This window comes from Acidovorax facilis (genome assembly GCF_050626955.1).
Lineage (GTDB): Bacteria > Pseudomonadota > Gammaproteobacteria > Burkholderiales > Burkholderiaceae_C > Acidovorax > Acidovorax facilis.
This window is the reverse complement of record NZ_CP192460.1, coordinates 680092-736134: the sequence shown is the minus strand read 5'-3', so window position 1 is coordinate 736134 and position 56043 is coordinate 680092. Positions and strand designations below refer to the sequence as shown.

The 56043-nt window shown below is 64.1% G+C and carries 55 protein-coding genes (2 of these 55 cut by a window edge); 22 read left to right on the top strand and 33 right to left on the bottom strand.

The features are described 5' to 3' along the window. The 12 genes from ACQ4MJ_RS03325 to ACQ4MJ_RS03270 form a co-directional block, all read right to left on the bottom strand. Positions 1-1413, bottom strand: the 5' portion of a protein-coding gene (locus tag ACQ4MJ_RS03325; protein ID WP_431150065.1) for a DegQ family serine endoprotease. It extends 54 nt beyond the left edge of the window; the window shows 1413 of its 1467 coding nt (coding positions 1-1413); its start codon is at positions 1411-1413; its stop codon lies off the left edge, out of view. A 174-nt stretch (positions 1414-1587) separates the two neighbouring features. Continuing rightward, positions 1588-2583, bottom strand: coding sequence for a MucB/RseB C-terminal domain-containing protein (locus ACQ4MJ_RS03320; protein WP_431173691.1), 996 nt, complete (start codon positions 2581-2583; stop codon positions 1588-1590). Positions 2584-2700: 117 nt separating this feature from the next. Further along, positions 2701-3381, bottom strand: coding sequence for a sigma-E factor negative regulatory protein (locus tag ACQ4MJ_RS03315; protein ID WP_431150068.1), 681 nt, complete (start codon positions 3379-3381; stop codon positions 2701-2703). A 9-nt stretch (positions 3382-3390) separates the two neighbouring features. Continuing rightward, positions 3391-4017, bottom strand: coding sequence for an RNA polymerase sigma factor RpoE (gene rpoE, locus ACQ4MJ_RS03310; RefSeq protein WP_055399464.1), 627 nt, complete (start codon positions 4015-4017; stop codon positions 3391-3393). Positions 4018-4664: 647 nt separating this feature from the next. Next, complete coding sequence (fabF, locus tag ACQ4MJ_RS03305; RefSeq protein ID WP_055399467.1) at positions 4665-5909, bottom strand: beta-ketoacyl-ACP synthase II; 1245 nt, start codon at positions 5907-5909, stop codon at positions 4665-4667. Between the two features lie 47 nt (positions 5910-5956). After that, positions 5957-6196, bottom strand: a complete 240-nt coding sequence (acpP, locus tag ACQ4MJ_RS03300; protein WP_003058049.1) for an acyl carrier protein — start codon at positions 6194-6196, stop codon at positions 5957-5959. Positions 6197-6299: 103 nt separating this feature from the next. Continuing rightward, a complete protein-coding gene (fabG, locus tag ACQ4MJ_RS03295; protein WP_121505749.1) occupies positions 6300-7046 on the bottom strand; it encodes a 3-oxoacyl-ACP reductase FabG in 747 nt (248 codons plus the stop codon). Beyond that, on the bottom strand, positions 7043-7993 hold the full coding sequence (fabD, locus tag ACQ4MJ_RS03290; RefSeq protein WP_431150071.1) for an ACP S-malonyltransferase: 951 nt from the start codon (positions 7991-7993) through the stop codon (positions 7043-7045). The genes fabG and fabD overlap by 4 nt, the downstream gene beginning before the upstream one ends. Positions 7994-8053: 60 nt before the next feature. Then, positions 8054-9031: a beta-ketoacyl-ACP synthase III gene (locus ACQ4MJ_RS03285; protein WP_306554167.1), complete on the bottom strand. Its 978-nt coding sequence runs from the start codon at positions 9029-9031 to the stop codon at positions 8054-8056. Beyond that, positions 9031-10086 (bottom strand): phosphate acyltransferase PlsX, encoded by a 1056-nt coding sequence (plsX, locus tag ACQ4MJ_RS03280; protein ID WP_431150074.1) that lies wholly within the window; start codon positions 10084-10086, stop codon positions 9031-9033. The genes ACQ4MJ_RS03285 and plsX overlap by 1 nt, the downstream gene beginning before the upstream one ends. 108 nt (positions 10087-10194) lie before the next feature. Further along, positions 10195-10377 (bottom strand): 50S ribosomal protein L32, encoded by a 183-nt coding sequence (gene rpmF, locus ACQ4MJ_RS03275; RefSeq protein WP_005794249.1) that lies wholly within the window; start codon positions 10375-10377, stop codon positions 10195-10197. Positions 10378-10488: 111 nt separating this feature from the next. Further along, on the bottom strand, positions 10489-11037 hold the full coding sequence (locus tag ACQ4MJ_RS03270) for a YceD family protein (RefSeq protein ID WP_121420774.1): 549 nt from the start codon (positions 11035-11037) through the stop codon (positions 10489-10491). A gap of 25 nt (positions 11038-11062) precedes the next feature. Between ACQ4MJ_RS03270 and ACQ4MJ_RS03265 the strand changes: the two genes are divergently transcribed. The 3 genes from ACQ4MJ_RS03265 (at position 11063) to ACQ4MJ_RS03255 (ending at position 13643) form a co-directional block, all read left to right on the top strand. Continuing rightward, positions 11063-11662: a Maf family nucleotide pyrophosphatase gene (locus tag ACQ4MJ_RS03265; protein WP_121505746.1), complete on the top strand. Its 600-nt coding sequence runs from the start codon at positions 11063-11065 to the stop codon at positions 11660-11662. After that, on the top strand, positions 11659-12462 hold the full coding sequence (locus tag ACQ4MJ_RS03260; protein WP_431150078.1) for an SAM-dependent methyltransferase: 804 nt from the start codon (positions 11659-11661) through the stop codon (positions 12460-12462). The genes ACQ4MJ_RS03265 and ACQ4MJ_RS03260 overlap by 4 nt, the downstream gene beginning before the upstream one ends. 80 nt (positions 12463-12542) lie before the next feature. After that, entirely contained in the window at positions 12543-13643 is a 1101-nt protein-coding gene (locus ACQ4MJ_RS03255; protein ID WP_431150080.1) for a hypothetical protein, read from the top strand. A 149-nt stretch (positions 13644-13792) separates the two neighbouring features. Here the strand turns inward: ACQ4MJ_RS03255 and ACQ4MJ_RS03250 are convergent, their stop codons facing one another. The 4 genes from ACQ4MJ_RS03250 to ACQ4MJ_RS03235 all read right to left on the bottom strand — a co-directional run bounded on the left by ACQ4MJ_RS03250 (position 13793) and on the right by ACQ4MJ_RS03235 (position 17038). After that, complete coding sequence (locus ACQ4MJ_RS03250) at positions 13793-14839, bottom strand: S49 family peptidase (RefSeq protein ID WP_176886645.1); 1047 nt, start codon at positions 14837-14839, stop codon at positions 13793-13795. A 92-nt stretch (positions 14840-14931) separates the two neighbouring features. Continuing rightward, positions 14932-15309, bottom strand: a complete 378-nt coding sequence (locus tag ACQ4MJ_RS03245) for a Rieske (2Fe-2S) protein (protein ID WP_431150082.1) — start codon at positions 15307-15309, stop codon at positions 14932-14934. A gap of 27 nt (positions 15310-15336) precedes the next feature. After that, the gene (locus ACQ4MJ_RS03240; protein WP_055395306.1) at positions 15337-16011 is read right to left on the bottom strand and encodes an HAD family hydrolase; all 675 of its coding nucleotides are present in this window, start codon (positions 16009-16011) and stop codon (positions 15337-15339) included. Between the two features lie 25 nt (positions 16012-16036). Then, positions 16037-17038 (bottom strand): RluA family pseudouridine synthase, encoded by a 1002-nt coding sequence (locus ACQ4MJ_RS03235; RefSeq protein WP_176886646.1) that lies wholly within the window; start codon positions 17036-17038, stop codon positions 16037-16039. A 600-nt stretch (positions 17039-17638) separates the two neighbouring features. On the opposite strand from ACQ4MJ_RS03235, the gene ACQ4MJ_RS03230 reads away from it, so the two are divergent. From ACQ4MJ_RS03230 to queF, 4 genes are all read left to right on the top strand, one after another. Continuing rightward, entirely contained in the window at positions 17639-20770 is a 3132-nt protein-coding gene (locus tag ACQ4MJ_RS03230; RefSeq protein ID WP_431150085.1) for an Rne/Rng family ribonuclease, read from the top strand. 218 nt (positions 20771-20988) lie between these two features. Beyond that, positions 20989-21774, top strand: a complete 786-nt coding sequence (gene yaaA / locus ACQ4MJ_RS03225; RefSeq protein ID WP_431150087.1) for a peroxide stress protein YaaA — start codon at positions 20989-20991, stop codon at positions 21772-21774. A 33-nt stretch (positions 21775-21807) separates the two neighbouring features. Next, a complete protein-coding gene (locus ACQ4MJ_RS03220) occupies positions 21808-22722 on the top strand; it encodes a 2OG-Fe(II) oxygenase (RefSeq protein WP_176886649.1) in 915 nt (304 codons plus the stop codon). Positions 22723-22779: 57 nt separating this feature from the next. Next, the gene (gene queF / locus ACQ4MJ_RS03215) at positions 22780-23625 is read left to right on the top strand and encodes an NADPH-dependent 7-cyano-7-deazaguanine reductase QueF (RefSeq protein ID WP_306553749.1); all 846 of its coding nucleotides are present in this window, start codon (positions 22780-22782) and stop codon (positions 23623-23625) included. 25 nt (positions 23626-23650) lie between these two features. Here queF and ACQ4MJ_RS03210 read toward each other — a convergent pair whose 3' ends face one another. The 11 genes from ACQ4MJ_RS03210 to amaB form a co-directional block, all read right to left on the bottom strand. Then, positions 23651-23917, bottom strand: coding sequence for a hypothetical protein (locus ACQ4MJ_RS03210; protein ID WP_121420785.1), 267 nt, complete (start codon positions 23915-23917; stop codon positions 23651-23653). 100 nt (positions 23918-24017) lie between these two features. After that, entirely contained in the window at positions 24018-25577 is a 1560-nt protein-coding gene (locus ACQ4MJ_RS03205) for a methyl-accepting chemotaxis protein (protein WP_431150090.1), read from the bottom strand. Between the two features lie 241 nt (positions 25578-25818). Next, entirely contained in the window at positions 25819-26307 is a 489-nt protein-coding gene (locus tag ACQ4MJ_RS03200) for a tetratricopeptide repeat protein (protein ID WP_121420787.1), read from the bottom strand. A 150-nt stretch (positions 26308-26457) separates the two neighbouring features. Next, positions 26458-27240 (bottom strand): anti-sigma factor, encoded by a 783-nt coding sequence (locus tag ACQ4MJ_RS03195; protein WP_431150092.1) that lies wholly within the window; start codon positions 27238-27240, stop codon positions 26458-26460. Further along, positions 27237-27875: an RNA polymerase sigma factor gene (locus ACQ4MJ_RS03190; RefSeq protein ID WP_431150094.1), complete on the bottom strand. Its 639-nt coding sequence runs from the start codon at positions 27873-27875 to the stop codon at positions 27237-27239. The genes ACQ4MJ_RS03195 and ACQ4MJ_RS03190 overlap by 4 nt, the downstream gene beginning before the upstream one ends. Before the next feature lie 117 nt (positions 27876-27992). Next, a complete protein-coding gene (locus tag ACQ4MJ_RS03185) occupies positions 27993-29222 on the bottom strand; it encodes a Y-family DNA polymerase (protein ID WP_431153120.1) in 1230 nt (409 codons plus the stop codon). A gap of 153 nt (positions 29223-29375) precedes the next feature. Continuing rightward, positions 29376-31061 (bottom strand): thiamine pyrophosphate-binding protein, encoded by a 1686-nt coding sequence (locus ACQ4MJ_RS03180; protein WP_055400655.1) that lies wholly within the window; start codon positions 31059-31061, stop codon positions 29376-29378. 34 nt (positions 31062-31095) lie between these two features. Next, positions 31096-32322 (bottom strand): pyridoxal phosphate-dependent aminotransferase, encoded by a 1227-nt coding sequence (locus ACQ4MJ_RS03175; RefSeq protein WP_431150096.1) that lies wholly within the window; start codon positions 32320-32322, stop codon positions 31096-31098. After that, positions 32319-33236, bottom strand: coding sequence for an amino acid ABC transporter substrate-binding protein (locus tag ACQ4MJ_RS03170; RefSeq protein WP_431150098.1), 918 nt, complete (start codon positions 33234-33236; stop codon positions 32319-32321). Before ACQ4MJ_RS03170 ends, ACQ4MJ_RS03175 begins: the two co-directional genes overlap by 4 nt. Before the next feature lie 119 nt (positions 33237-33355). Continuing rightward, positions 33356-34552: an NAD(P)/FAD-dependent oxidoreductase gene (locus tag ACQ4MJ_RS03165; protein WP_431150100.1), complete on the bottom strand. Its 1197-nt coding sequence runs from the start codon at positions 34550-34552 to the stop codon at positions 33356-33358. Between the two features lie 23 nt (positions 34553-34575). Next, the gene (gene amaB, locus ACQ4MJ_RS03160) at positions 34576-36111 is read right to left on the bottom strand and encodes an L-piperidine-6-carboxylate dehydrogenase (RefSeq protein WP_431150102.1); all 1536 of its coding nucleotides are present in this window, start codon (positions 36109-36111) and stop codon (positions 34576-34578) included. Positions 36112-36355: 244 nt separating this feature from the next. Between amaB and ACQ4MJ_RS03155 the strand changes: the two genes are divergently transcribed. From ACQ4MJ_RS03155 to ACQ4MJ_RS03130, 6 genes are all read left to right on the top strand, one after another. Continuing rightward, positions 36356-37267, top strand: a complete 912-nt coding sequence (locus ACQ4MJ_RS03155; protein WP_431150104.1) for a LysR family transcriptional regulator — start codon at positions 36356-36358, stop codon at positions 37265-37267. Between the two features lie 207 nt (positions 37268-37474). After that, positions 37475-38185: a hypothetical protein gene (locus ACQ4MJ_RS03150; protein ID WP_228896698.1), complete on the top strand. Its 711-nt coding sequence runs from the start codon at positions 37475-37477 to the stop codon at positions 38183-38185. A gap of 305 nt (positions 38186-38490) precedes the next feature. Further along, on the top strand, positions 38491-38997 hold the full coding sequence (locus tag ACQ4MJ_RS03145; protein ID WP_431150106.1) for a hypothetical protein: 507 nt from the start codon (positions 38491-38493) through the stop codon (positions 38995-38997). A 92-nt stretch (positions 38998-39089) separates the two neighbouring features. After that, on the top strand, positions 39090-39488 hold the full coding sequence (locus ACQ4MJ_RS03140) for a hypothetical protein (RefSeq protein ID WP_431150108.1): 399 nt from the start codon (positions 39090-39092) through the stop codon (positions 39486-39488). Between the two features lie 29 nt (positions 39489-39517). Next, positions 39518-40063 (top strand): NADAR family protein, encoded by a 546-nt coding sequence (locus ACQ4MJ_RS03135; protein ID WP_010461414.1) that lies wholly within the window; start codon positions 39518-39520, stop codon positions 40061-40063. Between the two features lie 66 nt (positions 40064-40129). Beyond that, positions 40130-40567 carry a T6SS immunity protein Tdi1 domain-containing protein gene (locus ACQ4MJ_RS03130; protein ID WP_431150110.1) on the top strand — a complete coding sequence of 146 codons (438 nt, stop codon included), beginning with the start codon at positions 40130-40132 and terminating at the stop codon, positions 40565-40567. A gap of 182 nt (positions 40568-40749) precedes the next feature. Here ACQ4MJ_RS03130 and ACQ4MJ_RS03125 read toward each other — a convergent pair whose 3' ends face one another. From ACQ4MJ_RS03125 to ACQ4MJ_RS03110, 4 genes are all read right to left on the bottom strand, one after another. Continuing rightward, the gene (locus ACQ4MJ_RS03125) at positions 40750-41418 is read right to left on the bottom strand and encodes a hypothetical protein (protein ID WP_431150112.1); all 669 of its coding nucleotides are present in this window, start codon (positions 41416-41418) and stop codon (positions 40750-40752) included. Between the two features lie 35 nt (positions 41419-41453). Continuing rightward, positions 41454-42137: a CPBP family glutamic-type intramembrane protease gene (locus ACQ4MJ_RS03120; RefSeq protein ID WP_431150114.1), complete on the bottom strand. Its 684-nt coding sequence runs from the start codon at positions 42135-42137 to the stop codon at positions 41454-41456. 208 nt (positions 42138-42345) lie between these two features. After that, positions 42346-42978 carry a GNAT family N-acetyltransferase gene (locus tag ACQ4MJ_RS03115; protein WP_431150115.1) on the bottom strand — a complete coding sequence of 211 codons (633 nt, stop codon included), beginning with the start codon at positions 42976-42978 and terminating at the stop codon, positions 42346-42348. A 32-nt stretch (positions 42979-43010) separates the two neighbouring features. After that, complete coding sequence (locus ACQ4MJ_RS03110; RefSeq protein WP_055400641.1) at positions 43011-43859, bottom strand: IclR family transcriptional regulator; 849 nt, start codon at positions 43857-43859, stop codon at positions 43011-43013. Between the two features lie 285 nt (positions 43860-44144). Here ACQ4MJ_RS03110 and ACQ4MJ_RS03105 point away from each other — a divergent pair, with 285 nt between their 5' ends. From ACQ4MJ_RS03105 to ACQ4MJ_RS03070, 8 genes are all read left to right on the top strand, one after another. Next, a complete protein-coding gene (locus ACQ4MJ_RS03105) occupies positions 44145-45254 on the top strand; it encodes an ABC transporter ATP-binding protein (protein WP_056061266.1) in 1110 nt (369 codons plus the stop codon). After that, complete coding sequence (locus tag ACQ4MJ_RS03100; RefSeq protein ID WP_055400638.1) at positions 45251-46123, top strand: ABC transporter permease; 873 nt, start codon at positions 45251-45253, stop codon at positions 46121-46123. Before ACQ4MJ_RS03105 ends, ACQ4MJ_RS03100 begins: the two co-directional genes overlap by 4 nt. Positions 46124-46127: 4 nt before the next feature. Next, positions 46128-46922: an ABC transporter permease gene (locus ACQ4MJ_RS03095; protein WP_121505723.1), complete on the top strand. Its 795-nt coding sequence runs from the start codon at positions 46128-46130 to the stop codon at positions 46920-46922. A gap of 15 nt (positions 46923-46937) precedes the next feature. Further along, positions 46938-47234, top strand: coding sequence for a (2Fe-2S)-binding protein (locus ACQ4MJ_RS03090; RefSeq protein WP_228896682.1), 297 nt, complete (start codon positions 46938-46940; stop codon positions 47232-47234). Further along, positions 47231-48631 (top strand): FAD-dependent oxidoreductase, encoded by a 1401-nt coding sequence (locus ACQ4MJ_RS03085; RefSeq protein ID WP_431150119.1) that lies wholly within the window; start codon positions 47231-47233, stop codon positions 48629-48631. The genes ACQ4MJ_RS03090 and ACQ4MJ_RS03085 overlap by 4 nt, the downstream gene beginning before the upstream one ends. Then, positions 48628-49785 carry an NAD(P)/FAD-dependent oxidoreductase gene (locus ACQ4MJ_RS03080; RefSeq protein WP_431150121.1) on the top strand — a complete coding sequence of 386 codons (1158 nt, stop codon included), beginning with the start codon at positions 48628-48630 and terminating at the stop codon, positions 49783-49785. Before ACQ4MJ_RS03085 ends, ACQ4MJ_RS03080 begins: the two co-directional genes overlap by 4 nt. A gap of 50 nt (positions 49786-49835) precedes the next feature. Next, the gene (locus ACQ4MJ_RS03075) at positions 49836-50906 is read left to right on the top strand and encodes an ABC transporter substrate-binding protein (RefSeq protein ID WP_431150123.1); all 1071 of its coding nucleotides are present in this window, start codon (positions 49836-49838) and stop codon (positions 50904-50906) included. A gap of 180 nt (positions 50907-51086) precedes the next feature. Continuing rightward, the gene (locus ACQ4MJ_RS03070) at positions 51087-52139 is read left to right on the top strand and encodes a c-type cytochrome (protein ID WP_431150125.1); all 1053 of its coding nucleotides are present in this window, start codon (positions 51087-51089) and stop codon (positions 52137-52139) included. A 261-nt stretch (positions 52140-52400) separates the two neighbouring features. Here the strand turns inward: ACQ4MJ_RS03070 and ACQ4MJ_RS03065 are convergent, their stop codons facing one another. After that, complete coding sequence (locus ACQ4MJ_RS03065) at positions 52401-53720, bottom strand: tetratricopeptide repeat protein (protein WP_431150128.1); 1320 nt, start codon at positions 53718-53720, stop codon at positions 52401-52403. A 14-nt stretch (positions 53721-53734) separates the two neighbouring features. Next, complete coding sequence (locus tag ACQ4MJ_RS03060) at positions 53735-54274, bottom strand: hypothetical protein (protein WP_055400622.1); 540 nt, start codon at positions 54272-54274, stop codon at positions 53735-53737. 182 nt (positions 54275-54456) lie between these two features. On the opposite strand from ACQ4MJ_RS03060, the gene ACQ4MJ_RS03055 reads away from it, so the two are divergent. Beyond that, on the top strand, positions 54457-56043 hold the start of the coding sequence (locus tag ACQ4MJ_RS03055; protein WP_431150131.1) for an MG2 domain-containing protein. 4383 nt of this gene lie beyond the right edge of the window; only the first 1587 of its 5970 coding nucleotides appear in the window; it begins with the start codon at positions 54457-54459; the stop codon falls past the right edge of the window.

The window sequence follows — 56043 nt, the reverse complement described above, 5'->3', positions numbered from 1 at the left end:
CACATTGATAGGCTTGTTCTTGTCGGCCTTGGCGAGCACAGCCTCAAACTCCTTCACACCAGACACTTCCGTATTGGCAATCGCGAGAATCACATCCCCTTCGCGCAGGCCGGCACGTGCTGCGGCCTCTGTGGCGGTCGCGACCAGCACACCGCCCTTGATCTTGAGCTCCTTTTTCTGGGTGTCTGAAAGTTCCGTGACCGCCAATCCCATTTGCTGTGCAGCAGCCGAAGCCTTGGGTTTCTCCTCACGCTCCGCCGTTTTGGCAGTTGGCTTGTCGGGCTCAATTTCGGCAATGGTGATGCCCAGGTCCCGCGAAGCGCCACGGCGGAACACGGTCATCGTGCTCTTGGTACCAGGCTTGGTATTGCCCACCAGTCGGGGCAGGTCCGCAACCTTCTCGATGGACTTGCCGTCAAAGCGGGTGATGATGTCACCAGCCTCCACGCCCGCCTTGTCTGCGGGTGACCCCGCCTCTACCCCGGTCACCAGCGCACCCTGGGCCTTGCCCAGGCCAATGGACTCCGCAACGTCCTTGGTGACCTGCCCGATCTGCACGCCGATACGGCCCCGTGTCACCCGACCGGATGCGCGCAACTGCTCACTCACGCGGATGGCTTCGTCCATCGGAATCGCGAACGAAATGCCCATGAATCCACCCGAGCGCGAATAGATCTGGCTGTTGATCCCCACCACCTCGCCACGCATGTTGATGAGCGGACCGCCCGAGTTGCCCGGGTTGATGGCCACGTCGGTCTGGATGAACGGGAGATAGTCCCCCGTATCGCGCTGCTTGGCACTCACAATGCCCGCAGTCACGGTGTTCTCCAGCCCAAAGGGCGATCCAATCGCCATCACCCATTCGCCCACCCGCAGACGCCCCACATCACCCACCTTGACGGCAGGCAAGCCCGTGGCCTCGATCTTGACCACCGCCACATCAGTACGCTTGTCCGCACCAATGATCTTGGCCTTGAATTCGCGCTTGTCGGTCAGGGTGACGATCACCTCATCAGCGCCGTCCACGACATGCGCATTGGTCATCACAAACCCGTCCGCAGTCAGGATGAAGCCAGAACCCACGCCGCGCGGCTGCTCATCGTCTTGCGGCCGCTGAGGACGTTGCTGCCTGGGCACATTGGGGATCGGCACGCCAAAGCGGCGGAAGAACTCCATCATCTCCTCGTCCATGCCGTTTGCACTTGCACGGCTCGACGCTTTTTCTACCGTCCGAATATTGACCACCGAGGGCCCCACCTGATCCACCAGATCCGTAAAGTCTGGCAACCCGCGAACCGCTGCAGCAGGTTGTGCCAAGGCAGCTTGGGGCAAAGCCATGCCGCCAGCAGCCCCTGCGAACATGCATGCAAATGCCAGGGAGCGCAGCGCATTTCCATCGAACTTCGACATCATCGACCTTTCGTGATTGATAGCAAATACAGTTATCAAACTGTGTGTAACTGTGAAGAGTGTGCGGCCATTTGGTTCCCGCATCGCAAATGCACTTCGCATGCCCCTGCAAACGGCCCCGCCACAGCGCAGGCTCAAAGACAGCAGCCGCCGGCATCACGCCCGCTGGCCTCAGCGTCAGCGTGTGCGCTCCAATTGACCCGCAAACAGGCGAAGGGTCTGCAAAGGAACCTCCCCCACCGCTGTGAGCCATACATCGGGCAAGACCCGTTGCGCAAGAAGCTGCGTCGCCCCCATACCCGAGACCTGGGGCTGGGAGGGGTGTCGCTGGGGATCAAAGGTCTCGATGAACAGTGATACCGATGCAAGACCATCGGAGTACAGGCACTGCAAGACACCCTGCGCACCGTCGTCAGCAGACACAGCGCGCCGATGGCAGCTCACCGGAACAAAGCCAGCAACCGGCTGACGAAGCACCCAGCCCTCGGCCGTGGCCGTGGTCTTGACCACAACCGGCGCCACCACCTTGTAACCAGCGGTCGCGTCCATCAGCCGTGAAAGCTGCTCCACGCGAACGGGGGCGTTCAAGTCCAACTCCGAGAATGCAGCCTGCTCCAGAACGCGTCCGTTCGCGCCCAAGGTCTGCAGCTTCACAACCAGACCGGTCTCCCGCTCGCTCCACAGCTTGTAGCCAAAACGCAGCGAGTCCACGGGCTTGAACCACACCACGTCGGCAACAAATCCGGCAACGCGCTCTTGGCCCACAGGGCGTGCGGCATAGAACTGGGATATGGAAGTGCCCTCAACCAGCGGAACTCGTGGAAACAGCCCAGAGGCATCCCGTCGATCCGACCGCACCACACGCGACTGGGGCCAGAACGTACGTACCTCGTCGTTGCGCCGAAAAATGGTCCGGGGAGTGCCACTGAGAGCCTCCACGCGCTCCATCTGCTGCGCCCCTTCACAGGCGTGCCAGATGCGTGAACTGGCCATCGCTCCGGAAGCAGCCAGCACCACAAAGGTACCGGCATACGGGCGCGCGCAGGGCGCGCTGTGCATGCGCTCGATCCACTGCAGAATACTGCGCTCCGCAGGCGCGGGAGCCGCGTCTGCTGCAGAAGAAACACCCCCCTCAGCCGACGAGACCCCTGCCGATACGGAGAGTCCTGTCACACACAGGGCAGCAACCACCCCGTGTTTTAACTGCTGCGGCAGTGCTTTCAACCAAACGCACAAAACTCCCGGGTAGCTCATCACACAATCTCACCACGCCAACAAGCCACTCCCGGCTCAGCGGCTGGGCGTCTCAAAGGTGGCATTGCGCAAAAATCCTGCAGGCATCTGCAATGCGGATGTGCTGCCAAACTGCTTGTGTGCCGCCAGCAACTCATCCAGGCGGGGATCCCGAATCATCACCTGCGCTCCGCCATCGGCATCAGCCACTGCGACCACAGGGGCACCGGAGCTGGGGCCATTCGCACCCGACTCGGGAGAGATGGCCAGCTGGGCTCCACCCGCGGCACCGGGTGCGCCATTGCCTTGCAACGTGGCCAGAGAGGTCCAACCAATCGCCGCAACTGCCGCCAGAGACGCAAAACCCGCGACCATTTTCCAGCGAAAGACCGACGCATTGGCAGCTTCCGCCATTGCCGGGGCCACCACATCGACCTGCGGCACAACAGCGGTCGCAGGACGTACGACAGGCCCTTCCTTGGCCAGTTCATCACGCAATCGCGCCATGAAGTTCGGATTGGCAGGTTGCGCGAGGTCGGAAGAACGCAATACATCTCCCACCAAATGGTAGAGCTGCCAAGTGGCATGGCCTTCGGCTTGCGCCGCATAGGCCAGGGCGTCCGCCACCTCGTCCCCATGCAACTGACCATCCGCCAGTGCCGACAATTGCTCGCGCCTGCTTATCTCAGCCACCACAGCACCGCCCACCAATCCATCACTTCGTACAGCGTTGTTCATTTCATTACCTCACCACCGTTTGCCTGACTGGTTCTCAAGCAGAGGACGCACTTTTGCCGAAATGGCCTCTCGCGCCCGAAAAATCCGTGACCGCACCGTGCCGATGGGGCAATCCATGGCCGTCGCAATCTCTTCGTAACTCAGCCCTTCAATCTCGCGCAACGTTACCGCCTGGCGCAGATCGTCGGGCAACGCCTCCATAGCCGCATTCACGGCTTGCGCGATTTCTCGGGCAGCGAGTACGGTTTCGGGGGTTTCGTCGCTGGTTAGTTCGTGTCCGAGGCGGGAAGTTTCATCTTCGTCCTCGTTCCCCCGCAAAGCGTTCTCAGAGATGACCGGATTGCGTTTCATGTCCATGAGCGCCTTCTTGGCGGTATTGACAGCAATCCGGTAGAGCCAGGTGTAGAACTGCGCATCTCCCCGAAACTGGTGCAGCGCGCGGTAGGCCCGGATGAACGTTTCCTGCGCTATGTCTTGAACGATGTCGGTGTCCCGCACCATCCGGCCAATGAGACGCTCGATACGGCGCTGGTACTTGATGACCAGTAACTCATAGGCACGCTGATCGCCCGCTACCGCGCGCTCCACCAGTTGGAGGTCGCTATCTTCGGAAGGGGAAGGCGGAATTACGGTCATGGATACTCAGGATTCACGCCCACGGCTGCTGGCCGGGGCGGTTTCGTCAGCGTTGTCAGCGCCCGGTCTGGCGCGCGAATATACCGCACGCCGCAGATCCAGCCAACGCTCGGGCTGCGCGGAACACGTCAGCCACAACCAGGTGCGGCGGTGCCCCACCGGAATGACATGCAGCCACAGATGTGACTGCAAATCGAGAAGGACTTCAGGAGGTCCGGACAATGCCATCCAGGCCGCCCCGGAGTTCGGAGCCACCAGTGTCCAGGTCTGGCCATCCCAGTGGATACCACCAGAGAATTGACAGAACCAGAAATGGAATGCGCTGGCGGCAGCCAGACACCAGAGACCACCCGCCATCGCTGCGGGCCATGGGGATGCAGCACCACCACTTCGAACGAACCAAGCAACCAGCCCCGCTGCGCTGATCAGCAACAATGCCCCCAGCAAGCCCCCGAACAGGCGGCTGCGCCGCAGGGGGTAAAACACCGAAGGTGGTCGCTGCGAAGTCACACCCACGAAACGCTACCGAGGCTGTGCCGCCTGCTTAGCACGGAACATAGGCCCGTGCTGAGCAACCAACGATTGCAGGATCGCAACAAGACACCACGGCCTCGCCAAGTCGGGCGGCAGAGCACCTGACCCAATGATCAGACGCGCTTGAAAACCAGCGTCCCGTTGGTGCCACCAAAACCGAAGTTATTCTTGACTGCAACGTCGATCTTCATGTCACGCGCCGTGTTGGCGCAGTAGTCCAGATCGCACTCGGGGTCCTGATTCGCCAAATTGATGGTGGGTGGCACCTTTTGCTCATGCAAGGCCAGCACTGTAAAAATGCTCTCAATACCGCCCGCACCACCCAGCAAATGACCGGTCATGGATTTGGTGGAGCTCACCACAGCCTTGTAAGCATGGTCGCCCAAGGCCGCCTTGATGGCATTCGTCTCATTAATATCACCCAGCGGCGTGGAAGTGCCATGGGCGTTGAGGTAGTCAACTTGATCGGCATTCATGCCGGCATTGCGCAGGGCGTTGAGCATGGCACGGCGCGGACCATCCATACTGGGGGCCGTCATGTGGCCTGCATCGGCGCTCATGCCAAAACCACCCAGTTCCGCATAGATCTTGGCACCACGGGCTTTGGCATGCTCGTATTCCTCCAGCACCATGACCCCGGCGCCTTCACCCAAAACAAAACCATCTCGGTCCTTGTCCCAGGGGCGGGAAGCGGTCTTGGGGTCATCGTTGCGGGTAGACAGGGCGCGCATGGCAGCAAAACCACCAATGCCCAGCGGCGACACCGTGGATTCAGTGCCGCCCGCCACCACCACATCCGCATCACCGTATTCGATCATGCGACCAGCCTCGCCAATGCAATGCAGGCCGGTTGTGCAGGCCGTCACGACCGCGAGGTTCGGCCCCTTGAAGCCAAAGCGCATGGACACATGGCCCGCCACCATATTGATGATGGACGCTGGCACAAAGAACGGCGTGATGCGCCGCGGACCGCGACTGACCAGTTCCGCGTGGGTATTCTCGATCAGTGGCAAGCCACCAATCCCCGAACCGATCACGCAGGCTATGCGTGTTGCAAACTCTTCACTGAGCGCTTCACCCGTGGGCAGACCGGCATCTTCAACCGCCTGTGCAGCAGCTGCAATGCCGAAATGGATGAAGCTGTCCATCGCGCGCGCATCCTTGGCGCTGATGTACGACTCCAGGTCAAGACCTTTGACCTCCCCTGCAATCTTGCAGGCAAAGTTCGACGTGTCGAACTTGGTGATGAGGTCAATACCGGATTTTCCGGCAAGGAGATTGGCCCAGGATTCGGCCACCGTGTTGCCCACGGGGCTGACGCATCCCAGGCCGGTCACGACAACGCGACGACGGCTCATGCGTAAAAACCTTCTGTTGATCGCTTGAGTCAGGCGCAGTGCGCCGCTCAGGCCTTCTGGTGGGTGTTGGCGTAGTCGATGGCGTTTTGCACCGTCGTGATCTTCTCGGCGTCTTCGTCAGGGATCTCGATGCCGAATTCGTCTTCCAGTGCCATCACCAGTTCCACCGTGTCGAGCGAGTCGGCACCGAGGTCTGCCACGAAGGCCTTTTCATTGGTGACTTGGGACTCTTCCACACCGAGTTGCTCGGCAATGATTTTTTTGACGCGTGCTTCGATATCGCTCATGGTTTCCCTCTGGGGGTTGTGAATGAATCCGCGATTCTAGCCGCTTAAGGAGAAGCCCCTCAGCAGCCCGCCGTCCGGATGAACCGGCGTTAACTTGTCTCAATTACATGTACATGCCGCCATTGACATGCAACTCCTGCCCGGTCACGTACCCTGCTTCGCGCGAAGCAAGGTAGGCCACGGCATGTGCGATGTCTTGCGGCTTGCCCATATGCCCCAAAGGGATCTGGGCGTTGAGGGCTTTTTGCTGTTCCTCGGGCAGCACCGACGTCATATCCGTCTCGATAAATCCCGGCGCTACGCAATTGACCGTGATGCTGCGGCTGCCCAGTTCGCGGGCCAGTGCACGGGTCATTCCCGCCACTCCAGCCTTGGCCGCCGCGTAGTTGGCCTGACCGGGATTGCCCGATGCCCCCACCACACTGGTGATGCTGATAATGCGCCCGAATCGCTGTTTCATCATCGGGCGAATTGCCGCGCGGCTCACGCGGAAAACCGCCTTGAGATTGGTGTCCAGCACCGCATCCCAGTCATCGTCCTTCATGCGCATGGCCAGGGTGTCGCGGGTGATGCCCGCATTGTTGACCAGCACATGCAGACCACCCTGCTGCTTGACGATGGAATCCATCAACGCCTCGATGGCAGCTCCGTCATTCACGTTCAGATTGGCACCACGGCAGCCGGGGTAGGTCGCCAGGGCCTGGCTGATGCGCTCGGCGCCATCGTCCGTCGTGGCCGTGCCCACCACCTGGTAGCCACGTACCGCCAGCTCGAGCGCAATGGCCGCACCAATGCCGCGCGATGCGCCAGTGACCAACGCCACTTGCGCGGCCGATGAGGATTGCGTCATGCCAACAACTCCCGGGTTTCGGCCAGCGTGGCCATATCAAACAGTGTCGCACCCACCAGCTCAGGATCGATGCGCTTGGTCAGACCCGCCAGCACTTTGCCAGGGCCACTTTCAATAATATGGGTGACCCCCCGGGCCTTGAGGGCCTGCACACACTCCACCCAGCGCACGGGGCCAAAGGCCTGGCGGTAGAGCGCGTCTCGGATCGCCTCAGCGTCCTGCTGCACCGCGACATCCACATTGTTCAGAACCGGAATCTGGGGCGCAGCAAGCGCCACATCCGCCAGCGCCAAGCGCAGCTTCTCAGCGGCAGGCTTCATCAGGCTGGAGTGAAAAGGGGCAGACACCGGCAATGGCAGTGCGCGCTTGGCACCTGCCGCCTTGAGCATTTCGCAGGCCTTTTCGACGCCGGCCTTGGTGCCCGCAATGACCGTCTGGACGGGGTCGTTGAAATTGACAGCCTCAACCACTTCTGCCGTTCCCACACCGAACGAGGCCACTGCCTCGGCACATCCTGCGATGACCTTGGAAGCCTCCATCCCCAAGATGGCAGCCATGGCGCCAGTGCCGACCGGCACGGCCTCCTGCATGGCAGCTGCACGCAGGCGCACCAGCGGCGCCGCCTGGGCCAGCGTCAACACACCTGCGGCAACCAGCGCCGAATACTCGCCCAGAGAATGCCCCGCAACAGCGACAGGGGCAGCACCACCTTCTGCACGCCAGACACGCCATGCAGCCACCCCAGCCACCAGCATCACCGGCTGCGTGTTGGTGGTCAGGGCCAGCGCCTCCTTGGTACCTTCCTTGATCAGCAGGCCGATGTTTTCACCCAGGGCATCCGAGGCTTCCTGCACGGTCTGGGCCACCACCGGGTGATCACCCCATCCGTCGAGCATGCCCACCGATTGCGAGCCTTGTCCCGGAAAGACAAATGCAAAAGACTTCATGAAAAATCCAGAAATATGATTGAAATTGATGCCTAGCGCTTATCCAGCAAGCGCCACAAGCTATAACTTCAGGAGCACCGCGCCCCAGGTAAAGCCGCCGCCCACACCTTCGAGCAGCAGGGTCTCACCCTTTTTGACCTGGCCCGTACGCACCGCATGGTCCAGCGCCAGGGGGATAGAGGCTGCCGAGGTGTTGCCATGCTGGTCCACCGTGACCACCACCTTGTCCATGGACAGCTTGAGCTTGCGGGCCGTGCCCTGCATGATGCGGATATTGGCCTGGTGGGGAATCAGCCAGTCAATATCGGCCTCGGTCAGCCCCGCCTTGGCCAGCACCGCATGCGCGGCCTTCTCCAGCACGCCCACCGCCAGCTTGAAGACAGCCTGCCCGTCCATCTTGAGGACAGGGTCCCCCAGGACCTTGCCACCCGACACGTTGCCGGGCACACACAGGATGCCGACATGTTTGCCGTCGGCATGCAGGTCGCTGGACAGGATGCCCGGCGTTTCCGATGCCTCCAGCACCACGGCACCCGCACCATCACCAAACAACACGCAGGTCGTGCGGTCATTGAAATCCAGAATACGGCTGAAAACTTCTGCCCCAATGACCAGCGCGCGGTTGGCAGCACCCGTCTGGATCATGGCATCCGCCACGGACAGGGCATAGACAAAACCGCTGCACACCGCCTGCACATCAAACGCAGGGCAACCATTGGCTCCCAGCTTGTTCTGCAATATGCAAGCGGCCGAGGGAAACACCATATCCGGGGTGGACGTGGCCACGATGATCAGATCAATGTCGGTCGGCAGAAGGCCCGCTGCCTGCAAGGCATTGCGCGCAGCCTCCAGGCCCAGATCGCTGCAGGCGATATCAGGCGCCGCAAAGTGGCGCGCGCGGATGCCGGTGCGCTCCACGATCCACTCATCTGAGGTTTCGATGCCGCGCTGGGCCAGTTCAGCCACCAGATCAGCGTTGGTCAGCCGGCGCGGGGGCAGGTAGCTGCCGGTGCCGGTAATGCGGGAGTAGCGTCTCATCAATGTGTCATCGTCGCCGCAACGCCAGGCTGGGGCTGGGCATCCGCAGGCACCAGAAGCGGCGCTGCGTGCGCAATCCGGGTCCGGACGCGGTCGAGCAGGTTGTTGCGGGCTGCATCATACGCCCGGTTCAAAGCCTGCTCGAACGCCATTGTGTCAGCCGACCCATGGCTCTTGAACACCAGCCCGCGCAGCCCCAGGAGCGCCGCGCCGTTGTAACGGCGGTAGTCCATGCGCTTCATGAGCGCTTTTAAGATCGGATACGCGGTGATCGCAGCGATTTTAGTGAAGATGTTGCGGGAGAACTCCGTTTTCAGGGCGCCAATGATCATTGATGCCACCCCTTCACTGGCCTTGAGGGCCACATTGCCCACAAATCCGTCGCATACCACGATGTCAACGGTGCCCTTGAAAATGTCATTGCCTTCAACATTTCCATAAAAATTCAAATCACCGGAATTGGCTGCAGATCGCAGCAATTCACCGGCTTTTTTGATTACTTCACTACCTTTGATCGCCTCTTCACCGATATTGAGCAAACCGACGGTGGGCTCCCCGCCATCCCGAAGGACCGAAACCAAGGCAGAACCCATCACGGCAAACTGCAGCAAATGCTCGGCGGAACAATCCACATTCGCCCCAAGGTCCAGCACCGTGGTGGCACCACCTGCGGCGTTGGGCAATTGCGTCGCAATGGCGGGGCGGTCGATGCCGTCCAGCGTCTTGAGGAGATACCGGGCAATAGCCATCAGCGCGCCGGTATTGCCTGCCGAAACGGCCGCAGAGGCCGCGCCATCCTTGACCTGCTGAATCGCCACGCGCATGGAAGAATCTTTCTTCTTGCGCAGAGCCACCTCGACAGGATCATCCATGGCCACCACTTCGGTAGCAGGAATGATCGTGGCACGGTCGTGCGAAAAAGATTTCAGACTATCCACCAGACCGACGAGCAGCAGGCGGGCATCAGGGTGTGTATCGAGAAACTGGCGGCACGCCGCGAGCGTGACGCGGGGGCCATGGTCGCCCCCCATGCAGTCAACAGCCAGTGTGATCATGGGCGACTTGTCCGGCCGGCCAGGAGGGCCGGAAAAATAAATACGACGGTCAAAACAAAGGCCCGCGCTACGGTTTCAGTAGCAACGGGCCTTTGGATGGGGCGAAGATCAGGCTTCAGACTTGTTCTTCAGCACCTGACGGCCACGGTAGAAACCGTTGGGGCTGATGTGGTGACGCAGGTGCGTTTCACCGGTGGTGGGTTCCACAGCAATGCCTGGCACATTCAGGGCATTGTGCGAGCGGTGCATGCCACGCTTGGAGGGGGACTTTTTGTTTTGCTGAACGGCCATGATGGCTCCTGATCTGGAATAGGTTGGTAAAAACGCGATCAGCCCAAAAAGACACGATGGGGTTCGCGTGAAGCCCACGATTATAACCCAAATGATTTTTGGGTCGTCCAATCAGCCCTTGTTGTCTTTGCGCAGTGCGGCCAACGCCGCAAAAGGATTGGGCTTTTCGTCGTTGGCTTCCTCAAAATCGTCGTCCGAAGAAGCCAGTGGTACTGCGGTAGGGCACTCGTCGTGTTTGGGCACCACGGGCAAGGCCATCAGCAACTCATCCTCAATCAGCTCGTGAAGGTCAAACTCGCGGCTCATGGCCAGCAGGTCTTCTTCGCTTTCGTCGTCCAGAGCCTCTGCGGTGGCCTCGTCGGCCACGAAGCGAAACTCACGGTCCACCTCCAGCGGCACATCCACCGGCGTCATGCAACGCTGGCATTCCATGGGGAAGCTCGCAGTAACCTTGATATGCAGCCAGACTTGGCCCATGCCGCCCAGCGCCGTGCGCACTTCGCCCACAGCCTCCCAGTCCACCATCAGGTCCGGGTGCAGGCCCTTGGCCTCCTGGGCCAGGCGTTCGTACTTCAGCAGTGAATCGTGGCCCGCCAGCCGACCGCCCGCCTGTGCAAAGGCTTTCACGTCGAGGCGCTGGGGGGAGAATTCCTTGGTCATGGCGGCAGTGTAAGAGAATCGGCGCATGCATCAATCCCCCCCCCTGAAACGCCCTCTGGTATTGGGCTCCACATCGCGGTATCGGCGTGAATTGCTAGAGCGGTTGAACCTGCCTTTTGACGTCACGGCCCCGGAGGTGGATGAGACCCCCCTGCCCGGCGAAGCCCCTCGCTCACTGGCCTTGCGCCTGGCGCTGGCCAAGGCACGCGCTGTGGCGCAACTCCACCCCGATGCGGTGGTAATCGGCTCCGACCAGGTTGCCGACCTCGCTGGCGAGCCCCTGGGCAAGCCCGGCCACCACGAGCGTGCGGTGGCGCAACTGCGCCAGATGCGCAGCCAGACCGTGGTGTTCCAGACCGCCGTGGCCGTGGTGTGCGCCGCGACGGGTTTCGAGCAGATCGACCTGGCCCCGGTGGAGGTGAAATTCCGTGACCTGTCCGACGCGGAAATCGAGCGCTACCTGCGCGCCGAGCAACCCTACGATTGCGCAGGCAGCGCCAAGAGCGAAGGCCTGGGCATTGCGCTGCTGGATGCCATCCACAGCGACGATCCCACAGCCCTCATCGGACTGCCCTTGATCCGCACCTGCCGCATGCTGCGCGCGGCAGGCTTGGTGCTGCCATGACAAATCCCCCCACCGAACCGCACTCAGGCGCTCGCAAGGGCACGCTTTATCTCGTGCCCGCCCCCCTCGATTTTGGCTGCGACGCCCAGGTCCCGCTGCAGAATGCCTTGCCCTCGGCCACCCTTCAGACGGCTGCACGGCTGACCCAATGGGTGTGCGAGAACGCCAAGAGCGCACGCGCCTACCTCAAACGCATCGACGCACTGCACCCCCTGGCAGCCCCCCTGCAGCAGCAGCAGATCACCGAGCTTCCCCGCGAAGTCCACAAAAAAGGCGACCATGGCGACAAGGGATCAGCCCCGTTCGACGCACGCCCGCTGCTCGCAGCGGCACTGAATGGGCACGACATGGGGCTGATCAGCGAGGCGGGCATGCCTGCAGTGGCCGACCCGGGTTCGTCCGTGGTGCGCGCGGCACACGACCTTGATATCCCCGTTGTACCCCTGGTGGGCCCTGTGTCGCTGCTGCTGGCGCTGGCGGCCAGCGGATTGAACGGGCAAAACTTTGCGTTTGTCGGCTACCTGCCCCAGGACAGCCATGAGCGCATCCAGCGTATCAAGGAGCTGGAAAGCTTGGCCCTCAAGACAGGACAGACCCAGCTTTTCATCGAAACTCCCTACCGCAACGCCGCACTCTGGCAGGCCCTGGTGCAAACGCTGCAGCCCCACACCCGCCTGGCGCTGGCCAGCGGGCTGACGCTGCCCGACGCACGCATCCGCAGCCAGCTCGTGCGGCAATGGCGCCAGCAACCCACGCCCCCAGACAACCGCACCCCTGTCGTGTTTGCTATGGGCCGCTGAGCATGAACCGTCTATTCACTATATTTTTTATAGCTGTTAGCGCTTATGGTTCAAGCGCTGAGGCCATTATTCGTTGTGAATTGAATGGCAAACCCATCAATATTTCCAACGGTTCCGAAACCGCCGGCCAGTCCGGGCTGGTGCGCTGCCGCGAAGAAGACACCGACCACCTCCAGCGCGAGCAGGAACTGCGCGACGGAAAGTTCGTGGGCCTGGAGCGCATGTTCGACCGCGAAGGCCGCCTGCAGCGCGAACGCAAGGTCAACGAACGCGGCAACAGCCACGGCCGGGTGGCCGAGTTCTGGCCCAACGGCCAGGTGCGGCGCGAAGAAACCGCCGACAACGGCCGCACCCAGGGGGCCGTGAGGCGCTTTGACGCCACCGGCCGCGTGGAGCGCGTGTCGTTCCACGGCGGCGGGCAGGAGCTGTTCTATGTGGAAACCAACAGCAAGGGCCAGCCCACACGCCTGTTCTGCCCGCGCACCAGCGTGCTGCCCGAAGACCGCAAACTCTGCGGCTTTGACGGTGCCACTGACACCCTGCTCCATGCAGACAACGGCGCCAAAACCGCGCAGCTGCACTACGACCAGGGCCGCCTGCTGAGCGCGACCGAATGGACCCGCGACGGCATCGTCGCCGCCCAGCAACTCGTGGTGGACGGTCGGCGTGTGCACCGCAGCTTCACCACCGAGGGCGGCAAAAGTGTGCTGCGCGAGGAACGGGTGTTCGCACCGGATGAGCGCACACTCCGCGATACGCGGGGCTCGCTGCTCAGCGCCAAGCGCTACGGCGCATCCGGCCAGCTGATCGAGCAGCGCAGTTTTGCCGATGGGCGGGAGGTTCAGGTCGAGCGCTGGTACCTCAACGGATTGGTGCGAGAGCGCAGCACCTGGACCGGCACCGGTGAGCAGGGGCGCGTGCAGCGCGAGATGTACCGTGACGATGGCAAGCTGGCGCGGCGCGAACAGCTCAATGCCGAGCAATGGCCCGTGGGCACGCAGCAGGCCTTTCACGACAACGGCCGGCTGGCGATTGAAGAACAGTATTCAGCCCCCGATGCCCGGGGACGCACGCGCCTTACGGCCCGCAAGCAGTGGGACGAGACGGGCAAGCTGGTGGCCGACGACACCATCCTGGAAGACGGCTCGCGCCAGCGCAAGGCGGGCGGGCTGGACAGCTAAAACCACCCTCCTGCCAGCCCTCGGAGGCCGGCACGGCCGACTGCGTCACACCACGTACCGCCACGCAGGCCCAGACGCAAAAAAGCCCCGTGTGGAATCTCCACCCGGGGCTTTTTTTGTGCATGGCCCAAAGGCCACGTCGGACGGTGTCAGCGCAGCTGAGGTCCAGCCACGGCCAGTGACTTCACGGCGCCCACACCAATCGCCGCGCCAAAGCGCTTGACCAGCCGTTCCGCCACGTTGTCGCGGCGGGTGTAGTCGATGATGTCTTCGGCCTTCACCACCTCGCGGGCCACATAGTCCAGGTTGCCCAGCTTGTCGGCCAGGCCCATTTCCACGGCCTGCTGGCCGGTCCAGAACAGGCCACTGAAGGTGTCGGGCGTGGTCTTGAGGCGGTCACCACGCCCGGCTTTCACCACGGCAATGAACTGCTGGTGGATCTGGTCGAGCATGGTCTGCGCGTAGGCACGCTGCTTTTCGGTCTGCGGGCTGAACGGGTCGAGGAAACCCTTGTTCTCGCCAGCGGTCAGCAGGCGGCGCTCCACGCCAAGCTTTTCCATGGTGCCGGTGAAGCCGAATCCATCCATCAGCACACCAATGCTGCCCACGATGCTGGCCTTGTCCACGTAGATGTCGTCCGCTGCAGCGGCAATGTAGTACGCAGCCGACGCGCAGGTTTCTTCCACCACGGCGTAGATCGGCTTGTTGTGCTTGGCCTTCAAACGAACAATTTCGTCATTGATGATGCCGGCCTGCACCGGGCTGCCGCCGGGGGAGTTGATGAGCAGCACCAGGGCCTGCGAGCCTTCGTCCTCCAGCGCGCTGCGCATGGCGGCCACCACAAACTCGGCGCTGGCCTCGGCGCCGCTGGCGATCTCACCTTTGATGTCCACCACCGCCGTATGGGGCGTGCTCTTGCTGGCACTGGGGGATGCCTGGCGCAGGGCCGCAAAGGCAACTGCGGCAATCAGCACCAGCCATGCCAGGCGGAAGAAGATCTTCCAGCGGCGGGCGCTGCGTTGTTCTTGGAGGGCGGAGAAGGCCAGCTTTTCCAGCGTGGCGCGCTCCCAGCCGGGTTCACGCGATGAGTCGCTCACAGATGCTCCTGAATTTGTAGCTGCTTGCGCCCACAGGTCGGGCGCAGGATTACTTTTTGGGTCAAAACCCGAAGAGCCGGGCTGCTGGGGGTCTGTCATGTCGTACGTCCTGGGCACTGCAACACTGCTGCCCGCGCACCGCGCTGGCTGGCACCAGGCGACAGCACATAAGGGTAATTCATCTGGATTTTCTAGAACTCTACGGGTTGCAGGTTGTAGGCAGTATGCCAGTGCACCACACCATCGCTTTCGGACAAAGCAATTTTCACCAGCCCGCCGCGGCACGGGCCGCCCGCGCACTGGCCGGTGCTCGGCAGGTAGGCGGCCCCGTGGGTGGCACACAGCAGCCAGTGGCCCGTGTCGTCAAAAAAGCGGTCCGGCTGGTAGTCCATCTCCATGGCCACATGGGTGCAGCGGTTCAGGTAGGCATGCGGCAGGCCCTGGTAGCGGATCGCAAAGGCCCGGCAGGTCTGACCTGCGTACTGCACATCAAACGGAACCGCCAAGCCCCCATCGACGAGGTCGGCACTGTTGCACAGCGCAACGGGCTGATCGGGTGGTGTGGTCATGGGATCGTCCCGCTCCAATATCCGGCGTCACGCGTTGTGCAGCAGCCAATCGTGCAGCTCGCGCACCGAATGCACGACCGCCAGCGGTTGGAGCGCGTGAAAGGCGTCGGGCTCATGGGCGCCATAGCTCACCCCAACGCTCGCACAGCGCGCGTTGACCGCCATCTGCAGGTCGTGGGTGGTGTCGCCAATCATCAGCAGGCGCTCCGGCGCAACATCAAATTCGGCCATCAGCTCCTGCAGCATCAGCGGGTGCGGCTTGCCAGCGGTCTGGTCGGCAGTGCGCGAGCCGTCAAACACGCCGCGCAAGTCCACCGAGTGCAGCGCATCGTCCAGCCCGCGCCGGCTTTTGCCCGTGGCCACGGCCAGCAGGTGGCCGCGTTCACGCAGGTCGTTCAGCAGGGGCAGTACGCCGTCGAACAGGCTCAGGTCGTCCTGGTGCTGGATGTAGTGGAAGCGGTAGCGGTTGCCCAGCTCGGTGTACTTTTCGGGTGGCACATCCGGCGCGGCATGGGCCAGGGCCTGCATCAAGCCCATGCCAATCACATAGGCCGCCTCTTTGTCGGTGGGCACGGTGCCACCCACGTCACGCACCGCCGCCTGGATGCAGCGCACGATGATGGCGGTGGAGTCGAACAGGGTGCCATCCCAGTCAAAGGCGATGAGGTCGAAGCGGCGCGGACGGAAGTTTTTGGCAGACATGGAGGGGGTTCTTCGCGCAGGATCGTCAGGCAGGGGACACAAAATCAGCCAGCTCGGGGGGCAGCTCGGCAATCAGCTGCACACGCTCGCCCGAAGCGGGGTGATTGAACTGTAACCGCCATGCGTGCAGGAACATGCGCTTCATCGAGAGCTTCTGAAGGCGCTTGTTGAGGTCAAAGTCGCCGTATTTGTCGTCCCCGACGATGGCGTGGCCCTGGCTGGCCAGGTGCACACGAATCTGGTGGGTGCGACCGGTCTTGATGGTCACCTCCAGCAACGACATGGCGGGCAGGCCCTGCGCAGCGCGCGCGGGCACGGTGCTGCGCACCTTGACCAGTGTGATGGACCGCATGCCATCCGGGTCGTCGGCCGTGGTCACACGCACGCGGCGCTCGCCGTCGGCCTGCAGGTATTTGTGCAGGGGCAGGTCGATGACTTTTTTATTGGCAGGCCAGGTGCCCGTGACCAGTGCCAGATAGGTCTTTCCCGTTTCTCGCTCGCGGAACTGGTCCTGCAGGTGGGTAAGCGCTGACCGCTTCTTGGCCACCAGCAGGATGCCCGAGGTGTCGCGGTCCAGCCGGTGCACCAGTTCCAGGAACTTGGAGGCCGGCCGCGCCTGGCGCAGCTGCTCGATCACGCCAAAGCTCACCCCGCTCCCGCCATGCACCGCTACACCGGCAGGTTTGTCGATGGCGATCAGGTGCTCGTCTTCGAGCAGGATGGGGAATTCGCGCGCGGGCGCCGGGCGCTCGGCCTTCTCGGCCACCTTGTCTGAAATTCGAACAGGAGGCAGGCGCACCACGTCACCGGCTTCCACGCGGGTGTCGGCACTCACGCGGCCTTTGTTGATGCGCACCTCGCCGCTGCGGATGATGCGGTAGACATGCGTTTTAGGCACACCTTTCAAGTGGCGTATCAAAAAGTTATCGAGCCGCTGGCCTGCGGAGTCAGCATCCACTTCCACCAGGCGGGCTGCGGGAAGCCCCCCAGGGGCGGCGGGCGGTTTGGCCCCTATAATGTGTTTCACCTGCGCGTTGTTATGTAAGTGGTTGATTTGTCTGGAGTTTAGTCCACACAGCCCTTGCCCCTCGTGCAGGCAGGTCGATGCCAGCGGGCGTCGTGCGCGCAGATTGCAGGCCAGATGCCTGTGGTGGCCAGCACGCCGTGCGGCGGGCTGACAGATTGAAACACTGATACGGAATCCCCCAAGCTGGCAGATGTTCCCTACCCGGGCGCAGCCTGCCAGCGGATCAAAGCGAGCATGTGGTTGTTGATGGCATGGATGGTGACCCTGTGGCGGAGGCTGCGGCCTTTGGCTGCATGCTCAAAATCGCCCTCAGCGCACAGCCAGCAAGCGCAATCAGCTACTTTTTTGCTAGCAAAACTGCGTTCCTACCACTCGCCCCCATCCACGCGCCCCTGCCTCCCGATGCTGCGCTAGAGCGCGGCAGATCATTGGCATCCCCGGCAATTCCCTTCGTTTCGATGCGTCAGTCCAGGCATTCACAGCTCCTGTAGAGCTTGTTGTATTGGTTTGGAAACTGTGGGCGGCAGCCCGCGCAGCCCTCTCCGTGGGTCACGGTTGGCTGCTCCGCTGCTGTCCGCGAAACACTGAAGGAATCGCATCATGAAGCGGATGCTCATCAACGCCACGCAGCCCGAAGAACGGCGCCTGGCCATCGTCGACGGACAAAAACTCCTCGACTACGAAATCGAAATCGAAGGGCGCGAGCAGCGCAAGGGCAACATCTACAAGGCCGTCGTCACGCGCGTCGAGCCCTCGCTGGAAGCCTGTTTTGTGGACTACGGCGAAGACCGCCATGGCTTCCTGCCGTTCAAGGAAATCTCGCGCAGCTACTTCACCCCCGGTGTCTCGCCCAGCCAGGCGCGCATCAATGAGGTGATCAAGGAAGGCCAGGAACTGCTGGTTCAGGTTGAAAAGGAAGAGCGCGGCAACAAGGGCGCGGCCCTGACCACCTTCGTCTCGCTGGCCGGCCGCTATGTGGTGCTGATGCCCAACAACCCCCGTGGCGGTGGCGTTTCGCGCCGCATCGAGGGCGAAGACCGCGCCGAGCTCAAGGAGGCGATGGACCAGCTCGAATACCCGAACGGCATGTCCATCATCGCGCGCACCGCCGGCATTGGCCGCACCGCGCCCGAGCTGCAGTGGGACCTGAACTACCTCCTCAAGCTGTGGAATGCCATCGACGGCGCCGCCAAGGGTGGCAAGGGGGCCTTCCTGATCTACCAGGAATCGAGCTTGGTGATCCGCGCGATCCGCGACTACTTCAACAACGACATCGGTGACATCCTCATCGATACCGACGACATCTACGAACAGGCACAGCAGTTCATGGCGCATGTCATGCCCGAGCATGCCGCCCGCGTGAAGCGCTACCGCGACGACGCCGCCCTGTTCAGCCGCTTCCAGATCGAGCACCAGATCGAATCGGCCTACGCCCGCACCGTGCAACTGCCCTCGGGTGGCGCCATCGTCATCGACCACACCGAAGCGCTGGTGTCCGTGGACGTGAACTCGGCCCGCGCCATCAAAGGCGGCGACATCGAGGAAACCGCCACCCGCACCAACCTGGAAGCCGCCGACGAAGTGGCTCGCCAGATGCGCCTGCGCGACCTGGGCGGCCTGATCGTCATCGACTTCATCGACATGGAGGAGAGCAAGAACCGCCGCGAAGTGGAAAACCGCCTGCGCGACGCCTTGCGCCAGGACCGCGCCCGCGTGCAGTTCGGCACCATCAGCAAGTTTGGCCTCATGGAAATGAGCCGCCAGCGCCTCAAGCCCGCATTGAGCGAAGGCTCGTCCATCCCCTGCCCCCGCTGCGGCGGCTCGGGCCACATCCGCGACACCGAATCGTCGGCCCTGCAGATCCTGCGCATCATTCAGGAAGAGTCGATGAAGGACAACACGGCCGCCGTGCACTGCCAGGTGCCGGTGGAAGTGGCCTCGTTCCTGCTGAACGAGAAGCGCACCGAGATCGCCAAGATCGAACTCAAGCAGCGCGTGGCCGTGCTGATGGTGCCCAACAAGACGCTGGAAACCCCCAACTACCGCCTGGAGCGCCTCAAGCACGACGACCCGCGCCTGGACCACATCGAAGCCAGCTACAAGCTCGCCGAAGAAGTGGAAGACCCCACGGCCGTGACGCGCCGCTCGCAAGAGCCCACCAACAAGCAGACGCCGGTGATCAAGGGCGTGTTGCCCGACGCACCCGCCCCGGTGGCCGAGCCCCGTGCCGAAGGCGCCGCCCGCCCACCGCGCGCTGGCCAGCGCCCCGCCGCTGCGACCGCGCCAGCACCCGCCCCCGTGGCAACCCCGGCCCCGGCTGCGGCGGCCCCCCAAGAGCAAGGCTTCTTTGGGTGGATCAAGAGCCTGTTCGGCGTTGGCACCACACCGGCAGTCCCTGCCCCCGTGGTTGCGCCCGCACCGGCAGCAGCCCCGGAGACCACCGCCCGTGGCGAACCCCGCCGCGATGGCCGCAACGGTGAAGGCCGTGGCCGCCGTGGTGGCCGCGATGGCAACCGGGACGGCCAGCGCGAAGGCGCACCCCGTGACGGCAACCGCGAAGGCAACGGCGAAGGCCGGGGCCGCCGTGGCGAACGCTCGGCCGAAGGCCGCGCACCCCGCGACGCCGAGCGCCGCCCCGAAGGCGAGGCCCGCGAAGGCCAAGGCCGCGACGGTGGCCGCAATGGACGCGAAGGGCGTGAAGGAGGCGGCCGTGGCCGCCGCGACAACACCGAGCCGCGCAACCAGAACGCAGGCTTGAACGGTGATAACAACACCGCCGTGACCGCACAGGTGGAAGGCCCCAACGCTGGCAATCCCGGCAACAGCACAGAAGGCCAACCCACCCAGCAGCCCCGTGGCGAACGCGGCCCACGCCGTGAACGTGGGGATCGCGGCAACCGTGGCGAACGTGGCGAGCGCGCCCCCCGCGCGGTGGAAGCCCAGGAAACGGCCGCTGCCGCAGCGCCTGGCGACTTTGCCGACACAGCGCCACTGGCTGCCTTGCCCGATCTGGACCTGTCCGGCAACGACGCTCAGCCCAACGGCAATGGAGCCGCTGCAGAAGAACAGCGTCGCGAGCGCCGTTCGCGCGACCGCTACGGCCGTGACCGCCGCGAGCGTGGCGAACGCGGTCCGCGTGACAACAACGGCAATGCCGAAGCCGCCGCACCGGCGATGCTGGATTTCGACCCCACGCAGGCCGAGCCAGCACCCGCGCAGGACGAAGCGCCACGCCGCAGCTACTTCACGGCCCCTGCAGCGGAGCCAGCGGCAGCGGCACCCGCTCCAGCGCCTGTGGCAGCACCCGTGCCCGCCCCGGCCCACGCACCGGCCCCCGTTGCTGCACCTGTCGCCGCGCCGGTAGCAGCCCCGGTGGCGGCCGCGCCAGCACCTGTGGCGGCACCAGCACCTGTTGCAGCACCTGCACCCGCTGCAGCACCCATCGCACCGGTGGTACCCGCTGCGAACGGTCTGCCCCGCGTCCAGGCGTTCGCACTGCCCATCGACGAGCTGCAGCAAGTGGCTGCCGCATCGGGCCTGCAGTGGGTCAACTCCGACATGGACAAGATCGCTGCCGTGCAAGCTGCGATTGCCGCCGAGCCCAAGCCCATCCGCGTGCCACGTGAGCGCCCACCTGCAGTAGTGCTGGACGAAGGCCCGCTGGTGCTGGTGGAAACCCGCCGCGACCTGTCTGCCATGAAGCTGCCGTTTGAGCAGACTCCCTCGGCCTGATGCGCTGAAAACAGCTGCGGCCCCTCCGGGAGCCGCAGCTATGCAAAAAAGAAGGCGGCCCAGGCCGCCTTCTTTTTTTGCGGGAGCCTGCCAATGCCCGCAAGCGCCCGAAGACAGTCCTTCAACAGGTACCATTTCGAGCCACCGCCTCCCCAGAATCGCAGCAGCCCACCCGGCCACCTGCTTCACCTTCCGAGATCCACGGACCTTCTGCCTCCATGCTGTTCCTGCTGTCTCCCGCCAAATCGCTCGACTACGACACGCCCCTGCCCGAAGGCCTGCCACACACCACGCCCCAGTTTGTGGCGCAATCCACCGCGCTCATTGAGGTGCTGCGCGAGCAATCTCCGCAGCAAATCGCTTCGCTGATGGACCTGAGTGACAAGCTCGCCGCGCTGAACGTGGCGCGCTACCAGGCCTGGCGCCCCCGTTTCACGGCCGCCAACTCGCGCCAGGCGCTGCTGGCCTTCAACGGCGATGTGTACGAGGGACTGGACGCCCGCACGCTCGCCGCGCAGGACCTGGACTGGGCACAAAGCCATGTGGCCATCTTGAGCGGCCTCTATGGCGTGCTGCGGCCGCTGGACCGCATGCAGCCCTACCGACTGGAAATGGGCACGCGCCTGGCCACCAGCGCAGGCAGCAACCTCTACCAGTTCTGGGGCAGCCAGATTGCCGAGCACCTCAACACCCGCCTGCGCGCCGACACGACTCCCGTGGTGGTCAACCTGGCATCGCAGGAGTACTTCAAGTCCGTCGACCGCAAGGCGCTCAAGGCCCGCGTCATCGAATGTGTGTTCGAAGACTGGAAAGGCGGCGCCTACAAGATCATCAGCTTCCATGCCAAACGTGCGCGGGGCCTGATGGCGCGCTATGCGATCACGCACCGCGTGGCCACGCCGCACAAGCTCGAAGGGTTTGATCTGGACGGCTATGCCTTTGCCCCGGCATCATCCGAGCCCGAGCGCTTGGTCTTCCGGCGCAAGACCCCTCCCACCGCCTGACTCTGCTAACCCCATTCACGTTGAAGGACCGCCATGGCATCGCGTTCTGAGCAGCACCCCGACAGCAGCACCACAACCACCCACCAGCGCGCCAGCACCGCGCGGCAGGCCATCACGCCCGAGCTGCGCCGCTGGATCATCGAACAGGCCCAGGCCGGCTACGCCGCGCCCGTGGTGCTGCAGTCCATGCGCGATGCGGGCTGGGATGAAGACGTGGCCGCCGACGCCTTGGAGGTCACGCTGCAGGACCACCTGAACGAACTGGCCGTACAACAAGGCCAGCCCGCCGCCGTGCCTGTCCCCGAGCCCCAGCTGGATGCATCGCCCGCCCAGGTGGACTGTGGCGACCGCACCGTGAATGTGCTGCTGGCCATGGCCCAGCCGCGCATCGTGGTGTTTGGCAACCTGCTCTCGCCCGAAGAATGCGACGCCCTCATCGCGGACGCTGCGCCGCGCATGGCGCGCTCGCTCACCGTGGCCACCAAGACGGGCGGCGAGGAAATCAATGACGACCGCACCAGCGACGGCATGTTCTTCCAGCGCGGCCAGAGCCCGCTGATCCAGCGCATCGAAGAACGTATTGCGCGCCTGCTGAACTGGCCCATCGAGAACGGCGAGGGCCTGCAGGTGCTGCACTACCGCCCAGGCGCCGAGTACAAGCCTCACTACGACTACTTCGACCCCGCCGAGCCCGGCACGCCCACCATCGTCCAGCGCGGCGGGCAACGTGTGGGCACACTGGTGATGTACCTGAACACCCCCGAAAAAGGCGGCGGCACCACCTTCCCCGACGTGCACCTGGAGGTCGCGCCGCAGCGCGGCAATGCGGTGTTCTTCAGCTATGAGCGCCCGCACCCGTCCACCCGCACGCTGCACGGCGGTGCGCCGGTGATCGCGGGCGAGAAGTGGATCGCCACCAAGTGGCTGCGCGAACGGGAATTCAAGTAAAAACAGGCTCTAGCGCTTATCCATAAAGCGCTATTAGCTATAAATTTAATAGCATTTATGAACACCCCGGAACAATCCCAACTCGGCAAGTCCTCCGCCTACGTGGACCAGTACGACGCATCGCTGCTGTTCCCCATCCCCCGCTCTGGCAAGCGCGCCGAAATCGGGATCACCGGCGCCGCGCCGTTCTTCGGGGCCGACCTGTGGACAGCATTCGAGCTGTCGTGGCTGAACCTGCGCGGCAAGCCGCAGGTGGCGCTGGCGCACATCACCGTGCCGTGCGAAACGCCCAACATCGTGGAGAGCAAGTCGTTCAAGCTGTACCTCAACAGCTTCAACAACACCCGTTTTGCCGATGCGGCCGAAGTGCAGGCGCGCATCCGTGCCGACATCAGCGAAGCCGCGTGGCGTGGCGCGGAACACCCGGCCACCGTGGGCGTGAGGCTCATCGCGCCGGAGCTGTTCGACCAGGAACCCGTGCATGAACTGGACGGCCTGAGCCTGGACCGCCTGGATGTGGAATGCACGCAGTACCAGCCAACCCCCGAATTGCTGACGGCCACGTTCAACGAGGCACCCGTGACCGAAACCCTGACCAGCAACCTGCTCAAAAGCAACTGCCTGGTGACCGGCCAGCCCGACTGGGGCAGTGTGCAGATCAGCTACAGCGGCCCGCAGATCAACCAGGAAGGGCTGCTGCAGTACCTGGTGAGCTTTCGCAACCACAACGAGTTCCACGAGCAGTGCGTGGAGCGCATCTTCATGGATGTGTGGACGCGCTGCAAACCCATCAAACTGACTGTGTACGCGCGCTACACGCGCCGGGGCGGGCTGGACATCAACCCGCTGCGCACCAGCCACCCGCAAGGTCTGCCGCGCAACGTGCGCACGGCACGGCAGTAGGCCCAGCCGCCGTCAGTCGCGTCCATCAGCTCCGCGCATCGATCCAGTCGCACCGCAGGGTGTGGCGCAGGTGGGCACGCGTTCGCCAGGTGACATAGAGGCTGGGCCCGAAGATACCCATCAGGCACAGCGGCGCGGTCCACGGCTCGCCAAAAGCGATGATGGGAAACCAGCCCACCCAGCCCAGCATCCAGACCGTCAACACCAGGTCCCACAGGTGGTATTCGAGCGGGTGGTCTGCCTTGTGCGCGACATGCCACTGCTTGATGCGTTGCAGCTCGTTAATGGTCATGGTGATCTCCCGGAAAACGGGAAAATCACTGTAAGTTACGAGTAAGCATTCGTCAAGGTCTGCGTGGCTGGCGGTCGCTCGCCACAGCACCCGTTACCCGTTACCCCAGCCGGAACACATCCACCGAGCGGCCCAGCGACACCGCACTCTCCTTGAGCCCCTGCGCCGCCGCCGCAGACTCCTCGACCAGCGCCGCGTTCTGCTGCGTCACGGTGTCCAGCTGCGTCACCGCCTCGTTGACCTGGGCGATGCCTTGCGACTGCTCTTTGGTGGCACTGCTGATCTGCTGCACCAGCGTGCTCACGCGCTCCACTGCATCGACCACGCCCTCAATGGTGGTGCCTGCATGGCCCATCTGCTGGGCACCGCTGGCGATCTGGTTCACCGTCACGCCGATCAGACCGCTGATCTCCTTGGCGGAGCTGGCGCTGCGCTGGGCCAGCGCCCGCACCTCACCCGCCACCACCGCAAAACCCCGCCCCTGCTCGCCGGCACGGGCCGCCTCGACGGCGGCGTTCAGGGCCAGCAGATTGGTCTGGAAGGCGATGCCCTCGATCACGCCCACGATTTCGCTGATCTTGGTGGACGACAACTTCATCTGCTGCATGGCGGCGCCCACCTCTTGCACCGCTTGGCCGCCGCGCTTGGCGATGTCGCTGCTCTGCGCGCTCTCGCGCGAGACCTTGGCGGCAGTCTCGGAGGTCTCCAGCACCGTGCTGGCCAGTTGCTCCATGGCCGCAGCAGTCTCTTCCAGACTGCTGGCCTGCGATTCGGTGCGGGCCGACAGGTCCAGGCCGCCGCGCGAGATCTCGTCGGCTGAGTCAATGAAGTTGCGCACCTCGGTGCGCACATCGCCCACCACTGCGCGCAGATTGACCTGGGTCTGCAGCAGGCGCTGCATCAGCGCGCCCAGGGGTTGGGGATAGTCAGTGCCCACCGACGTGGCCAGGTTGCAGGCCGAGATGTCGGACGCGAAGCGGGTGGCATCGTGCACGCCCTGCAACACGGTGGCCTGAAAGCGCCACAGCGTCCACCCCACCCCCAGCAACAGCAACACCAAGCGGGCTACCCAGGCGGTGGTGCCTTGCAGACCCATCACATCGGGCAACAAGGCCAGCAGCACCGTTACCAGCAGCAGGATCGCCATGCGGGGCAGCAACGCCATCTGCGCCAGGTGCTGCTGCCAGCCACGCACTCCCCGGTAGCGCACGTTGCCCGAGTCCAGGTAGAAGCTGCTCGCGCCCGATGCCGCCTCGCTGCGCATCTGGGCATACAGGGCTTCGGCAGCAGAAATTTCTGCCGAGCTGGGCTTGGTGCGCACCGACATGTAGGCACGTGGCTTGCCGCCCTCCATGATGGGGGTGACATTGGCGCGCACCCAATAGTGGTCGCCGTTCTTGCGGCGGTTCTTGACCAGGCCCGTCCAGGGCTCCCCCCGGCCAATGGTGCGCCACATGTCTTTGTAGGCCTCGGCGGGCATGTCGGGGTGGCGGATGAGGTTGTGCGGCTGGCCAATGAGTTCGTCGTAGCTGTAGCCGCTCACGCGAACGAACGCTGGATTGCAGTGGGTAATCTCGCCCTTGGTGTTGGTGCTGGACACCAGCAGTTCATCGCCGGAATAGTCGAAGTTCTGCTGGGTCACCGGCAGGTTGATGCGCATGTTGGCTCCTGATGGGCCTGCAGCAGAGGCAGGCAGCGCGGCACGCTATTCGTTACCGCTTGATACCGATCAAGTCTAACGGGCCAACAGCGCCTTACACACTAAAAATCAGGCGCCTGAAAACGATACAAAGCGGATAACAAAACCCAGCGCAGCGGTTCTGGCGAGGCGCTGCGTCGCAGGCAGTACGGGTAGTACGACCAGACGCAACAACAACGCAAGAAGGGTTTTTTCGCCGCTCTTACTGCGCCGGCTTGTAGGCCGCTATGGCCTTGGCCAGATCGGTGGTCTCCTCGCATTGCGCGCAGATGGCCTGCAGCTTGGCGAGCTGGGCTTCGGCCTGCGCCTTCTGGCCAACCTTGAGGTAGCCCATGCCCGAGTATTCCAGCGCTCCCTTGTGGCGGGGGTCCAGCGCCAGTGCCTTGTTGTAGGCCGCAAACGCCTCGTCGTATTTGCCGAGCCAACGGTTGGAGTAGCCCAGCAGGTTATAGGCATCGGCGTTCTGCGGATTCTGGGCCACCACCTTGCTGAAGCTGCTGGCCGCCAGCGCCCAGTTCTTGGCTTCGATGGCTTTTTTGCCCACGGCAAAGTCGTCAATGCGTGCGTTCTCCACTGGCGTGGTGGGCATATCGGCCGCGTGGGCCATGGGCAGTGCCAACACGGGCACCAGCACCAGCGCCAGGCTCAGCAGGGGCGCAGACATCAAGGGGCGAACAGGGAATGAAGGCATGGGAGGCTCCTGAAAACGTGAAGTTGGAATGGTCGGAGGCCGCGCTGGCCCCATGCCGGAGACCGGCACCTCAGATAAACGACACGGAATGCAAAACGGATGCAGCGCTGGACAGTTATTTTTGCAAAGCCGACGGGAGCCTCGCGCCGCTCACCACAGCTTGGCGCAGTTGCCGGTGAAAAACACGGTGCTGCTGGGCACCTGCGGCGTTGCCGATGTCTCCAGCGTCACCATGAGTTTGCTGACCTTGAGCAGCAGCTTCTCCGACGTATCGGGCAACACCGACACCGCAGAACCTGCCACCGGCACCGTGCCCAGCACAAACGGGGCACCGTCAGCTGGCACCGCCCACAGCACCAGCTGGGGGGCTGCACCCGCCATCGTCGCTGGCATCGCTGGCATCGCTGGAAGCGTGATAGGCCCGATGACCTTCACCGTCAGCGTGCGTCCATGGCGCAGCGAACTCACCAGCACCTTGCCGTTGCCCGCCTCGTCCGTCAGCAGGCCCACATAGGCCTGCGGCAGTTTGTCCCCTGCGCGCAGGGCCACCTGGTCGCTCGACACAAACAAGGTTGGCACCGCAGCCACCAGGGCCACGGTGGCCACCACACCCAACACCACACCCGCCAAGCCCTGCAACACACCATGGCGCCGCCACAGCAGACCGGCCCAACCGCCCTGCGCGGCTGCGTCTTTCACATCGCGCGGCCGGGTGCGCGCCTCTATGGCGGCCCACACGCGCTGCGGTGGCTGTTGCACCGGCACCGAACGGGCCAGCATCCCCAGCCGCCCTTCCCACTGCGCCACCAACAGCTGCACATCGCTGCGATCGCGCAGCAGCCGCTCGAAGCGGCGGCGCGCGCCACCACCCAGCGTGCCCAGCACGTAGGCAGACGCCAGGTGGTCCAGCAGCGCGGGGTGGGTGTACCTCATGCGCCCACCCCTTGCGCGGCCAGGCAGCTTTTCAGGCGCTCCAGGCCCCGCCGGATCCAGGCCTTGACCGAACCCAGGGGCGCGCCCATCTGCGCCGCCACCTCGGAATGCGACAGGCCCTGGTAGTAAGCCAGTGCCAAGCTTTGCCGGTAGCTTCCGTCCAGCGCATTCATGCAGCCTTCGATGCGCAGCGCCTGGGTGGCCTGCTCCAGCAGATGCAGTGCGCTGGGTGCGGGGGCCAATGCAGACGCAGCACCCGGCGGCGCGTCGCTGCCATCCCCATCGCTGCCTGCAAGCTCCGTGGTGTCGTTCCAGGCGCTTTCAGGCCGCCGGGCGCGGACGCGCAAGGCGTCCAGCGCCTTGTTGCGCACGATGGCGATCAGCCATGTCATGGGCTGGATAGGCTGCCCGCCCACTTCGCTGCGGTAGCTCCCAGCGTTCTTCCAGATGCTCACATACGCCTCTTGCAGCACATCCTCGGCCGCCTGTCCTTGTCCCAACATACGCACGGCAACGCCGAACAGATGCACGTGGGTGCGCTGGTAGATCTGCGCGAAGGCGGCATGGTCTCCCCCGGCTGCGGCGCGGATCAACGCTTGCAGGTTGGCGGAAGGAACATCGGTGGCAGTGGCCATATGCGGGCGAGTATAGGAACGCAACAGGCGATACAGGCAGGTCTCACTCTGGGTGTTTACGCCGATTGCCAGGACCCCACCGGGCCGTGAACTGGCAGGAAACGACGTCAACCCGCGCTAGAAAAGCTGCGCCGTGCCACCCACACCCTCTGCGCCATCTGCGGAGCATGGCTTGCGCCGGCGTGTTTCTGCCGTTGCCCCAGCCCGTGGCTCCAGCACGGGCTCTTCGCCCCGCCGCGCCAGCGTGCTGGCCCGCACGCCCAGCAGCCGCAGGCGCTTGTCCAGCGGCACGCGTTTGAGGCACTGCCCGGCCAGCTGGCGGATGGTGGCGCCGTCGGCCGTGTAGAGGTTCGCCGTGTGGTCGCGCGTGGCGATCTTGAAGTCGTCGTAGCGCAGCTTGATGCCGATGGTGCGCGCCAAATAGCCCTTGCGCTGCAGGTCTTCTGCCAGGCGCATACACAGGTCGGTGAAGATCGCGCCCAGTTCAGCGCGGTCTCGCACTGCGTGCAGGTCGCGGTCGAACGTGGTCTCGCGGCTCATGCTCACGGGCTCGCTCTCGGTCACCACCGGGCTGTCGTCCCGCCCCCAGGCCACCCGGTGCATCCACGCCCCGGTGGATTTGCCAAAGTGGCCCATCAGCCATTGCTCATCCTGCGCCGCCAGCTGCCCGATGGTTTCGATGCCCAGCCGTGCCAGCTTCTCGCCGGCCTTGGGGCCAATGCCGTTGATCTTGCGCACATTGAGCGGCCAGATCCTGGTCTGAAGGTCTTCCTCGTAAACAATAGAGATGCCGTTGGGCTTGTTGAACTCGCTGGCCATCTTGGCCAGCAGCCGGTTGGGCGCCACGCCAATCGAGCAAGTCAGCCCGGTCACGTCAAAGATGCTCTTCTGGATGAGCCGCGCCAGCACCCTGCCCCCTTCGCGCTGGCCGCCGGGCACGTCGGTGAAGTCGATGTACACCTCGTCCACGCCCCGGTCTTGCATCACGGGGGCTATCTCCATGATGGTGCTTTTGAACAGGCGTGAAAACCGCCGCACCTCGTCAAAATCCACCGGCAGCACAATGGCCTGCGGGCACAGCTTGGCGGCCTTCATCATCCCCATGGCCGAGCCCACACCAAACTGCCGCGCGGGGTAGGTGGCGGTGGTGATCACGCCCCGGCCGACATAGTCCTTGAGCAGCGGAAAGTCCTCCACCGGGATGAAATGCCGCTCGCGCAAGCCCGTGCCATCCGGGCCTTGCAACAACAGTTCATCCACCTTGCGCCGCCCGCCCCCAATCACCACGGGCAGGCCCTTGAGCTGCGGGTAGCGCAGCAGTTCGACAGATGCGAAAAACGCGTCCATGTCGAGGTGGGCGATGCGGCGCAGCCGCTGCCCCTGGCGCTGAGGCGGGGCTGCAGTTGCGGGCTCGTTATCGGGGAAATCGGGCGCTGAAACGGTCACGCCCGCTATTGTGCGCGGCAGAGTGACAGACTGCTGCCACCGGGCATGACGGTGCTATCGCCTGGCCATGGCCGCGCTGCGAATGCCCTGCAGCGTGCCCGTGGGCGTGATGGCCTCGGGGTCGATCAAACAGTGCAACACGCTGGGCAGACCGCTCGCGCGGGCACGGGCAAGAGCCGGGGCGAAGTCTTCGGTGCGCTCCACCCGCTCTCCATGCCCGCCAAAGGCCTGGGCGTAGGCTTTGAAGTCCGGATTCTTGAGCTGGGTGGCGCTGATGCGGCCGGGATACTCTCGCTCCTGGTGCATGCGGATGGTGCCGTACATGGCGTTATCGAGCAGCACCACGATGATGGGCAGGCCGTACTGCACAGCGGTCGCAAACTCCTGTCCGTGCATCAAGAAGTCGCCGTCGCCCGCAAACACCACCACCTCGCGCTGCGGCCACAGGCGCTTGGCACCCACACCCGCAGGCAGGCCGTAACCCATGGAGCCACTGGTGGGCGCCAGCTGGCTGGCATAAGTGGTAAACGGCCAGAAGCGGTGCACCCAGGTGGCAAAGTTGCCTGCGCCGTTGCAGAAGATGGTGTTGGCCGGCAGCGTGGACTTGAGATGCTGCATGACCTGGCCCATCTGCAGCTCGCCGGGGATCTGGATGGGGTTGGTGTCGCTCCACAGGATGTACTCGGACCGTGCCATCTCTGCATGGGCATGCCAGGCCACAGCCCCCGCAGGCCGCACACCCGCCAGCGCCGCCGTGAATGCCTGCGGCGTTGCGTGGATGGCCTGCGCGGGCCGGTACAGCTTGCCCAGCTCATCGGCATCGGCATGCACATGCACCAGCGGCTGCGTGGGGTTGGGGATGGCAAACAGCTCGTAGCCCTGCGACGGGATCTCTGACAGGCGCCCGCCCACCACCAGCACCAGATCGGACTCGCGGATGCGTGCCAACAGGCGCGGGTTCACCCCCAGGCCCAGGTCGCCGCCATAGCAAGCGTGGTTGGCCGGGAAGAGCATTTGTCGCCGGAACGAGCAATACACCGGCAGCGACCAAGCCTCGGCAAACGCCACAAACTCGCGCACCGCCTGCTCGGACCAGCGGCTGCCGCCCAGGATGGCCACGGGCTGGTGCGCGGCTTTCAGGCGCTGGGCCAGCTCGGCCATCTGCGCGGCGCCGGGGTGCGTTTCGGTCACCTGGTAAGGCAGCGCATCGGCCACGGTGGCGGCTTCGGTCAGCATGTCTTCGGGCAGCGCCACCACCACGGGGCCGGGGCGGCCGGATGTGGCGACGTGGAAGGCGCGCGAGATCAGCTCGGGCACACGGGCCGGGTCGTCAATCTGCACCACCCACTTCGCCATGGTGCCAAACACCGCGCTGTAATCCAGCTCCTGAAACGCCTCGCGCCCCATGGCACCGCGTGCCACCTGGCCCACGAACAGGATCAGGGGGGTCGAGTCCTGGTGAGCGATATGCACACCGGCCGACGCATTGGTGGCGCCCGGCCCGCGTGTCACAAAGCAGATGCCGGGCTGGCCCGTGAGCTTGCCCTGTGCCTCGGCCATCATGGCCGCGCCGCCTTCCTGGCGGCACACCGTCACGGCAATGTCGGCATCGTGCAGGGCATCGAGCACGGCCAGATAGCTCTCGCCCGGCACACAGAACAGCTGCTTCACGCCGTGGGTGATGAGCTGGCGGACCAGGATCTGGCCGCCCGTGCGGGAGGTGGTGGGTGCGGTAGTCATGTCAGACGGTCATTTCACAAAACAGAACAAGAACTCAGAACAGTGCCTTGCACGCGCGCTGGATGCGCGCGCAGGCCTCTTGCAGGTCGGCCATGCTGGCAGCGTACGAGATACGGAAGTACGGCGCCAGCCCCAGCACGCTGCCTGGCACCACGGCCACATGGAACTCGCGCAGCAGGTAGTCGCAAAAATCGGCGTCGGTGCGCAGCAATACACCGCCCGGCGTGGTGCGGCCCAGCACACCTTCGCAACTGGCAAAGGTGTAGAACGCGCCCTCGGGCACGCGGCAACGCAGGCCCGGCGATGCGTTGAGGGCCGCCACCACCAGGTCGCGCCGCGCCTGAAACGCTCGGCAGCGCTCGGCCACCACGTCCTGCGGGCCGGTGAGTGCAGCCACCGCAGCGGCCTGGCTGATGGACGACGCGCACGATGTGGCCTGGCTTTGCACCACTGCCATGGCCGCGATCAGTGCCTTGGGCCCGGCGCCGTAGCCCAGGCGCCAGCCCGTCATGGCGTACGACTTGGAGACACCGTTCACCGTCAGCGTGCGCTCGCGCAGTGCGGGCAGCACGGCTGCGGGGGTGGCAAACGCGAGCCCGTCATACAGGATGTGCTCGTAGATGTCATCCGCCAGCACCCACACCTGCGGGTGGTGCAGCACCACCTCCAGAATAGGCCGCAACTGCTCGGCGCTGTAGGCCGTGCCGCTGGGGTTGGAGGGGGAATTGATGAACACCCAGCGCGTGCGCGGTGTGATCGCCGCGTCGAGCTCTTCGGGCGTGATGCGAAACCCGTTGGCTTCGCTGCAGGGCACCACCACAGGCACGCCACCGGCAATCAGCACCATGTCGGCGTACGAGGTCCAGTACGGCGCGGGCAGGATGACCTCGTCGCCGGGATTCAGGCTGGCCATCAGCGCGTTGTAGATGACCTGCTTGGCGCCCGCACCCACCGTGATTTCGTTGGTGGCGAACGCGAGGCCGTTGTCGCGGCGGAACTTGAGCTGGATGGCCGCCTTGAGCGCGGGCGTTCCGTCCAGCACCGTGTAGTGCGTGTCGCCCTGCGCCATGGCCTGCTGCGCGGCTTCAATCACGTGGGCGGGCGTGTCAAAGTCGGGCTCGCCCAGGCCCAGCACGATGACGGGCTGGCCCTGGCGCTTGAGCTCGTTGGCGGCCTGGGTGATGCGCACGATGTCGGACACACCGATGGCGCTGATGCGGTCGGCCGCGCGGAAGGCCGTGGCAGGAACGGCGGCGTTCATTGCTGGTAGGTCTCCAGGGGCTTGTCGTTGGGCGTGGCAAACAGCTGGCGCAGCGTGGTGCCCAGCGGCAGGTTCAGGCTCATGTTCTTGGGTGGGATGGGGTTTACAAACCACTTGGTGTAGATCTTTTCCATCTCGCCGCTTTGCATGAGCTTGGTGAGCACACCGTCCACCGCCGCCTTGAAGGCGGGGTCGTCCTTGCGGAACAGCAGCGCAATCGGCTCGGCGCCCAGCGGCTCGCCCACGATGCGGTAGGCCGACGGGTCCTTGGAGTTGGCGATCATCCCGGCGAGCAGGTTGTCGTCGAGCACAAAGGCATCGGCACGGCCTGTTTCCAGCAGCAGGAAGCTTTCGTGGTGGTCCTTGCCCAGCACGGTCTTGATGGCGCCGCCGCCCAGTGCGCGTTCTTGCTTGCGCAGCAACTGCACTGCCGTGGTACCGGTGGATGCCGCGATGGTGCGCCCGGCAAGTTGGCTGATGGACTTCAGGTCCGAATCCTTGCGCACCGCCATGCGCACTTCGCTCACGTAGGTGGTCACCGCAAAGGCCACCTGCTGCTGGCGCGCAGTGTTGTTGGTGGTGGGGCCGCAGCCGATGTCGAGCGTGCCGTTTTGCACCAGCGGCAGCGTGTTCTGCGCCGTCACGGCCATGTATTCAAGCTTGGCGTCGGGCGCGACTTCTTTCAGCACGCGCTCGCACAGCTCCACGTGGTAGCCCACATATTTTTCGTTGGCGCCGAGTGCGTAGGCCATGGGCGGCGAAGTCTCGCGCACGCCAAGCACCGCCTTGCCAGATGCCTTAATTTTCTCCAGCGTGGGGGTGGATGGGGTCTGTGCCTGCGCGGGTGCAAAAGCCGTGTAGGCCAGTGCCAGCCCTGCGGCGAGCGCGGTGAATGTCTTGCGGAAAATTGCCATGGTCGTTGTCTCCGGTGGTGTTGTGATTGGCAGGTTGGAAAGCGTCGAAAGCAGAAATACCAAAAAAGGAAAAATCGAACGGGCGGTGCGCCGGGGCATCGCCGCAGGGGGCTCAAGGCTCAGATGACGTTTTTCTCCAGCAACGGCTGGTTGCGCGCAATGCGCTCGATGGACAGCGGCGACAGGTCCAGGCTCTGGTAGCCGCCCGTCAACATCCACTCCGCCAGGCCGCGCCCCACCGCCGGGCACTGCTGCAGGCCGTGGCCCGAAAAGCCGTTGGCAAACACCAGGTTGTCGCACGCCGGGTGCAGGCCCACGATGGCGTTGTGGTCGAAGGTGTTCATCTCGTAGTAGCCCGCCCAGGCACCCTGCATGCGCAGCGCCTCAAAGCCCGGAATGCGCTCGGCCAGCGTGGGCCAGATGTAGTCCTCGAACGCGTCGTACTCGGGCTCCAGCGGGGCAAAGTCGGCGTCGTTGTCGGCGTCGGGCGCAAAGCCGCAGATGAAGCCTTTGCCCTCGGGCCGCAGCCAGATGCCACTGGTGTCGATGAGCAGCGGGCAGCCCGGCAGCGCTGCGGGGCTGGCCAGGTTGAAGACCGTGCGGCGCTTGCCCACCACGGGCAGATCAATGCCAGCCCAGCCCGCAATGGCTGCCGCCCACGGGCCGCCCGCGTTCACGGCATAGCGGCACGGCAGCACGGCACCGCTTTGCAGGCGTACCGCATCCACATGCAACACGCCGTCGCTGGCCGCCGTGTCGAGGCCCACCGCCTCGTCGGCCACATAGCGCACGCCCTGGGCCTGTGCCTTCTTGCGCAGCGCCGCCAGCAGCAGGTAGCCATCAAACCAGCCTTCGCCCGACAGGCCCAGCGAGCCCAGCGCCACATCCTGCAGTGCCAGCCACGGAAAGCGCTCGGCCAATTCACGCGGGCTGAGCAGCGCCACGTCGGCACCGTACTGCCTTTGCAACGCATGGTTCTCGCGCAGCGTGGCCTCGCCCGCCTGGGTGGCCAGGTACAGGTAGCCGCCTTCGTGCAGACCGATGTCGGGCTCGTCACCATGGCACGCCAACAGCGTGCCCACGTTGCGCAAGAAGCCAATGCCAAACGCCGAGATCTGGATGTTGATGTCCGTCGAGAACTGCTGGCGGATGGAGCTGGCCGACAGCGCCGACGATGCGCGCGCATAGGCCGGATCACGCTCGACCACCACCACCTCGCAGCCCGGCTGCTGCAGCGTGAGGAAGTACGCAATCGCACTGCCAATGACACCACCGCCGATGATGACGATGGGGTGTGATTCCTTAGCGATCAACATGAACAGGGCAACCAGCGCGTGGCTTACACGTCAAACGTCACGCCTTGCGCCAGCGGCAATGCGGTGGAGTAGTTGATGGTGTTCGTCGCGCGGCGCATGTAAGCCTTCCAGCTGTCTGAGCCCGCTTCGCGGCCACCGCCGGTTTCCTTCTCGCCACCAAACGCGCCGCCAATCTCGGCGCCGCTGGGGCCAATGTTCACGTTGGCAATGCCGCAGTCCGAACCCGCGGCCGACATGAACTGCTCGGCCTCGCGCACATTGAGCGTGAAGATGGACGATGACAGGCCCGCGCCCACGGCGTTGTTCATGGCAATGGCTTCGTCGATGGTGCTGTAGCGCACCACGTACAGGATGGGCGCAAAGGTTTCGTGCAGCGCGGGGCCTTCATGGGCTTTCAACTCCACCAGAGCGGGGCGCACGTAATACGCATCCGCACCGCCCACGCCTTCCACGCGGCCACCACCGTGCACCGTAGCGCCCAGCGCGCGGCTTTGCTCCAGCGCTTTTTGCATGCCGTCAAACGCAGGACGGTCTATCAGCGGGCCCACCAGCGTGCCGGGCGTGCGCGGGTCGCCCACCTGCACGTTGGCGTACACCTTGGTCAGCAGGGGCACCAGCTGGTCGTAAATGCTCTCGTGCACAAACAGACGGCGCAGCGTGGTGCAGCGCTGGCCCGCCGTGCCCATGGCGGCGAACGCAATGCCGCGCAGGGCCAGGTTCAAATCGGCCGAGGGCGCCACGATGGCGGCGTTGTTACCGCCCAGCTCCAAGATGCCGCGCGCAAAACGCGCTGCAAGGCGCGGGCCCACGGCGCGGCCCATGGCGGTGGAGCCCGTGGCCGACAGCACGGGCACGCGGGCGTCATCCACCAGCACCTCGCCAATGTCGCGCTGGCCCACGATCAGCTCCAGCAGGCCTTCGGGTGCGTCGGCACCAAAACGGGCGATGGCACGCTGCGCAATCGCGTGCGTGGCCAGGGCCGTGAGGGGTGTTTTCTCCGACGGCTTCCACACCACCGAATCTCCACACACCAGCGCCAATGCGGCGTTCCACGACCACACGGCCACCGGGAAGTTGAAGGCCGAAATGACGCCGCACACGCCCAGCGGATGCCAGGTTTCCATCATGCGGTGGCCGGGGCGCTCGGTGGCAATCGTCAGGCCGTACAGCTGGCGCGACAGGCCCACGGCAAAGTCGCAAATGTCGATCATCTCCTGCACCTCGCCCAGGCCTTCGGACGGGATCTTGCCCGCCTCGATGGTCACCAGCAGGCCCAGGTCGGCCTTGGCGGCACGCAGCTCCTCGCCCAGCAGGCGCACCAGCTCGCCCCGGCTCGGTGCAGGCACATTGCGCCACGCCAAAAAGGCCGCATGCGCCCGGCCGATGGCAGCCGTGGCGTCGGCTGCGCTTTGCTGCGGCACCTGGGCCAGCACCTCGCCCGTGATGGGCGAGCGCGCCGCCAGCGTGCCGCCGGTGTACGCCGTGCGGGGCACGCCCAGGCGTTGCAGCAGTTGATCGACTTCGGACACGAGAGAGGTGGCGACAGGGGTGGCGGACATGGCGGCTCGCTAGCTTGGATGGAGGCAGAGAAAGGGAAACAGCGTGGGAAAACACACGCAGTGAATGCGCCAATATCCGCCAATCGCGCCGCGCTGGATAGCAAAAAAATGGAACTACTTGATCACAAATCAGCATGAAGTACCTGAAAATATCAGGACCGCTACCCTGTACCCAATGAGCGACAGGGGCTCAAAAGGCTCAATTTTTGGCGTCACCCATCATTCCCCCAACGCATGACCCAGTATGACCCTGCTGCGCCGAACCTTCCTGCCCTCTACCGCCGACCTGCTGGCCTTTGAGGCCGCCGCCCGTCACCAGAGCGTGTCGCGCGCGGCCGAAGAGCTGCACCTCACCCAAAGTGCCGTGTCGCGCCAGATCCGCCAGTTGGAAGAGCAAATCGGCACCGCCCTCTTCCACCGCGTGCGCCAGCGCGTGGTGCTGACCGACGCGGGCCGGGTCTACGCGGCCGACGTGCAAAACGTGCTGCAGCAGCTGTCAGCCAGCACGCAAAAAGCCATGGCGTTCTCCAGCACCGACGGCCTGCTCAACCTGGCCGTGCTGCCCACGCTGGGCACGCGCTGGCTCATCCCGCGCTTGGGCGGCTTCATGGCACTGCACCCCGAGGCCATGGTCAACTTCTCGGCCCGCACCGAGCCGTTTGACTTTGCGGGCACGCCGTTTGACGCCGCCGTCCACTTCGGCACCCCGCACTGGGCAGGCGCAGTGTGCGAATACCTGATGCACGAAGAAACCGTGCCCGTGTGCAGCCCCACCTACCGCGACCGCCACGGCATCCACACCCCGCAGGATTTGACCCGCGTGGTGCTGCTGCAGCAAAGCACCCGCCCCACTCAGTGGGCCGAGTGGTTTGAGCTGGTGGGCGTACCCACGGCCCTGGCCCTGCGCGGCCCGCAGTCCGAACACTTCGCCATGATTGCGCAGGCTGCCGTGTCCCACCTGGGGGCGGCGCTGCTGCCACGCTTTTTGATTGAGCAAGAGCTGGCGGCCGGGAGTTTGGTGGAGCTGTCAGACCAGGTGCTGACGAGCACCGATGCGTACTACTTGGCGTACCCGGAGGCACGGGCGCAAACACCGTTGGTGAAGGCGTTCAGGGATTGGGTGGTGGGGGAGTGTGCGGGGCAGCGGCAAGGGTGAGGACCGATCGCTCATACCGAGAGACCGGGGCATATCGCCAAGAGGATGAGGCGGCAATCAAAATGGCCTGTAGCGCCATATTGCAAAGCGGCCACAGCTCATCAAAATTGGCACAAAACACCTGCTGATCCATGCCCGGACCGGGAGCTCGCTCGGTTGCTATCGGCCAGAAGCGAAAGTTGGCAAGACGGTGCTAACGTCATATTCATGCTTGAAGACTATTTCTCCCTGCAATTGAAATTTGCCACGCACTATGCAGCGAAAGCGGCAGTGCCTCTCGACGTCGCCATTGACCGTTGTACCAACTTGCGACGCAGGCTGAATCTGTGGGGGGACACTGGCGCAAGTAGGTGGAAACTCTTTCTGAACAAGGTAAAAAGCGCGGTTGATGACCGTGCCGAGCAAGTCGCTTTGTGTGCCGATTTCCAACAATCTCTTTCCTACATCGAAATCAAACGGTCGTTCGGCTGTTTTTCTTACGATCCGCCCGATGCATACGGTACCTTGCGCATCCACTTTGTTGCGCCAGATGGAATCAATTCCAGTCCGCTTGCTATTGAGAATTCCAGCGCAAGGAGGGCCGATTTACAAGAACTGATATCGCATGTTCAGCGCACGGAGCCACGCGCTACAACCGTGCGCGGCGTTTCTTGGCTCTACAACCTGCAGGCATACAAGCGACTCTTTCCAACGGCCTATAGCGCTTCAGTTCAGTCCGCATGGTTTCCCTTGCACTTGAACGGAAGTTCGACCTGGGGCCAAGTGCTGAACTGGCGGCAGGAGGTGAAACCGGATGTGCGAGATCAATTGCTAGTTCGCCTCAATGACATGGAGGTCGCAACTCCTTGGCTGGTCTTTCCGCTCCAAGCTTTGGTCGCTACCAGCCAGATTGAGGTGTTTTATGACCAGTTCACATGAAGGTTGTCGAATGTCGGACATGGGCCCGAAGGCGACGTTGAGCGCAACTCTCCAATCCGGTCATTTGTTCTGCTTGCGCCCCAACCTTAAGCGCCGCCACCCCTGCCTTTCCGCGTTCGCAGGCTATAGTTTGCTCAGCTGAAGCTTGCGGGATTTGCAGGAATCTCTATACCTGAACGTTTCCATAGCTCTAGGCATGAAAACCCAGGCTGCAAGCCACTTCCAGGAGAAATCAGTGTCCAGAATATCCCGCACGGTCCAGCCTATCCCGCAAGTTCTGCGAGATACATTGCGGTAGGCCTCAGATGGAACAACCAACTCCTTTCCACCAACTCGGACGCTTTGTATTCCTGTTCCAGCATATCGAAGCGACGTTGACCGATCTGTTAGTGCGCATGTCCCGTGGAGACAGCGAAGCGGTTCTGATACTTGTGAACGAGCTTGAGTTTGGCAAGCGGGTCAAAACCACTGACGTTATGTTCGCTCGTCACGTCGATCTGCTTCGCCCGCCGCAATCCGTCGAGAAACCTGAATTCCACAATCTCATGGTGGAAGTATTAAAGCTGGCCAAGAGGCGAAATGAAATCGTTCACTCCAAGTACATGCGTTGGTTCAACGTCGACGGCTTGGAGGGCCTCATCCGGTATAACTCCGAGCTCAGTGGCAAGAAGGGCATAAGAGAAGAGGTAGAGGAGGAAATGCTCCCCGAGAAATTCGAAGAAGACTGCAGCCGCTGCGCCCTGACCTTGATGGCACTGGAGAAGTTCAGAGTCAAGCTTATTGACTGGGAGTATCCGGATGCTGCCGCCTAACCAGTGGATCGACACGGACACACACCGGCAGCACGCGGGTCACCTCCAACGTTAGCTTGCAGATTGAAGCGCCTGTGCGAGTTCGAACGCTCTTGATTGCCGCTGCCTTGGGCGTTGGCGTGGCATGGCTGGCGCTCAACGCTTTCGGACTCTGGGTGGCGTTCCATCCTTTTGGGCGCGATGCGGAGCGGACCGCTTGGCTTGTCCCGCTCCTTCAAGTCCTTTCCTGGTTGCCCTTTGTGGCCCTTGGAACCATCCTCACGTCCTGGTTGCTTCGCGAGCTTTCAGTGGTGGGTGGTTTTGCCGCCGGTCTGGCCGCCTCGGCCGCCGTACTTGGCGCTTCCTTTTACTACGCACCAGGCGAGAACCTCGTGGACGTCGCTTCACTCATGTGGCTCGACCTACTGTGCCCCGTGGCACTCTTCCCCGCTTTTGTCGGCCTGGTGGCTAACAGGTCGTTCAAGCAGACGCCGCACAGCGGCGCCGCTTAACTCCAACGTTAGGCGTTAATGGGAGACGTATGAACGACTCACAACTACTCGAAGACTTGCGGACCCGCTTCAATGCTGGACAGAAGCTGAAGTTCGTCTTCTTCTGGGGCCACCAACCCAGCAAGCATGGCGTCACCGCATCCTGCTTCAGCCAGTGGTACGGTGCCCCCTTCGTCGTAGATGGGCAGCAATACCCCACGGCGGAGCATTTCATGATGGCTGAGAAGGCTTCGCTCTTCGGCGATCAGGCAACCAAAGAGCAGGTTCTTCGAGCTCCAAACCCGGGAGCCGCCAAAGCCTTGGGGCGCCAAGTGCGCGGTTTTGATGAAGCCACTTGGCTTCAGCATCGCTTCTCCATCGTTGTCCGCGCCAATCAAGCCAAGTTCACACAAAACGTTGAACTTGGGCAGTTTCTCCAGCAAACTGGCGATCGCATCCTTGTTGAAGCGAGCCCAGTCGATAGAGTCTGGGGCATCGGTCTGGCCCAGGATGACGAGAAGGTCAACAATCCCAATCAGTGGCGAGGCCTCAATCTCTTGGGCTTCGCGCTCATGCAGGTACGCCGTGACGCCTAACCCCTCCGTCAAGGGGACGTCTTGCGGCAAGCCGCAAGCCGCCCCTTAGGTCGAACGTTAGGCGTCATGGAACTCATCGAACACATTCAGCGCGCCTGGGGCTGGACAGGCATCAATCCCGTCAAAGTCGTCGGCGAGAACGACTTTGGCAATCTCATGGTTCGAGATGAGCAGGGGCAGTACTGGCGCATATGTCCAGAAGATCTGTCTTGCAAAGTAGTAGCCGCTGATCGAACGGCACTCGATTCACTAACCAAGGATGAAGAGTTTCAGCAAGACTGGAACATGTTTGCCCTCGTCGAGGAGGCTAAGGTAAAGGTCGGACCACTCGAGCCAAGTCGAAAGTACTGCTTCAAGATTCCCGGGCCATTCGGTGGTGAGTACGGCGGTGACAATCTGGCTTCAATTGCCTTCTCAGAACTCATAGAAGTCACAGGCGACATAGCTCACCAAGTCAAAGATCTGCCCGAAGGCTCGCAGGTACGACTTCGAATCATCAAATGACGCCTAACCCTTCAATCGAGAGGACTTGCCCCGGCAAGCCGGGTCAAGCCTCTCATCTCAAACGTTGAGCGTCCGCTTTCGGTAGCCGCCACCGACTGCTCTTGGCCGAATTCTGCCCTACGGTGAAGTGCGCCAGCGTGCACGAGGCAGCGCCCTATATCGAATTCGTTCTAACCAACCTCTCACAAATGCCTCAGCAGATACCCCAGGCCGGTATTCGCCACCAGCCCCATCAACACCAGCCCTCCTGCCACCACCGCTGCACGACCTGCGCCTAACCCCGCCCGCTCGCGCACCCAGTGCCACTCGACGATAAAAAACCAAAGTAGGGCCAACAGTGCAAGCCCCACTCCGAATGCAGAGAGCAGCCCACCCGACAGTGCGAACGTGGTGCTGATCGACATGGCCATTGCGAACGGTGCCACCAGGTAGCACTGTTCGTAAAACGGGTTGCGCAGGTTGACGCGGTGGATGGGCTGGCGGCTGTGGCACATGTACCAGACGGCGCCTGCCAGAGACCAGATTCCAAACGCCATGGTGCGGTACAGCAGCAGGTTTTGCTCGGACTTGAGCAGTTCGGCCGCGAGCGTTCCCATTTCTTGCGCCGCTTGTTTGCGCAGGGCCAGGTCGAACACATGGGACACCAGCACGCACAGGATGAGCAGCAGCGGCGGGCTGATGGCGTCGCCGTAGCGGTCGTCGCCTTCGCGGGTTTGCTCGGCCTGCACGTAGGCCACCATCTGTCGCGGGCGCAGCACGATGCGCACCAGGGTTTTGGGCAGCAGGATCAGCCAGATCAGTGCCTCGTACACAAAGTCTTCAAATGACTTGAGGATCTTGAGAAAGTCCACAGGAGCTCCTTGCGGCGGTGGGCAGGGTCAATGGGTCAGGCAATGGTGCGGGTAGAGGCCAGCACAAAGGCCATGATCGTCCAGTCGTTGGCAATGTGGGCGATGGTGCTGGCCCACAGGTTGCGGGTGTAGATGAAGACTGCCGTCAGCGCCAGACGAGCGGCTCCTATAACGAGCAAGGCCTGGCCCAGATGCCATTGGTAGGTGGGCAGGTGCAGTGCGCCAAACACCAGCGCCGTAACCATCCATGCCAAGGCCACGGCCCAACGGGCGGGCATGCCAGCGCGGTGCAGCAAGGCCACGGTGGCCAGCAGTGGCAGGATGGTGACCAGCTCTTCGCCCAGCAGCTGCACGGCAACCAGTGCGAACCGCCCAACCAGCTGCGCTGGGGACAAGTCCGCAACAGCATCGATGCTGGCGTTGGCGCTGAGGTGAGACATGCCCAACCCATATGCAGCCACCAGCGCGGGCAAGCCGATCACCAGCGGCACTGCGGCCAGCCCCAGCGCCACATCGCGCCAGCGGGGTCGCCTGAACAGCGCCACCCATGCCGGGCCCACCGCCCATCGCAGCCCCGCCCACTGAACGCCCACAAACAGCAGCGCGGCCAAAGCGCCACCCCACTGGTCGGGCAACCAGCGCGGCACCGCCAGCAACAGGGCGAAGGCGATTGCGCTGGCGGCCCACAGCATCACGCTGCTGCGAGTGCTCAATGGCACGGGGTTGCCAAAGCTGAAGGGCAGACCGGATTCGATCGGCGACTGTGAATGAGGAAGTGGGTGGGGAGGCGACGTTGATGCGGATGGTGTGCGTTGCAAGGCAGCCTCCGTGGGTGTGCAGCAAGCATGCAGGCAAAGGCAAGACGGCAAAAGCGTTTTCGGGCGTTAGGTTACCCGGGCTTGGCAACAGCGGCGCCGTGAACGCTGGCTACCTGCCAAGCACGGCGGCACCGCGCACCAGCAGCCAATAGGTGCTGCCGGTGATTGGCTCCACACATTCCACCGACCGCGTGAAACCCAGGCGGCTATAAAACGGCACGCTCAAGGGGTTGAAGGTTTCCAGAAAACACGATGCACCGGCCTGGTCGGCCTTGGCCAAGGTGGGTGCCAGTAGCAGCTGCGCCAACCCGTGGCCACGCGCGGCGGTGTGCACACCCAGTATCGACAGGTACCACGCGCTGTGCAGATCGGCAGGCACCTGCGCTTCCATGGCGGCGCAAATGCGCTGGTAGTGGTCAAACCCGAGCGGACCCAGCAACTGGCGCAAGCTGCGGGTGCGCTGGGCGCTGTATTGCGCCTTGTCTGCGGCTGGCGCGTGGGGTGTGATCCACAGTGCGGCGCCGTGGAGGTCGGCCACCTGCACGTCGCCCACGGCGCGGGCTTCGTCCATGGCCAGCGCGCAGTAGTGGGCCAGCACCTGCAGGCGGCGAACAGTGTTGGCCGCATGGTCGATGGTGACGGCTTGGTAGAACGGATCGTTGAACAATGCCTCGGCCAGTGCTGCGCAAGCGTGCGGGTGGGCGTGCAGCGACGGCGAATTCGGGTGCGTTGTGGCGGACATGGGGTGTGGGCCTGCGTGTCGTGTCTAACTCTTCAATCCTGCTCTGCGGGCTGAATGGCGTGGTCGTTGCGCACGCTCGACAGGCTTTGCGCGGGCCGCCGCAGGGTGGCATCAAATGGATTGATCTTGGGCCCAATGGCTGCTGCCTCGCGCTTGAGCAACTCCACCACCGTGGGAAGTCGGTCGTCGTTCAGTCGCGCAGAGATGGTGCCCACGCTCAGCGCCGCCACTGCACGGCCCTCACGGTCCAGGATAGGCACAGCCACACCGGCCATGCCTTCGAGCAAGCCGGTGTTGCGGCCCGCGTAGCCCAGCTGGCGCACGCGCTCGATCTCGGTGCGCAGATAGACCTCGTCAAACACGCCGTACTCGCGCACGCGGGAGAGGTTGAAGCGGATGACCTCTTCGCGCTCGGCCTCGGGCAAGAAGGCCAGGATGGCCAGCGCACCCTGCCCCACGCCCAGGGCCACGCGGCCGCCGATGTCGCCGGTGAAGGAGCGGATGGGGAAGGGTCCCTCGCTGCGGTCCAGGCACACGGCATCGAACCCGCTGCGCACCAAGAGAAAGATGCTGTCGCCCAGGCTGGCGCACAGGCGCAGCAGCGCGGGGCGGCACAGGCTGCGCAGGTCGCCGGGGTTGCCCGCTTTGGCAGCCAGGGCGAAGAAGTCCATGCTCAGTCGGTAGAGCTTGCTGCGCTCGTCCTGCTCGACCATGCCCTCTGCCACCAGCGATTGCAGCAAACGGTGCGTAGTGCCCTGCGTGAGGCCCACAGCACGCGCCAATTGTGTGACTCGCCCGCCCTCGGCCTGCACGGCCGACAGGGCCCGGATGACGGCAAACACCCGGGGTACGCCGCCGGTGGCGGTGGATGCGGCTTCCATACCTCGCTCCTGTGGAATTCGTTGATCAAACTGACGGCATCATATTTCATTGAACGGAATAAATTCAATAAAAATTCTGTTTAATGGAATACCCGAAGCATTCTGGTTTGTTTATTGCAATAGATTCAATTGAATCGAGCGGCTGTTCCAGCCTTTGTGCGGCACTTGCACCACCCCGGTGCAAGCACACCGAAGGCCCGCAGCCCATCCATGCAACTCCACAGCAGGTGGCACGCACGGCCCCTAGGCAAACCGTGCGATGCCACTACCGGAAAGGCTTTCGCCATGTCGTTTCTCAAGCTCACGGATGTGACCAAGTTCTATGGCAGCACCTGCGCGGTGCAGTCCATGAACCTCACGGTGCAAAAGGGTGAATTTGTGTCGTTGCTGGGCCCGTCGGGCTGCGGCAAGACGACCACGCTGCAGATGGTGGCGGGGTTCGAGGCTGTGACCAGCGGGCGCATCGAGCTCGATGGCAAGGACATCACCCACGCCAAGGCCAACACGCGCGGGCTGGGCATCGTGTTCCAGAGCTATGCGCTGTTCCCGCACATGACGGTGGCGGCCAACGTGAGCTTTGGGCTGGAGATGCGCAAGGTGCCCAAGGCCGAACGCGCCGAGCGCGTGGCCCAGGCGCTGGCGCTGGTGCACCTGGAAAAGCATGCCACGCGCTACCCGCGCGAGCTGTCTGGCGGCCAGCGCCAGCGCGTGGCCCTGGCACGTGCGCTGGTGATCGAGCCGCCCGTGCTGCTGCTGGACGAGCCCCTGTCCAACCTCGACGCCAAGCTGCGTGAGGAGATGCAGTTTGAGCTGCGGCAGATTCAGCGCAAGGTGGGCACTACCACCATCATGGTCACGCACGACCAGAGCGAGGCCATGTCCATCAGCGACCGTGTGGTGGTGATGGAGGCCGGCCGCGCCACGCAGATCGATCACCCGCATCGCGTGTACGAGCACCCGCGCACGCGCTTCATCTCCACCTTTGTGGGCAAGGCCAACCTGCTGCCCGGCCAGGTAACGCATGCCAATGGCACGCACACGCAGGTGAAGGTGGGCGCCCTCACGATGGAGGTGGACGGTGCCCGCTACCGCCCCGGCGCCGCCGTACTGCTGAGCGTGCGGCCTGAAAAAGTGCAACTGGTGCCCGCCGTGCAGGGCCGGATGGATGGCCAGGTGTGCGAGCGGTTCTTCCTGGGCAGCCAGTGGCTGTACCGTGTGGGCACCCCCGTGGGCGACCTGATGGTGCTGGCGCCCAACGACGGCCGCGCTGCGCTGGCCGAGGGCGAGCGCACGGGCGTGGACTGGCCCGACCACTGCATGCGCCTGCTGCCCGCCGATGAAACTGCCCTGGCCGAGCTGGAGGCCGAAGACACCGCCGCCGAGGTGGCGCCATGAGCCTGGCCACCACCTTGCTGCACAAAAAGGCTGCGCCCTGGTGGCTGTCCGGCCCGGCGCTGGTGCTGTTCACGGTGCTGCTGCTGGTGCCGCTGGCGCTCACGGCCGTGCTGTCGTTCAACGCGTTCGACCCGGCAACCGGGGTGAAGGCGGGTGAGTTCACGCTGGAGCATTACACCCATGTGTTCACCGATTCGTATTACCACACCATCTTCTGGCGCACGTTCTGGATTGCGGGCCTGGTCACGCTGATCTGCGTGCTGATTGGCGCGCCCGAGGCCTACATCCTGAGCCGTATGGGCAACCCGTGGCGCTCCATCTTGCTGCTGGCGGTGCTTGCGCCGCTGCTGGTGTCGGTGGTGGTGCGCGCCTTTGGCTGGAGCATGTTGCTGGGCCCCGAGGGGCTGGTGAATGGCGCGCTGCAACTCGTTGGCATCGGCCCGGTGAAGATGCTCTACACCGAGATCGCGGTGGTCATCGCCCTGGTGCATGTGATGCTGCCCTTCATGGTGATCCCCGTGTGGACTTCGCTGCAGAAGCTAGACCCCGGTGTGGAAAACGCCGCCCTTTCACTGCAGGCCACGCCCTTCACCACGCTGCGGCGCATTGTGTTGCCGCAGGTGCTGCCCGGCATCCTGTCCGGCAGCCTCATCGTGTTTGGCCTTGCGGCCAGCTCGTTTGCCATCCCCGGCCTGCTGGGGGGGCGGCGCCTGAAGATGGTGGCCACGGTGGTGTACGACGAATACCTGCACGAGCTGAACTGGCCCCTGGGCGCAGCGATTGCGCTGACGCTGCTGGTGGCCAACCTGGTGGTGATGCTGAGCTACAACCGGCTGGTTGAGGGCCGGTACAAGAAAGCGTTGGGCTGAAGTTATGCAGAAGAACGGACCTTTGGCCCTCGCGTTCAACGCGCTGGTCATCACCTTCATGCTCGCCCCGCTGCTGGTGGTGTGCATCGTGGCGTTCACGCCGCACAACACGCTGACGCTGCCCACCACTGAGTTCTCGCTGCGCTGGTTCAAGGCAGTGTTCGCGCATTCGGACTTTGTGCAGTCGTTCTGGAACAGCCTGTGGCTGGCGCTGGCATCGGCCACGCTGGCCACGGTGCTGGCCGTGCCGGCGGGCATTGCCATCACACGCTACGAGTTTGCGGGGCGCGGCTTTCTCAACGGCCTGTTCCTGTCGCCGCTGATCATTCCGCACCTGGTGCTGGGTGTGGCCCTGCTGCGCCTGTTTGCACTGCTGGGGGGCACGGGCAGCTTTGGCTGGCTGGTGTTTGCGCATGCGCTCATCGTTACGCCCTACACGCTGCGGCTGGTGGTGGCCGCACTGGTGGGGTTTGACCGCAGTGCCGAGCATGCCGCGCTGTCGCTGGGTGCCAGCCAGGCCACGGTGTTCACACGCATCACGCTGCCGATGATTTTGCCCGGCGTGACGGGCGGCTGGTTGCTGGCCTTCATCAACAGCTTTGACGAAGTGACGATGTCGATCTTTGTCACCTCGCCCAGCACGGTGACGCTGCCGGTGCGCATGTACATGTACGCCACCGAGTCGATTGACCCGCTGATGGCGGCGGTGTCGGCACTGATGGTGGCCCTGACGGCCTGCGCGATGGTGATTCTCGACCGGGTGTATGGACTCGATCGCGTTCTGGTCGGCCGGAAATAAATGAGCACCGCAACCATGAGTTCCAGCCAACCTCTGCTCCACCGCGTGGCCGAAAAAGACCGCACACCAGTGCCCTTCGTGCTCGATGGCGAACCCGCCGCTGCGCTCGAAGGCGACACGGTGCTGACCGCCATCCTCACCCACCGCGCCCAACTGCGCCGCAACGAGTTCAGCCACGAGCCGCGCGCAGGCTTTTGCCTGATGGGCGCGTGCCAGGACTGCTGGGTGATGACGGCTACCGGCGAACGCCTACGGTCTTGCGCCACCTTCATCCAGGCGGGCATGCAGCTGACTACCGGAGGGGCCGCATGACCGCCCCCACCTTGCAACCCGTGATCGTGGGCGCAGGCCCTGCGGGCATCCGTGCGGCGCAAACCCTGGTGGCGCATGGCGTGCGGCCCACGGTGATTGACGAGTCTGCACGCAGCGGTGGGCAGATTTACCGCCGCCCGCCCGCCCACTTTGCCCGCAGCTCGCAAACGCTGTACGGCACCGAAGCATCACGCGCCACGGCATTGCACAGCACGCTGGATGGCTTGGCCGCCCACATCGACTACCAACCCAACAGCCTGGTGTGGAACGCCCAGGGCGGCCAGCTCGATGTGCTGCACGGCCCCACACAGACCACGCGCACGGTGCCCTACGGCCAACTCATCGTGGCCAGCGGCGCCACCGACCGCGTGCTGCCCGTGCCGGGCTGGACGCTGCCCGGCGTGTACACGTTGGGTGGCGCTCAGGTGGCGCTCAAGTTCCAGGGCTGCACCATCGGCCGCAATGTGGTGCTGATGGGCACCGGGCCGCTGCTGTACCTGGTGGCGTACCAATATGCCAAGGCAGGCGCCAAGGCGGGCGTGAAGGTGGCTGCAGTGCTAGACACCGCCCGATTTGCCGACCAGCTGGCCGCCCTGCCCGGCATGCTCACCCAACCCGCCGTGCTGGCCAAAGGGATGTACTACGTGGGCTGGCTGCGCGCGCATGGCGTAGCGGTGCACACCGGCGTGCGGCCTTTGCGCGTGGAGGGCGAAACGCGGGTGAATGCCGTGGTGTGGACTGACGGCCAGACCGAACACACCGCGCCCTGCGATGCCGTGGGCTTTGGTTACGCCCTGCGGTCCGAAACCCAACTGGCAGACCTGCTGGGCTGCCGCTTTGCCTGGGCCCCGATGCACCGCGCCCACCTGCCCGAGCGCGACAGCGCAGGGCGCACCAGCGTGGCCGGCGTGTATCTGGCGGGCGATGGCGCGGGCATCATGGGCGCCGATGCGGCCGAATGGGCGGGCGAGCGCGCTGCGCTGGCGCTGCTGGCAGACCATGGCGTGAAGGTCGATGCGGTACGCACTACTGAGCTGGAACGCAAGCTGATGAAGCTGATGCCGTTCCGCCAAGGGCTGGAGCGCGCCTTCCCCTTCCCTTCAGACTGGGCAACGCACGCCCCCGATGCGCTGGTGGTGTGCCGCTGCGAGAACATCACGGCCGGCGAGCTGCGCGCCTGTGCCCGCGATGCGGGAGCCGATGAGATGAACCGCCTCAAGGCCCTGACCCGCGTGGGCATGGGCCGCTGCCAAGGCCGCATGTGCGGTGTGGCCGCTGCAGAAATTCTGGCCCACGCCACAGGCAAGCCGATTGACACGGTAGGACGGCTGCGCGGACAGGCGCCGATCAAGCCGATTCCCATCCACCTGCAACCCCAGGCGGAGGCCCGCGCATGACCGCCACCCCAACGATCGACACCGACGTTGCCATTGTGGGCGGCGGCATCATGGGCGCATCGGCCGCGCTGGCACTGTGCCGCAAAGGCGTGGCCGTGGTGCTGCTGGAACGTGACCTGTGCGGCTCGCGCTCCAGCGGCGTGAACTACGGGGGCGTGCGCCGCCAGGGCCGCCCTGTGAGCCAGTTGCCGCTGGCGCAGCGTGCGCACCAGGTGTGGGCCAATCTGCCCGCGCTGATTGGTACCGATGGCGAGTACCAGCGCAGCGGGCACTTCAAGATTGGCCGCAGCGAGGCGGACATGGCTGCACTGGAGGCCTATGCAGCAATGAGCCGCGACTTTGACTTGGGGGTACAGCTCATCTCCGGCACCACACTGCGCGAGCGCTGCCCCTGGCTGGGCGGGCGCGCCGTGGGTGGCTCGCTGTGCCCCGATGACGGCCAGGCCAACCCGCGCCTGGTGTCGCCCGCCTTTGCACTGGCTGCACGGCGTGCAGGTGCGCAGATTCTGGAACGCACACCGATGACCTCGGTGGAGCACGACGGGCAACGGTTTACCGTGCGCTCCGGCACCACCGTGGCGGTGCGTGCGCCCGTGCTCATCAACTGCGCTGGTGCCTGGGCCGGTGCGCTGGCCGCGCAGTTTGGCGAGGCCGTGCCCATTCACTCCGGCCATCCGGCCATGGCGGTGACCGAGCCCCTGCCCTTTTTCATGCACTGGAGCCTGGGTGTGGAGGGCGGCGGCATCTACTGCCGACAGGTGGCGCGCGGCAATCTGGTGATGGGCGGCGGATCGGGCCTGGCGCTGGACACCGACCGCGCCCGCTCCGAGCGCAGCGCCATCGCCACACTGGCCGTGCAGGCCGTGGAGCTGCTGCCCGCACTGAAGAACGCGCACTTCATCCGCACCTGGAGCGGCACCGAAGGCTATCTGCCCGACCGCCAGCCCGTGCTGGGCAAAAGCAGCACCACGCCCGGCCTGATCCACGGCTTTGGCTTTGCCGGTGCGGGCTTTCAGATTGGCCCCGGTGTGGGCGAGGTGCTGGCAGAGCTGGCACGCGATGGCCGCAGCACCACGCCGATTGATGCCTTTGCGATTGAGCGATTTCTCCCAACGACGGTGGCTGACGTGGCCAGCACTGCCGCTGCCCACTGACCCCGTTTGCCACCGAAAAAACTCCCCTCCCCACCAGAAAGGAAACCACCATGACCTTCTCCCCCCGCTTTGCCAGCCGCACCCGCCGCGCCCTTGTGACGGCCGCTGCACTGACCGCCGTGGCCGCCACAGGCACCGCCACCGCGCAGACCAAGACGCTGTACATCGGCATGAACGGCGGCACCATGGAGAAGGCGTACACGCAGTACGTGTTCCCGGCGTTTGAAAAGCTGCATGGTGTGAAAGTGGTGGTGGTGCCCGGCACGTCCTCGGACATCCTGGCGAAGGCCCAGGCCAACAAGGACAAGCCCCAGATGCACGTGATGTTTCTGGACGACGGCATCATGGTGCGCGCCATGGGCATGGGCCTGTGCGAAAAGCAAAAGCCCAACCAGCATCTGAACGACATCTACCCCGCCGCGCGCTTCAAGGACGACCTGGCCAGCGGAGTCAGCGTGGGTATGACGGGCATCGCCTACAACACCAAGATGTTTGCCGAAAAGGGCTGGGCCGCACCCACCTCGTGGATGGACTTTGCCGACCCCAAGTACAAGGGCAAGGTAGTGTTCCAGTCCATGCCCTCCTCATCGTTCGGGCTGCACGGCTTCTTGATGTTCAACCGCATCCAGGGCGGCAACGACAAGAACGTGGAGCCGGGTTTCAACAACTGGGCCAAGACCATCGGCCCGAACGTGCTGGAGTACATCCCGAGCTCGGCCAAGATTTCGGAGATGGTGCAAACGGGCGAGGCTGCGATCTTCCCGCTCACGCCCACGGCCGTGGCTGCACTCAAATCCAAGGGCATTCCGGTGGAATACGCCCAGCCCAAGGAAGGCTCGGTGGTGCTGATGACAGGCCAGTGCGTGATCGCCAAGAACAGCGAGCCCGAGCTGGCGCAAAAACTGGCCGAATTTCTGCTGAGCCCCCTGGCGCAGGCCAACGTGCTGCAGTTTGGCGCGCAGATCCCCACCAACCCCAAGGCCCCGGCCGTGGGTGAAGGCGCCGAGCAGGTGGCCAAGATCAACCAGTGGATGAAAAACGCCGTGACCCTGGACTGGGACAGCGTCAACGCCAACCGCCCGGCCTGGAACACGCGCTGGAACAAGACCATCGAGCGCTGAGCAACGGGGCCGTTGACGCGCGCCGCACCACACTGGCGGCGCGTTTGTGACAAATGTCACCGGCTGCGCCACGCCCTGCGGCAGGAGGGTGTCACAAACCGCTTCTTCGAATCCAGAATCCGGCGCCTGAACACGCTGATTCGTTCAGTTGCCATTCATTCGAAGAAGAGGGATACCACCATGAAACGCTGGATCAAATGGACCGCAGGCGGCGCGCTGCTGCTGGGCGTGGTCGTTGTGGCCACAGCCACCAGCGGCCTGTACCTGGCCGAGCAAAAGCGCAACCGCTACATCGACATCAAGCCGCGCCCCGTGGCCTACACCACCGACGCGCAGACCATTGAGCGCGGGCGGTACCTGTATGCGTCGCGCGGCTGCACCGACTGCCACGGCGCGCAAGGCACGGGCCGCGAGTTTGTGAACGATGGCAACGGCACGCGCATCGTGGGCCCCAACATCACCCCCGCTGGCGTGGTGGCCCGCTACCAGCCCGAAGACTGGAACAGCGTGATCCGCCACGGCGTCAAGCCCAATGGCCGCCCGCTGCTGGTGATGCCGAGCGAGGACTACAACCGTTTTACCAACGACGACCTGAATGCCCTGGTGTCCTACGTGCGCCAGTTCAAGCCGCAGGAGGGCACGCAGGCCGTGGTGGAACTGCCCCGCCCTGCCTGGGTGCTGTACGGCCTGGGCGCGATCCCCGACGCAGCCGCGCGCATCGACCACCAGCTGGCGCCATCGCGCCCCGTGCCTGCGGGTGTGACGGTGGCCAACGGCCAGTATGTGGCCAACATGTGCATCGGCTGCCACGGCGCAGACCTGTCGGGCGGCAAGATCCCGGGCGGCCCGCCGGACTGGCCCGCCGCTGCCGACATCCGCCCCGGCGCCAACAGCGCCATGGCCCGCTACCCCAATGCCGCCAGCTTTGTGGCGATGCTGCGCACTGGCAAGCGGCCGGATGGCACACCGATCCAGGTGATGCCGTTTGAGTCGCTGGGGCAGTTGAGTGATGTGGATGCGAAGGCGCTGTACCTGTTCTTGACAGCCCCTGGTGCCCTTGCCAAGGCGGGGGGCACCGGGGCGGGCGTGGGCCATGCACCGGCCAGTGGGGAGGTGGGGCTGAACGGTGGAGTTGCAGACGCGCATCTGGTGCGGGTGGAGCAGCCAAAGGGGCCGCAGCATCGGCCGTCGAACGTGCCTTCGGTGTCTTCGGGGTTGCGGATGCCGGGGTGATGTTTTTGCCTTGGATTTTTTAATGTTTTGAGCCGCTAGCGCTTATGTATCAAGCGCTAGTCGCTACTATTTTTATAGTGGTCGCGGGTATGTGCTCCGCCCGTTCGGGCCGAGCTTGCCGAAGCCTGGGCTGGCTTGCTGGTTTGTGAGGCGTGCCTGTTCAGAGCATAGGCCCGGCCGGTTCAGCGAACATCCGGAAGCCACTATCAATACCATAGCTGCTCACGCTTAATAGATAAGCGCTAGAGCCCCATAGCACCCTTAACCCCCCGCCGCCCCCTGCGGCACATGGTTGCGCAGCAGCCACCGCGTTTCCCGCGTGGCCTCGGTGTCTGGGTGGCGGGACTCCAGCGTGGCCAGCACGCGCAGGGCCATGTCGGCGCGGTTCATGCCTTGCAGCAGCACGCGGGCCACCAGTTCATAGGCGGCGGGCACGCTGTCGTGGTTTTTGAAGCGGCGGTCAAAGCCCTGCAGCAGGGCCAGCGCGTCTTTGGCGTTGTTGGCATTCCAGGCGGCTTTGGCCAGGTTGAGGGTGGCGTTGGCGTCCTGCAGCGCAAACTGGGCGTCCTGGGCCCGGCAGGTTTGAAAGACCTTGAGCGCTTCGCCGCCCTGGCCCGAGCGCAGCAGCAGCGGGATGTAGCGCTGGGCATGGTCCAGCAGGGTGGCGGTTTTGCCTTCGGCCAGCGTCAGCACACGGTGGTAGCGGCGCTGTGCGGGCACTTCGTCGCTGCGGGTGCGCTGGTCTTCGTAGGCTACACCCAGGGCGCCGACCATGTCGCCCGCGGTGATCAGTGCGGCCACGTGTGCGTCGGTGGCGTCTTGCTCGATCTGGCGGGGGCTGCGGCGGTCCACAGGGGCGCCGTCGTCGTCCAGGCCCGCGCCGGGCAGCAGGTCAATGCCAAAGGCTGCATGGTTCTGGTACATCGCGTAGCCCAGCAGGCTTGCCATGACCCAGCTGAAATAGATCAGCAGCCAGTTGACGATGGGCAGCAGGATCCAGCCCTTGAAGATAGGCACCAGCATGCCCAGCGCGATGAAGGCGCCCTGGCTCAGCAGGAAGAGGAACAGGCACAGCAGCAGGTAGGGCCAGCCAATGGTGCGCACGGCATTCCAGGCGTTGGCGGGGTTCAGGGTTTCGGTAAAGCTGCAGGTCTGCACCAGCACGATCTGCGTGGCGGGCAGCAAAAAACACATGGCCAGCCAGGCCAGCGTGCCCAGCACGGGGTTCAGGCGCTGCAGCCAGCCCACGGCCATGGCTTGCACGATCAGGATGGCGAACAGCTTCCAGGGAAGGTTCTTCCAGTCCGGGTCCAGCTCGGAAGGGTAGTCTTCGGCCTTGTAGATGCCGCGCGAGCCCAGGGCCGTGACTTTGAATCCGTAGCGCGATGCGGCCAGCAGGATGCCGATCTCCACAATCAGGATGCCCAGGGCGTCGGGCACAAAGAAGATCAGCTTGAACAGCAGGCTGGAGAGCGCCAGCAGCACGCTGTACATCAGCGGCTTGGGTTGCAGCGGAAACGCGAAAAAGGTGTTGATCTGGTGCCAGAACGGACGGGGCGTCTTTGCGGTTTCGCGCTGCATGGGGTGCCCCGGGCTTATTTGGAGAAGAAGTCGGACTGCGACATCCCGCGCCCGCCCGCCATGCGCACCACGGTGCGCTGGTCGGAGCGCAGGAGCTTCATTTGCCCCATTTCGCGCACGAGTTGCTCGTTGAAGGTGGAGCTGAACTGCATGACGGTTTCTCCCATCTTCAGCAGGCTGGTGCCTTTGACCTTGGCGCTTTTGCGGCCCGGTTCGATCTCTATGCTGTCGATGTGGAATTCGAACTCGACCGTCAGGATGCCGCCCATGCGGTCACCGATCTGCTCGAACATCTGCATGCTGGCCTTGAAGGCCTCGCACTGCTGGTCGTGGTTGAGTGTGCTGCGCTGCGTCTGGCCGTTCATCACCGTCTCGTCCTGGATGATGGCCTTGCTGCTGAGCTGTTTGCACATCAGCTCAGCGTCTCGCTTGTAGAGGGCGTGCGCGCTCTGGTCGTAGTAGGCGCGCACCATTTTTTCGTCCAATGTGCGCCCGCCGACAAAGTAATACCAGGCGCCCGCGCACAAGGCCGCCAACAAGACGATCTTTTTCATGATTCCCTCTCTCCCGCTTTATTTTGCGGCGCAGTATACCGGTGGGGTTTGTGCGCACTGCCCGCCAGCCTTGGCGCGCGGGGGCTGCGAACGAGTTGTTACCTTCCGTGTCATCGCAGCAGGGGGCGGTCCCCGGCATATCGGCTACCCTCGCGGTCGAGTCGGATAGAGGGATGTCAAAAATGAATGTCTTGCAACGTGCCCTGGTGTTGTTGTCGGGGGCTTTGGTTTCGATGGGCGCACACGCCCTGCAGATCACCAGTTTTTCACCGCAGGGCGAAGTGGCCCGGGTGCGGCAAGTGGTGGCCAAGTTCGATGCGGCGGCCGTCAACTTCGGCGACCCCAAGGCGCCCGCGCCCATCAACCTGAGCTGCAGCGATGCCAGCGCCACCAAGGGCACGGGCCGCTGGACAGGCGAGCGCGAGTGGGTTTTCGACTTTGAAAGTGACCTGCCACCCGGCGTGCGCTGCACCGCAACGGTCAAACCCGGGTTCAAATCGGCCTCTGGCGCTGATCTGACGGGCACCAAAAGCTATCAATTCAATAGCGGCGGGCCGTTTGTGCAGACCATCCGCCCCAACCCCTACCAGGCCATCGACGAAGAGCAGTTCTTCGTGCTGCAGTTCAACGGGCCCGCCACCACCGCCAGCGTTCAGGCCAATGTGTGGTGCACGGTGGAAGGCGTGGGCGAGCGCGTGCCGGTGCGGCTGATTGAAGGCGCGCAGCGCGCCGAAATATTGAAGACGCTGGGCCTGGAAAAAAGCGCGGCGAAAGACCCCCTGCAGTACGCCACGCTGGCCTGCAACCGGCGGTTCACCTCGGGCTCGCGCATGCAGATCGTGTTTGGCAAGGGCGTGGCCACACCCAGCGGCGTGGCCAACACGGTGGAGAAGCGCTTTGACTTCAAGGTGCGCGAGCCGTTTGCGGCCGAGTTCAGCTGCGAGCGCGAGAACGCGCAGGCGGCGTGCCTGCCCATCCGGCCGATGCAGCTGTCCTTCAACGCCCCGGTGCCGCGCAGCCTGGCCACCGCCATTCGCCTCAAGTCCGCCAAGGAAACCCTGAAGCCCCAGACCGATGGCGGCATCGAGGGCCAAAAGGGGGATGCGCTGGTCAACAGCGTGCAGTTTGCGGCGCCCCTGGCCGAAAACACGGCCTTCACACTGGAGTTGCCCAAGGACTTCAAGGACGCCTCGGGCCGCCCGCTGCGCAACGCAGACAACTTCCCGCTCAAGGTGGCCACCGGCGGCATGCCGCCCCTGGCCAAGTTTGCGGCCGCGCCTTTTGGCATCGTCGAGCGTTTTGCCGAAGGCCCGCGCTCTGACAACCCCCCAGCGCTGTTGCCCGTGACACTGCGCAACGTGGAAGCCGCCTTGCGCGTGCAGGGACTGCAGCCGGGCACCGTGAGCACGCTCAAGCCGCGCACCGACGCCGACATCATTGCGTGGTTCAAGAAGGTGCAGCGCTACGACAGCTACGTGGTGGATCGCAAGCAGGCGCGGCGCGACGTGACCGGACCGCTGCCCAAGGTGCTGGACGAAGACAAGGAGTATGTGCAGTCGCGCATGCTTTCGCTGCTGGCGGGCAAGGGTGGCGTGAAGACGCTGGACTTGCCCAAGCCAGCGAGCAACGACCCGCGCCCGTTCGAGGTGGTGGGTATTCCGCTGCCACCCGGCTTCCATGTGGTGGAGATCGCCTCGCAAAAGCTCGGCGCTTCGCTGCTGGATGAGCGCCACGGGGACGCCCGCACGATGTTCGTGCGCACCTCGGCC

Coding starts and splice junctions, on each gene's coding strand:
- rpoE (WP_055399464.1), bottom strand. CDS start 4,017: ATGACCGTAATTCCGCCTTCCCCTTCCGAAGATAGCGACCTCCAACTG.
- ACQ4MJ_RS03315 (WP_431150068.1), bottom strand. CDS start 3,381: ATGAACAACGCTGTACGAAGTGATGGATTGGTGGGCGGTGCTGTGGTG.
- ACQ4MJ_RS03175 (WP_431150096.1), bottom strand. CDS start 32,322: ATGAACGCCGCCGTTCCTGCCACGGCCTTCCGCGCGGCCGACCGCATC.
- ACQ4MJ_RS03265 (WP_121505746.1), top strand. CDS start 11,063: ATGCATCAATCCCCCCCCCTGAAACGCCCTCTGGTATTGGGCTCCACA.
- ACQ4MJ_RS03155 (WP_431150104.1), top strand. CDS start 36,356: ATGACCCTGCTGCGCCGAACCTTCCTGCCCTCTACCGCCGACCTGCTG.
- ACQ4MJ_RS03170 (WP_431150098.1), bottom strand. CDS start 33,236: ATGGCAATTTTCCGCAAGACATTCACCGCGCTCGCCGCAGGGCTGGCA.
- ACQ4MJ_RS03070 (WP_431150125.1), top strand. CDS start 51,087: ATGAAACGCTGGATCAAATGGACCGCAGGCGGCGCGCTGCTGCTGGGC.
- ACQ4MJ_RS03090 (WP_228896682.1), top strand. CDS start 46,938: ATGAGTTCCAGCCAACCTCTGCTCCACCGCGTGGCCGAAAAAGACCGC.
- ACQ4MJ_RS03240 (WP_055395306.1), bottom strand. CDS start 16,011: ATGTCTGCCAAAAACTTCCGTCCGCGCCGCTTCGACCTCATCGCCTTT.
- yaaA (WP_431150087.1), top strand. CDS start 20,989: ATGCTGTTCCTGCTGTCTCCCGCCAAATCGCTCGACTACGACACGCCC.
- ACQ4MJ_RS03100 (WP_055400638.1), top strand. CDS start 45,251: ATGAGCCTGGCCACCACCTTGCTGCACAAAAAGGCTGCGCCCTGGTGG.
- ACQ4MJ_RS03250 (WP_176886645.1), bottom strand. CDS start 14,839: ATGACAGACCCCCAGCAGCCCGGCTCTTCGGGTTTTGACCCAAAAAGT.
- ACQ4MJ_RS03150 (WP_228896698.1), top strand. CDS start 37,475: ATGCTTGAAGACTATTTCTCCCTGCAATTGAAATTTGCCACGCACTAT.
- ACQ4MJ_RS03115 (WP_431150115.1), bottom strand. CDS start 42,978: ATGTCCGCCACAACGCACCCGAATTCGCCGTCGCTGCACGCCCACCCG.
- ACQ4MJ_RS03220 (WP_176886649.1), top strand. CDS start 21,808: ATGGCATCGCGTTCTGAGCAGCACCCCGACAGCAGCACCACAACCACC.
- ACQ4MJ_RS03060 (WP_055400622.1), bottom strand. CDS start 54,274: ATGAAAAAGATCGTCTTGTTGGCGGCCTTGTGCGCGGGCGCCTGGTAT.
- rpmF (WP_005794249.1), bottom strand. CDS start 10,377: ATGGCCGTTCAGCAAAACAAAAAGTCCCCCTCCAAGCGTGGCATGCAC.
- ACQ4MJ_RS03080 (WP_431150121.1), top strand. CDS start 48,628: ATGACCGCCACCCCAACGATCGACACCGACGTTGCCATTGTGGGCGGC.
- fabD (WP_431150071.1), bottom strand. CDS start 7,993: ATGAAGTCTTTTGCATTTGTCTTTCCGGGACAAGGCTCGCAATCGGTG.
- amaB (WP_431150102.1), bottom strand. CDS start 36,111: ATGTCCGCCACCCCTGTCGCCACCTCTCTCGTGTCCGAAGTCGATCAA.
- fabG (WP_121505749.1), bottom strand. CDS start 7,046: ATGACGCAATCCTCATCGGCCGCGCAAGTGGCGTTGGTCACTGGCGCA.
- ACQ4MJ_RS03210 (WP_121420785.1), bottom strand. CDS start 23,917: ATGACCATTAACGAGCTGCAACGCATCAAGCAGTGGCATGTCGCGCAC.
- queF (WP_306553749.1), top strand. CDS start 22,780: ATGAACACCCCGGAACAATCCCAACTCGGCAAGTCCTCCGCCTACGTG.
- ACQ4MJ_RS03185 (WP_431153120.1), bottom strand. CDS start 29,222: ATGGACGCGTTTTTCGCATCTGTCGAACTGCTGCGCTACCCGCAGCTC.
- plsX (WP_431150074.1), bottom strand. CDS start 10,086: ATGATCACACTGGCTGTTGACTGCATGGGGGGCGACCATGGCCCCCGC.
- ACQ4MJ_RS03110 (WP_055400641.1), bottom strand. CDS start 43,859: ATGGAAGCCGCATCCACCGCCACCGGCGGCGTACCCCGGGTGTTTGCC.
- ACQ4MJ_RS03095 (WP_121505723.1), top strand. CDS start 46,128: ATGCAGAAGAACGGACCTTTGGCCCTCGCGTTCAACGCGCTGGTCATC.
- ACQ4MJ_RS03205 (WP_431150090.1), bottom strand. CDS start 25,577: ATGCGCATCAACCTGCCGGTGACCCAGCAGAACTTCGACTATTCCGGC.
- ACQ4MJ_RS03065 (WP_431150128.1), bottom strand. CDS start 53,720: ATGCAGCGCGAAACCGCAAAGACGCCCCGTCCGTTCTGGCACCAGATC.
- ACQ4MJ_RS03130 (WP_431150110.1), top strand. CDS start 40,130: ATGGAACTCATCGAACACATTCAGCGCGCCTGGGGCTGGACAGGCATC.
- ACQ4MJ_RS03075 (WP_431150123.1), top strand. CDS start 49,836: ATGACCTTCTCCCCCCGCTTTGCCAGCCGCACCCGCCGCGCCCTTGTG.
- ACQ4MJ_RS03270 (WP_121420774.1), bottom strand. CDS start 11,037: ATGACCAAGGAATTCTCCCCCCAGCGCCTCGACGTGAAAGCCTTTGCA.
- ACQ4MJ_RS03245 (WP_431150082.1), bottom strand. CDS start 15,309: ATGACCACACCACCCGATCAGCCCGTTGCGCTGTGCAACAGTGCCGAC.
- ACQ4MJ_RS03195 (WP_431150092.1), bottom strand. CDS start 27,240: ATGAGGTACACCCACCCCGCGCTGCTGGACCACCTGGCGTCTGCCTAC.
- fabF (WP_055399467.1), bottom strand. CDS start 5,909: ATGAGCCGTCGTCGCGTTGTCGTGACCGGCCTGGGATGCGTCAGCCCC.
- ACQ4MJ_RS03105 (WP_056061266.1), top strand. CDS start 44,145: ATGTCGTTTCTCAAGCTCACGGATGTGACCAAGTTCTATGGCAGCACC.
- ACQ4MJ_RS03190 (WP_431150094.1), bottom strand. CDS start 27,875: ATGGCCACTGCCACCGATGTTCCTTCCGCCAACCTGCAAGCGTTGATC.
- ACQ4MJ_RS03230 (WP_431150085.1), top strand. CDS start 17,639: ATGAAGCGGATGCTCATCAACGCCACGCAGCCCGAAGAACGGCGCCTG.
- ACQ4MJ_RS03145 (WP_431150106.1), top strand. CDS start 38,491: ATGGAACAACCAACTCCTTTCCACCAACTCGGACGCTTTGTATTCCTG.
- ACQ4MJ_RS03085 (WP_431150119.1), top strand. CDS start 47,231: ATGACCGCCCCCACCTTGCAACCCGTGATCGTGGGCGCAGGCCCTGCG.
- ACQ4MJ_RS03285 (WP_306554167.1), bottom strand. CDS start 9,031: ATGAGACGCTACTCCCGCATTACCGGCACCGGCAGCTACCTGCCCCCG.
- ACQ4MJ_RS03180 (WP_055400655.1), bottom strand. CDS start 31,061: ATGACTACCGCACCCACCACCTCCCGCACGGGCGGCCAGATCCTGGTC.
- acpP (WP_003058049.1), bottom strand. CDS start 6,196: ATGAGCGATATCGAAGCACGCGTCAAAAAAATCATTGCCGAGCAACTC.
- ACQ4MJ_RS03260 (WP_431150078.1), top strand. CDS start 11,659: ATGACAAATCCCCCCACCGAACCGCACTCAGGCGCTCGCAAGGGCACG.
- ACQ4MJ_RS03135 (WP_010461414.1), top strand. CDS start 39,518: ATGAACGACTCACAACTACTCGAAGACTTGCGGACCCGCTTCAATGCT.
- ACQ4MJ_RS03165 (WP_431150100.1), bottom strand. CDS start 34,552: ATGTTGATCGCTAAGGAATCACACCCCATCGTCATCATCGGCGGTGGT.
- ACQ4MJ_RS03200 (WP_121420787.1), bottom strand. CDS start 26,307: ATGCCTTCATTCCCTGTTCGCCCCTTGATGTCTGCGCCCCTGCTGAGC.